Genomic DNA, 57671 nt, shown 5'->3' with positions numbered 1-57671 from the left:
GACTATTGGAGACTAAGAAATGACTGCAAATGAAGCCAACCGTATCAGCGTAATTAAGATTGTCCAGGAACTCCTCCTTGCCGAACCGGACAAGACGGCAATTACTCCGGCGCTAATTGCCGACAAGATCGCGATGGCGATCATGATGATGCCCAAGTGGGGGGAAGGGCTGGACAGAGAAAGCGTCACTGACGAACTGATCCGTCGTTTCAGCGTGTGGCGCGGTCAGGACAAGTCCCTCGTCAGCGAGGAGGGACATCTTCCGTGGCTGACTACCGACCGGAAGAAGGACTGGCGCTACTGGCAGCGTTACCGCGAGTTGCAGGAGCAGCGCATGGCATGGGATCCCGTCGATGGCATCGATAAATCGACGGACAGAATCCTTGGCATGCTCGAGGACCCGTTGCGCGAAGGTCCCTGGGACCGCCGCGGTCTTGTGGTGGGACATGTCCAGTCGGGCAAGACCGGTAACTATACCGGCCTTATCTGCAAGGCTGCCGATGCCGGATACAAGATCATCATTGTTCTGGCCGGGTTGCATAACAACCTGCGTTCGCAGACCCAGATGCGCCTTGACGAGGGTTTCCTTGGCTTCGAAACCAGTAACGACAATGATGGTCAGCGTGTGATCGGCGTGGGTAATATCGACCGGGATCCTGCGATCCGGCCACACTACGCAACCAACCGTACGGAACGGGGGGATTTTACCCGGAATAACGTGACCAATCTGGGCATTTCGCCGGAGCAGCGTCCGTGGCTGTTCGTGATCAAGAAAAACAAGACGGTACTGGCAAGACTCTACCGCTGGATCGAGGATCACGTTGCCAACGTAACTGATCCGGAGAGCGGTCGGAGAATGGTTACGCACCTCCCGCTACTCATGATCGACGACGAGGCCGATCATGCATCCGTAGATACCGGCGAACAGGTTTTCGGTGAAGACGGAAGCCCGGATGACGAACATCAGCCTACCGCAATCAACAGTTACATCCGGAAGATTTTGCATGTATTCCAGCGGAAAGCCTACGTGGGTTACACGGCAACTCCCTTTGCCAATATTTTCATTCACGAACGTAGTGCGACACAGCTGGAGGGGCCTGATCTCTTCCCTGCAGCTTTTATATATAACCTGGGGGCACCGTCGAATTATATCGGTCCCGCACGCGTGTTCGGTTTGAACGAAGGCGAAAGTCGCGAGGGGGGGCTTCCACTTGTGCGCGAAGTCGGGGATCACAACACTGACGGCGGGAAGTCGGGGTGGATGCCTACATCGCACAAGAGCAGCCACCGGCCGGTTGCCGACTCCGCTGCCGGATTGCCGGCATCCCTCTGCGAGGCAATCGATGCGTTCATAATCGCCTGTGCCGTGCGTCAGTTGCGGGGACAGAAAGGCGAGCACAGTTCGATGCTGATCCACGTCACGCGGTTCAATGCAGTACAGAGGGAGGTACACGCGACCGTCGAGACCTATGTGAAACACATCGAGCAGCGCCTGGCGCGCAGGGTCGGTCATGAACCTGTGCTGGAAAGGATGGAGACACTGTGGCACGAGGATTTCCTGCCAACCTGCTCTGCCATGCGGGACATCCTTCCCTCGGAAACTCCGGACGGTAATGTCGAATGGTGCGATGTCGTGGAAATTCTGCCGCAGATCCTTTCCGAAATCAGTGTCCGGATGATCAACGGGACTGCAAAGGATGCGCTGGATTACGCCGATAGTGCCGGTGGTCTGAAGGTCATAGCGATCGGCGGCGACAAACTGGCGCGAGGCCTGACACTGGAGGGACTCTGCACCAGCTATTTCCTGCGCGCTTCGCGGATGTACGACACCCTGATGCAGATGGGGCGCTGGTTCGGCTACCGCCCCGGCTACCTGGATCTCTGTCGCCTTTACACGACCTCCGATCTGATCGAATGGTTCGAACATATCGCCGATGCTTCGGAGGAGTTGCGTGACGAGTTCGACGCGATGGTCGAGAGCGGCGGGACACCGCGTGACTACGGCCTGAAAGTGGTCTCACATCCGGTACTGATGGTTACATCACGGCTGAAGATGCGTACTGCCCGCAGTCTCTTCCTTTCATTTAGCGGGCATGTCATCGAGACGGTCTCGCTGTACAAGGAGGCTCATGTTCTTAAGAGAAATCTTGATGCACTGGAATTACTGGTTGCTTCAATGGGGCAGGCACGGGAAATTCCCGAGCGGACGCGAAGTGGAAGCGTGGAGCGCTGGAACGGAGTCATCTGGAACGATGTCGGGTATGAACAGGTAACCGATTTCCTGGGAGCCTACAAGACACATACCGAGGCACCCAAGGCAAACAGCCAGTTGCTGCGCGAGTTCATCGTATCGATGGCGCGAACTGGAGAACTGACGTCCTGGACGGTTGCGATCATCGGCGGCGGTGTGGAGACGGATCCGATGGAATTCGGGAACGGGCTGTCCGTCATGAGGGCCAAGCGCACAAACAAATCTCCGGATGCAGGGCGCTATTCGATAGGCCGGTTGCTGTCGCCGAAGGACGAGGGCATCGATCTGGATGATGCAGCGTGGAGTGCGGCACTTAGCGAAACAAAAAGGATCTGGCTGGAAGAACCCGACCAGCTGAAAAACAAGACGGAACCGGTAGTACCCGGTGGCCGTTCGATGCGACGCATCAGGGGTTTCGGTGCGCACGGTGTCGAGGCCCATCCGGAGCGGGGACTGCTGATGATCTATCTGCTCGATCCGGTCGCTTCCGGGCTGGATGTCGCTAAGGATACTCCGCCCGTAGTAGCGTTTGGGATCAGCTTCCCGGGGAGCCAGTCGGGCGTCAAGGTCGAATATATGGTTAATAACATACTCTGGGAACAGGAATATGCCGCAGCCGATCAATGACCAGATTCTTGCTGCCTGGCGTGCACTGTCGGCAGGCGACAATGCCGATGGCTGGCGCAGTATCGCCATCTCGGGTGGTCGCGAGGGCAAGCTGCTGGCCGCGCGGCTCTTTCCGCAGAATTGCGAGGCGCTGCTTGCCGGTTTCGATGGTGTAAGCCTGCCCGCGTTGTCGCTGCTGCCATCCGGCAGCGGATTTCGTGTCGAACGCATTTCGACCGGCAATGCCGGAACCTGGCTTGCACTTGTCAGACAGCCGCAGGGGAGCGTCGATATGTTTGCAAGAATGGCTGCCGATCTGGTTTCCATCCTCTCCGAAAATCTGCAGGTCGGGGAGCAGCTACGGATGCAACTGTATTTAGGCAGAATCAGGGCATGGCAGCATTTTATGAGCAGCGGCGGCCGGACCCTGGGTCCTGAGGCGGAGCTCGGTCTTGCCGGGGAACTGCACTGCCTGGACATGCTGATCGATGCGGGAATTCCGGTAGGCAAGGTTGTCGAGGCCTGGCTTGGTCCGTTCGACGGCCTGCAGGATTTCGCGCTGGGGCATGGTGCAATCGAGGTCAAGAGCACGCTGGCCCAGTCGGGATTCCGCGCGAAGATTCTGTCACTCGAACAGCTGGATGATTCGGTACGCTCCCCGCTTTTCGTGTGCGGATGCCGTTTTGCCTGTGGCCCGACCGGCCAGACTCTCCCGGAGCGTATTGTGCGTCTACGCGAACGTCTGTCTGCGGACAGTGCTGCGTTCGCCCTTTTCGATAGCGCCCTGCTGCGTGCCGAGTATACCGACAGCGACGCACAGCATTACACGAGAGCTCTGGTCCCAGTGGAGGTCCGTTTTCTTGAAGTTAACGAAGCCTTCCCGCGCCTGCTTCCGGGAACTGTTCCCGATGGAGTGCGGGCGGTGCGTTACGAGGTTGAACTGGATAGTGTCCGGGGACGAGATATCTCCCTGGCTGAAGTGATTGAGATGATTGGATTAGGTTGAAATGGAACTGATAGATTTTCTGCACAAGGTGCAGCAGGAAGTGCAGGATGAGATTGCTGCACGTGCCAGCGAACCGGGGGAGGCGGTGCCTTTTCCCGAGCTGGTCTTTACGGAAACAGTGACTCGGCACATGGCGGAGATCGGGATGACTTTCGAACCCCAGATCTGCCATTTCCAGGCGAAGGTTGCCGGAGCCAATCTCCGTCTTAGCGGCTATTCTCTGTCGGAAGAGATGGACCAGCTGGATCTTTTTGTCAGCCTCTATTCCGGTACCGGCGAAATTACTCCGATTCCCGATGCAGAGACTATCAGGGCAGCGGAGCAGTGTTCGCGGTTCCTCTATCTGTGCGTTGAGGGGAAGCTTGCCAAGACGATGGACGAGTCGCATGATGCCTTTGCACTGGTACAGACAGTCGAGAAGGCCTATGAAGGGCTCGACCAGATCCGGATCTATATCCTGACCGATGGCAAGGCGAAGACGCGGAATTTTCAGCACCGCTTGATACAGGGTAAGACGGTCAAGCTGGAAGTCATGGATATCGAACGCCTGTTTAACCACTGGCAAGGCGGGAAGCCGCGAGATGAACTGGTTGTCAACTTCGGCGAGGTTTGCGGTGGCCCGTTGCCCTGCGTGTGGGTATCTGGTGACGGCGGTGAATACGACTATGCCATGACCGTCTTGCCGGGTGAAGCATTAAGATTTCTATACGAGAAATACGGTGCGCGCATTCTCGAATCGAATGTGCGCTCGTTTCTCAGTCAGACCAATGCCGTGAACAAGGGAATACGGGATACCTTGCGTGACCAGCCAGAACGCTTCATGGCGTACAACAACGGCGTAGTCATCGTTGCCGACGAAGCTCAGCTTGAACGCTCTGCGGACGGCGGTCCTGGGATCAGCTGGCTGAAGGGCATGCAGGTCGTAAATGGCGGCCAGACCATGGCTTCGATCTTCTTCACCAAGAAGAAAAATCCCGGCATCGATCTTCGACCCGTGCGCGTGCCGGCGAAGATTATCGTTCTGCGCCGCTCCGATACGGTGACCGAAGACCTGCTGATTGCCGATATCTCGCGCTACGCCAACTCGCAGAGCGCGGTGAAGGGCTCCGATCATTACGCCAACAAGCCGTTCCATATAGCTCTCGAAAAACTGGCAATGGCAACCTATTGCCCCGATGGCATCAGTCGCTGGTATTACGAGCGTGCTGCGGGAAGCTATAAAGTCATGCTGGAGCGCGAAGTCAAACGTCCTTCCGACCTCAAACGTATCCAGGCTTCGATGCCGGCAACGCGAAAGCTGACGAAGACGGATTTCGCAAAATACCTGAGTGCATGGATGCAGATGCCTGATCTCGTCAGCATAGGGGGGCAGAAAGCTTTCCCCATATTCATGAATCTGATGATGACGCCGGGTGCCAATGGTGCTCCCGTACTGCCTGACACCGTGCGTTACAAGCAGATGATTGCGCAGGTCATCATCTTCAAGGCGGCGACCCGTCTGATTAACCCCCGCTTTCCCGCTTTCAAGGCGAATGTGACGGCCTACACCGTTGCACTACTGTCGCGAATTCTGGGTAGCAGGATCGATCTGGATTATATCTGGCAGCAGCAGGGAATTTCTGCGGAACTCGGCGAACAGATTGTCACGTGGTCCGACGAGATTAATGCCCAGCTACATCTTACGGCGAATGGCCGTATGGTTTCGGAATGGGCGAAAAAGAAGGAGTGCTGGGCGCTGCTGTCAGAACATGGCTATTCCGTACCGCTCCGGAATATTCCGGAAGTACGACTTCCATAGCAGAGGCGATCCTGCGGATTGCCGGATTACAGAGAAAATTGGCGGACCAAACGAGTAGAACGGGGAAGCAGCAATATGGACCTATCAGAAGTATTACGACATCTGAATCGCGACATGCGGGACGTTTTGCGTACCGGAGCAGAGCAAAGCAATTCCGCGATGCTCTTCGGAGAAGACGCGTTCATCGTTACTGTCGCGGGGTATATGGCGAGGGCCGGTCAGACCTTTTCACCCCAGCTATGCCAGTATTCGGCCATTATCGGCGGCGATGCGGTCCGCCTGAGCGGATTTTCTCTTTCGGATGAAGGAGACAGGCTGGATCTTCTTGTTAGCCTTTATCATGCTGCCGAAGCCCCTTTACAGATCGCTAGCGGGGAAATTGACCAAGCCGTTGCCCAGTGCGTCGCGTTCCTTGGTCATGCGCTCGATGGCAGTCTGACAGCCTGTGTAGACGAGTCGCATGATGCCTTCGGCCTGATTGGTACTGTCGGCATGGCGTATGACAGTATTGAACGGGTCTCCATCTCCGTCCTGACGGATGGTCTGTCCGGTGACTTTGAAGTTCCATCGCTGCAGGTACGTAACAAATCCGTTGTGGTCAGGGTAATTGACCTTGCCGTTCTGGCAGAGCTGATTTTCGTCCCGGCCGAGGAAGGTGCTGACAAGGCGATTGCGCACTTCCGGCAGGACCTCGTTGCGTCTCTGCTTGATGATGTCCAGCGTGGCAGGGATACTGCAGCTGCGTGCTTCGCGGACGAGGCCGGCGCCCGACTTGGCGATGCCGAGGAAATCACCGACTTCCAGCGTTGCATGTTCAAGAGCCTTTCGGGCGACGCACCGATGCAGGTGGATGGTTTCGCGACTGACGATGTCGATGGAACTTTCACCCTGCTGATCACGGATTTCTCGGCTGAGGGCGGGATGCCTGTCATCTCGCAGGAAGAGTTGCGACGTGCATTCGATATGCTGTACAGGTATGCCGGTCTGGCCCTGTCGGGCGGACTGCCTGCGCCTTCCTCCGGCAGTATCGAGCCCGGTATTGGCCTTGCCGCAGAGCTTCTGCGGATGCGGGACACGATTACGCGCCTGAAACTCTACCTTGTGTCCAACCGTGTTGCCGAGGCTACGCAGGAGACAGAAGCAAGAGGTCCGCTTTGCGGAATCCCGGTAGAAACTCATGTCTGGGATATCCGCCGGATGTACGGTGCTTTTGTCTCCGAATCGGGCAGGGATGATTTCGAGGTGTCCTTTCTCGATGCGGACGGTACCGGTATGCCTGCACTGAGCGCCGGCACATCCGGGGGCAATTATGAAGGGTATCTTTGCACCATATCCGGAGAGGTGCTGGCAGATATTTACGAACGCAACGGTAGTCGTCTGCTTGAGGGAAACGTGCGGTCGTTCCTGAGCACCAAGGGAAAGATCAATTCCGGGATTCAGCTAACGCTCAGCGAGCGTCCCGAAATGTTCTTTGCCTATAACAACGGCATTGCTGCGACGGCGGAAGCCGTCACAACCGATACTACGGATGGCCTTCGTATCTTACAAGCGAAGAATTTCCAGATCGTGAATGGCGGGCAGACGACAGCTTCGCTTGCCGCAGCATCACGGCTAGGTACGGACCTGAGCGGAGTCAGAGTGCAGATGAAGCTGTCTGTGCTGCCACCAGGGAGAGCGATGGAGCTTATTCCTCTGATAGCCCGTTTTGCCAATAGCCAGAACAAGGTGAACGAGTCTGATTTCTTTGCCAACCATCCGTATCACCACCGCCTGGAGCAGATTTCAAGGCGCCTTACGGCACCGGCTAGCGCTGGTCATGACGGGCCCAGCTACTGGTATTACGAGCGTTCCAGGGGGCAGTATGTGAATGACCAGAAGGATCTGTCAGGTCAGGAAAAGGAACGATTCCTGATGCTGAATCCCAAGGCTCAGTTGCTCACGAAACTTGACGTTGCCAAGCTGGAAAATACCTGGAATGGCTACCCGCATAAAGTCAGTACGGGCGCTCAGAAGAATTTCGTATTCTTTGCCGGTCTGATTTCGAAACGCTGGAACAGCGACGATGCACAGTTCGACGACGGCTATTACAGAAATATAGTGGCTATGGCGATCCTGTTCCGCCACACAGAGAAACTCGTCAAGGAGCAGAGCTGGTACAACGGGGCATACCGGCCGAATATCGTGACCTATAGTCTGGCTCTGCTGCAGTATATGGTGAAACACCAGGGTGGGGGGCGCGAGATCGACCTTGCAAAAATATGGGAAGCGCAGTCCGTGCGCGCAGAAATCACTGCCCAGTTAGTGGTTCTGACCCGGCTGGTGCTTGACGTCCTGACGGATGTGCTCCGAACAAAAACGAATGTCACGGAGTGGGCGAAGGCAGAGGCTTGCTGGGAGCGCGCGATGTGCTCTGCTCCCAGAATATTGCCGGAATTCTTAGACTTACTTGTCGACCCCCTTGCTAGACAATATCTCGAAAGGCAGGGCGGAGGTATGCTGCAAACAGGGTATGGCGTTTTTGCGCGAACTTCCGTGCTAGGAATTTCACCGGCAAAATGGAAGAGTATGCTCGATTGGGGAATATCTCGGAACCTCCTCGACATGAAGGCTCAGACTTCCCTCAGGCAGGCCTGCAGGATGCCCAATTTTTTGCCAAGCGTCAAAGAGTGTGAACGTATTCTTGATATTCGCGCGAGGTTGATTCGCAGCGGCTATAGCGAGTAGGAACTTGTTGCTGAGGAGTGTTGCACCCATCTGTGACCTTATGCGATTTCTAAAATTCTGAATCGCCACGAAGATGACCAATTGCTGAGTAAATGCAACGAGGAAATTTGGGGCAATGGAAGCGCGTTTTAGCGCATTTCAGCACGCATTTTCAGTCAAGCTCTGCAACACCGAGCCTTTACTGACGGTTGCTGAGCTAATCTGACGTCGCTAAAAAAACAGATTCGAAACTTGCACTTCCCACCAAGAATTCCAGTAAAAACAAAGGCCTGCGTTTATCGCAGGCCTTTGTCGTTTTCGGGCCATGAAAAATTTGTCCTGCCCTCTTACCAGAAACGGCACCACTGTAGCGACGGTTCCGGGCAGTTGATTTGTAGTGGGAATTGTCCAGCGGCTAGCGCTCAATCTTACTCATCAGGATGAGTGGGAGCCGGAGAGATTAACGGTGTATTCAAAGGACAATTTACGCCAGCACATTCGTGACCAAGTTGCGCCGAGGGGACTCGACAAGAGACCCAACGTGCCTCCTCATAATCTTCAACCAACTATCTTCGGTTGAAAACTAGGGAACCCTTGAATGGGAAGCAGCTATCTGCCAGCACGATCGATCCATACGTCTTTCTGCTCTACGCACAAGACCGAGGCGTCCAAATCCCGAAAGTAGATAGGCAGCCTCAAGCAGTTTTACCAGGAGTTAGTTTAATTGAGTTTGAGGCGGTCTTGCGTCAGAGTCGCGGCGTTCATCAGAAGTCTCGGTGCAGCTCGCTGAGTCGAGTAATTCAACGTGCAAATGAACAGGCTCAGAATATATTGCGAATTCGAGGCGGATTTCAAGGCAATTCGACAATAAAAAATAGTACCAAGCCAGCCCTAAATAGCCGGGGAACTGTCCAGAGGGAAACAATGTGACTAAGTGATTAAGGACCATGTCGTGGCGCTGGCTCATGTCTTGTTGTGATCCCTCCTGTTCAATAGGGATGCGCCGGCACATTTGTTGCTGCCAAGACAGTCTCCCTCAGCCAGCGGTGGCGATCCTTGCCACGCGGCTTTGCGGCCTTTTTTGCAGATGATTAGTAGTTTTCATAGCAAATGTAAAACTCTTTCTGAAAATTAATTTGCTAAAAATATACATTAGTTGCTATGATTTCCCATAGAAAATTAAATATTTACCAATTGTTCTGTGGCATTTTCTCTTGGTAGGGATGTCGTATTCGTCTCAGCAAAGCAGTTCAACCCGTTCTAGTCCTAGCCAGGAACAGGTGAAATGATGCTTGTCGCGCGGGTAACGAAACATAAAACGTAGCGGTGTCCGCGTTGTGGAATGGGCGACGGCGCTAGTTCTGCTGGAGGCGCCTGCGTGTGCTGCTGTTAAATGATTTGAGTTTGCATAGTGGCTCAGCCTTGGATGGCGTTGATTGGAAAAAATATTTATGAGCAACGGAATTACGCAACTACCCGAGTCGAGCTCCCGCCTGAAAGTGGGCATCTGGGTAGAGGGCGAATTAGGCGATAAGTACATCGCCGATCTGCTGACCTCTTTGAATGTTTCCGGATTGTTTGACCTGACGCTGGTGGTGGCTAAGCCGCAGATATCTGTCCAGAATTGGCTGTATCGCACGATCTGGCGGTTTATTCATCGGGAAGAACAAAAATATCTCGAAGGCCATGCGCTACATAGTGACCACACCAGCTCCCGTACGCTGTCAAAACAGGTGCCCAGCATTGTCTTGCTGAATAGCAAAGAGGAAGATTTGTTGATGGTTCGCGAGCAGGACTTTGATTTGGTCGTTGTTTGCGGCCAAGTCGCGCCTTCTCGGGAGATGCTGGCTGGAATACGTCTGGGAGCAGTTGCCTTGACGGGCATCGATGGTGATCTGGCAGGGGCGTCAATGGGCTTCTGGGAATGTTATTATGCCCAGCCTAAAAGTGGATTTGCGATAGTGGCCTGGGAGACCGATGCAGCCCCGCAGGTTTTGCAACATGGTTATTACTCGACACGGGCGCAGTATTTATTGAATCAGGCGGAGTTACGCTACAAGTGCAATGCCCACTACAAGGATCTATTGCAGGGCATAGCGCTGAATGGACAGCTGCCGCAGCCTCAGCCGGTGATGCTGGCCCCGCGCCAGCGTGCGCTGGGTCTAGGGGCAGGGCTGGGTTTTGCTGCCAGAATCGTCAGCCGTAAAATTGTCCAAAAAGTCCATAAAAAATATCTGCTAGGCATGGAGGAGTGGGGGGTGTCGTTTATGTACGCCCCATGGGATGAGCGCCCACTGCCGCGCTTGATTACGCCCAAAGTTCCAGCAGGGCATTTCTGGGCCGATCCCTTTTTGCTGGAGCATGAAGGGCGCACCTACTGTTTCTTGGAAGATTATGATTATGCACGGGGACTGGGTCATGTTTCTGTGCTGGAGTTGCGCGGCGATGATTGCGTCGACCTGGGGCCGTGTTTGGTGGAACCCTTTCACTTGTCTTTCCCTTATCTGTTCCACTATCAGGGACAGTTATATCTGTGTCCCGAGGCGTCGGAGTCGGATCAGATACGGGTTTATGTTTGTGCTGAATTTCCTTTGCGCTGGGAGCTCGCGGCAGTGTTAATGCAAAATGTGTCTGCTGCCGACACTATGCTGTTCGAAGCCCATGGGCGTTGGTGGTTGCTGACCAATATCGATCAGGCGCGCGGTGGTGACCATTGCTCCGAATTGCAACTCTTCTATTCGGACTCACCCTTGAGCACAGACTGGACGCCGCACCCTATGAATCCTTTGCGTATAGACTCTGACGGCGGCCGTAACGGTGGGCTGATTCTCGACCAGGGCCGGCTGTTGCGTCTGGGGCAGCGTCAAGGTTTCGACCATTATGGCGAAGGCCTGCTGGTCTACGAAATTGTCGAAATCAGTGAGACTGTTTATGTGGAGCGCCTAGTCTCGCGCCTGGATCCGGTCGAGTTGGGGCGTTCGGCCATTCACCATTTGAGCACGACAGGGCGGGTCACTGCTATCGATCATAAGCAGTGGTACTATCTGAATAAGGCTCCAAGCCGCGTGGAATGAGTGCAGCGTTAGAAACAATTAGCAGACACAGCTTTAGCTACCAACTGTTTCCAGCAAACTACGAGAAGCAGTACTTTCAGAGGCTGTCGGGCGTCTAACAAACTCGTGGCGATTGATTGTGCGCGTATGGGTATAGAATGCCTGCTCGCTTGGACTATTCAGGCTAGTTAGTGACTAACCCAACTCCGGAGCTTGCCCTATGAAAATCACCGTCGAAACTACCATAGCCGCGCCGCTGGAAACCATCTGGCAAAGCTGGACTACGCCACAGGATATCGTCCAATGGAACACCGCTTCCCCAGACTGGCATACCACCCGCGCTGATGTGGACTTGCGTGTAGGCGGGACTTTTTCTTCGCGCATGGAAGCCAAGGATGGTAGCCACGGCTTCGATTTCGCTGGCACCTATACACGCATCGAGCCGTATCAACTCATTGAATGCCAGTTCGGTGACCGCTCGCTGCTGGTCGAGTTCCTGCCGGGCGCTGAGGGCGTGATCGTACGCGAGACGTTCGATGCCGAAACAGTCTATCCAGTCGAGCAGCAGCGTGCCGGTTGGCAGGCCATACTGGATAACTTTGCCCGTCACGTCGCCAGCGAGTAGGGCCCGCGCTTGCGGCACTAGCGCCGCAATTGCCTGTTCATCACTAATGGCAAAAAAAGACCCATGATTGTCTAGCGCCAACCTCGCCGCCCACGGCAGGCTGGCCTACGATCAAGTCTCCTCAAGACTTGGTCGAAATCATGTTTTCACTGTTTAAAAAAGCTGCTGCACCTGTCGCCACCATCAATGGCGTGGCGATGGCGATGCAGCCGCGCGAGACTGTGCTGCAAGCGGCACTGCGCCATGGCATGGCCTTTCCTCACAGCTGCCGCGTAGGTGGTTGCGCGACCTGCAAATGCAGGCTGCTTACCGGAAAGGTCAAGGAACTTACCAGCGCCGCCTATGTGCTGACCGGGCAGGAACTGACAGCGGGCTACATCCTTGCCTGCCAGTCCGTACCCACTCAGGATGTGGCGATCGAAGTCGCACTCGACACCACTCCGGTGCGACAGTTCACCGGCCGCGTCACCGGCCAGCAGCAACTCACTCACGATATCTGCCGGCTGACGGTGCAACTCGATACGCCGCTCGAATACAAGGCTGGTCAATATGCCCAGTTAGCCCTTGAGAGCCTGCCAGCTTGCGAGCGCAGCTATTCCTTCGCCACGCCCACCCGTGCCGATGGCGTGCTGCAGTTTTTCATCAAGCACATGGCTGGCGGGCAGTTTTCCTCGCGCGTCCATCAGCACCCGGTATTGAACGAAACCGTCACGGTGACTGGGCCGTATGGCGACTTCTGGCTGCGCGAGGCCGATGCGCCGCTGATGCTGATCGCCGGCGGCAGCGGACTGGCACCCGTGCTGGCGCTGCTGCAGGACGCTGCGCAGCAGGGTGTGCAGCGCGACGCCACGCTGATGTTTGGTGTACGCCGTCGCGAGGACTTGTACGCCCTCGATGATATCGAAGCACTGGCGCGCAACTGGCGTGGCCGCTTTGTATTCGTGCCCGTCCTGTCAGAGCAGACCGACTGGCCCGGAGTCAGCGGTCTGGTGCCGCAACACCTCGCTACTTATCTGCCGGCTGGTGCCCATGCCTATCTGTGCGGTCCACCCGCCATGGTCGACGCGTGCACGGCCAGCCTGATCGAACAGGGCGTGGCTGCCGCCCATATTCATGCAGACCGATTTACCACTATAACAAGGGAGACATAAATGAAGCTGCTGCATTATCTGAAGTATTTTCTATTCCATCTGATAGGGCTGCTGGCACTGGCAGCTTTGCTGGCCGGCGGCAGCTGGATCAGTGCCGGTTTCGCCTTTATCGTAACGCTGTATATCGCCGGTGATGCGCTCAGTGGTGACGACATTTCGACGCCCCAATTGGCATGGGGCGGGTTGCTGACCTTCCAGTTGTGGTTAGCCTTGCCGTTGCTGGCGGCAGTGGTATTTGCCTCGGTCTGGAGCGTGTGCGATGCTGATCTGTTGGGCGTGGGCGCCTGGCTAGGTGCGCTGACCGGCTATGATCTGCTGGCCGCACGTGCGGCAACTACGCTTCCGCATCACGTCAGCGGCGTGTTGCTGACAGGGCTGATGATAGGCCTGATAGGCACCATCACGGGCCACGAGCTGACGCACCGTACGTGGGACCCCATCTCGTTGCTGGTGGGGCGCTGGCTGCTGGCGTTCAGCTTCGATACCGTGTTTGCGATCGAGCACGTGTACGGTCACCACCGTTACGTCTCCACCGAGCAGGATCCGGCGACGGCACCGCGGGGCCGCAATGTTTACTGGCATGTGCTGGTATCGACCGTGCGGGGTAATCTGAGTGCGTGGGAAATCGAGGCACGCCGTCTGCAGCGGCAGGGGCATAGTGTCTGGTCGCCGTACAACGCCGTGATACGCGGCCATCTGATGAGCGTAGCGCTGGTGGCACTGGCGTGGCTGGCCGGCGGTCCGCTGGTAGCAGGCTATTTCGTGCTGTGCGGCCTGTGGGGCAAGGCTTTGCTGGAAGTGGTCAACTACATGGAGCACTACGGCATGGTGCGTGACCCTGCCACACCCGTGCAGCCGCGCCATTCGTGGAATACCAACCGCCGCCTCAGTTCCTGGACCATGTTCAACCTGACCCGCCACTCGCACCACCATGCACAGGGTGAAGTGCCATATCAGGATCTCAAACCTTATCCCGATGCGCCCATGATGGTGGGCGGCTACCTGACCACCATCGTGGTCGCCATGATTCCGCCGCTGTGGCACCGTCTGATGACGCCCAAGGTGCTGGCATGGGATCGCCAGTACGCTAGTGCCGATGAACGTCTGCTGGCCGCACGAGCCAACCGCGCCAGCGGCATGGCAGCTTTCCAGCAGCAGGGAGCGGGCGATGGAATTTGATTATGTGATAGTCGGCGGCGGTTCGGCCGGCGCCACGCTGGCGGCGCGCCTGAGTGAACACAGCGCGCTGCAGGTCTGCCTGATCGAAGCTGGTGGCGACGGAAAGGACATACTGGTGCGGGCACCGGCCGGTGTAATCGCCATGGTACCGGGGCGGCCGAAGATCAACAACTATGCCTACGAGACAGTGCCGCAAGCTGGCCTGAACGGGCGGCGCGGCTATCAGCCCCGTGGCCGCTGCCTGGGCGGCTCAAGCGCCATCAATGCCATGCTGTACGTGCGCGGCCAGCCGCAAGACTACGATGAATGGGAACGGCTGGGCTGCACTGGCTGGGGCTTTCAGCAGGTACTGCCGTACTTCATAAAGGCCGAAGCCAACCAGCGTGGTGCCGATGTGTGGCATGGTGGGCAAGGGCCGCTGCAGGTGGCCAACCAGCAGACTCCGCGCGGCATCACTGCGGACTTCGTGCAGGCCGCGCAGCAATGCGGCTATCCGTTCAATCCGGATTTTAATGGCCCCGTGCAGGAGGGTGTGGGCTACTATCAGGTGACCCAGTTCCATGGTGGCAGCAAGAACGGCCAGCGCTGTTCTGCTGCTGCGGCCTATCTGCATCCGGTGATGAGCCGGCCGAATCTGACCGTGCTGACGGCAACGCAGGCGCTGAAAGTGGTGTTCGATGGCCGCCGCGCGGCGGGCGTAAAAATACTGCGGCAGGAGCAGCAGCACATCGTCAGGGCGCGGCGCGAAGTGCTACTGTGCGGGGGCGCTTTCAACAGTCCGCAATTGCTGCTGCTATCCGGTGTCGGCGATCCGGCCGAACTGCAGCAACATGGCATCCCGCTGCGTCACGCCTTGCCCGGTGTGGGCAAGAATCTGCAGGACCATCTGGACTACATCCTGTGCTATCGCAGTGATGTGAAGGATGTGGTAGGGCTGGGCGCGCTGGGCATGTTCAACATGCTGCGAGCCATCCGCCAGTGGCGCAAGACGGGGCAGGGCATGATCGCAACGCCGTTTGCGGAAGGCGGCGCCTTCCTCAAGTCTGCGCCTGAGCTGGAGCGGCCCGACCTGCAACTGCACTTCGTCATCAGCATCGTCGATGACCATGCCCGCAAACTGCATTACGGTTATGGCTATTCCTGCCATGTGTGCGTGCTGCGGCCGGTTTCGCGCGGCACGGTCACGCTGGCGAGCGCCGATCCGCTGGCGGCGCCGCAGATCGATCCGCGCTTCCTGTCTGCGCCGGAAGATCTGGCGCTGCTGATGCAGGGCGCAAGGCAGATGCAGGCCATCATGCAGGCACCGGCGCTGGCACGCCACCGGCCACGCTCGCTGTATCCGGTGCCCGATGATGACAGGGCACTGGAAGCGGCCATCCGCGCCCGCGCCGATACCATCTACCATCCGGTTGGTACCTGCAAGATGGGGATGGATGCGCAGGCCGTGGTCGACCCGCAATTCCGCGTGCATGGGCTGCAAGGTTTGCGGGTGGTCGATGCATCAGTGTTCCCGACTCTCATCAGCGGCAACACCAACGCCCCTACCATCATGCTGGCCGAACGGGCGGCGGAATGGCTGGTTACTGATCGGTAGCAGAAATTACCGCGTAGTAGTATCATGTGGCTGTTGTGCTGCACGTCTTGTTTTGTGCAGCGCCATTTACTGAAAGCGGCCACATGAGCTACCAGCCTATTCCTGCAGCAGAGCAGAGCCAGCCCGTCTCCGAGCGCATCCGTGCGCGCCTGATGGCCAGCGGTACGCGCTTCCATGCCAATGACAATATCGCCGCCTTTATCGAACCGGGCGAACTGGACCAGTTGCTGGACGAGGTCAGCACCCGCATGCAGGGTGTGCTGGAAAGTCTGGTGATCGATACGGTCAGTGACCACAACACGCAAGGCACGGCGCGGCGCGTGGCCAAGATGTATTTGCAGGAGATTTTCGGCGGCCGCTATACGCCGCCGCCGCCAGTCACGGAATTCCCCAATGCGGCCCTGCTGAACGAGCTGATGATTATCGGCCCCATCACGGTACGCAGCGCCTGTTCGCACCACCTGTGTCCCATCATGGGCAAGGTGTGGATAGGGGTGATGCCCAACCAGCACTCCAACCTGATCGGCCTGTCCAAATATGCGCGTCTGGCCGCGTGGGTAATGAACCGCCCGCAGATACAGGAAGAAGCCGTGGTACAGCTGGCCGAACTGCTGCAGGAGAAGATGCAGCCGGATGGACTGGCCGTCATCATGGAAGCCGAGCATTTCTGCATGCACTGGCGCGGCGTCAAGGATACCGACGCGCTGATGGTGAATAGTGTGATGCACGGGTCCTTCCTCAAGGACCCGGCCCTGCGGCGCGAATTCCTTTCCCTTATCAAACGCTAACGCCTACCTCACGGAGTCGCCATGCTCGTTCAACTTCTGTATGCCAGCCGCGCTGCTGCCGATACCACGCCCGCCACCGTCAGTGTGATACTCCAGCAGGCCCGCCTACGCAATCCGCCCGAAGGCATTACCGGTGTGCTGTGCCATGGCGACCGCTATTTCCTGCAGTTGCTCGAGGGCGGGCGGGAGCAGGTCAACCGCCTGTTCTCGCGCATCCAGCGCGACAGCCGCCATACCGATGTCGTGCTGCTACACTATGCCGAAATTACCGAGCGGCGCTATGCCGCCTGGACCATGGGGCAGACCAATCTGGACCGGCTCAATCCCGCTACGCTGCTGCGCTATTCGGCGCTGCCCGTGTTCGACCCCTTCCAGCTGCCCGGCAGCAGTTCCATGGCGCTGGTGGATGAACTGATTGCCTCCGCGTCGGTGCTGGGCCGCGCCTGAACCCATGGCACATAGAAAGCTCGGCTTGCCGCACAAGACTTGCCGGCACTGCGGCTTGCCATTCAGCTGGCGCAAGAAGTGGGAGCGTGACTGGGAACAGGTGCTGTATTGCTCCGAGCGTTGCCGGCGCAGCCATCGTCCCGCTAACGTTGAGGCAGGAGGCTAGGGCAGCATGCAGATACTGATCACCGGTGGCAGCGGCATGATAGGACGCGCGCTGTGCCAGTGCTGGCAGGCCGCCGGCCATGTTTTGACGGTGCTGAGCCGCGACCCAGGGAAGGTGGCAGCGCTATGTAGTGGCGCACGCGGCATCGCCGCACTGAGCCAGCTGGACGCCAGCTACGTGCCCGATGTGGTGGTGAATCTGGCCGGTGCTCCTATTGCCGACCGGCCATGGAGCGCGCGCCGCAAGCATCTGCTGTGGGGCAGCCGGATTACTTCCACGCAGGCGCTGGTAGAGTGGATGGCTAGCCGGCCGGCACCAGTGCCCGTGCTGCTGTCGGCTTCAGCGGTGGGCTGGTATGGCGACGCGGGCGAGCAGCCAGTCGATGAAAGCGTGACGGTGCCCGGCCATGATTTCGGCGCACAGCTGTGCGCTGCATGGGAGCAGGCGGCCCGGCAAGCCACACAGTCTGGCAGCCGTGTCGTGATTGTCCGCATCGCGCCCGTGCTGGCAGTGCAGGGCGGCATGCTGGCGCGGTTGCTCCTGCCATTCCGCTTAGGGCTAGGCGGGCGGCTGGGCCATGGCCGCCAGTGGATGCCCTGGATCCATCTGGAGGACCTGCTGGCACTGTTCGACCATTTGCTGCAGCGGCCAGATTGCAGCGGTATCTACAATGGCTGCACGCCTGCGCCGGTGCGCAATGCCGAGTTCACCCGTTTGCTGGCGGCGCAGTTGCGTCGTCCGGCCATACTGCCTGCACCGGCCTGGCTGCTGCGCGGCCTGCTGGGCGAAATGTCGGTGCTGCTGCTCGGTGGCCAGTGCGCTCAGCCTGTACGAACAATGGCCACCGGCTTCCATTTCCGCTACGCCCGCCTGGAGCAGGCGCTGCAGCAATTGCTGCCATCTTCCCGCTAGTCTGTAGCGCTGCGTCCACGGTGCCACCATGCTGACGCCGCCCACTCCAGTGTGGTTTTTCTGCGGCAACTTTTCCCGAAATGTAGGAAAACTACAGAAGTTTGACTATACTGCCTTCCAGTGATTACTTCTCGTATCGTGCGGGCGCCCTTAACCATGCCGCTTTGCATTGCTAGTCCATCCAACATTACGGATCACTTGTATGCAACTACATCATGGTAACGAAGCTGGCGCCGCCAGCCTGAGCGGCGTGGCGCCGCAGCAACTTACCGGCAAACTGTTCTTCTGGGCGATTACCTCGGCACTGGCCGGTTTTCTGTTCGGCTTCGATACGGTGGTCATTTCCGGTGCCGAGCAGACTATCCAGAAACTGTGGGGACTGAGCGCCGGCATGCACGGGCTGGCACTGGGGGCAGCCCTGTACGGCACGGTGCTGGGCTCACTACTTGGGGGCTGGCCTACCGACCGGCTGGGCCGTCGCGCCACCCTGCAATGGATAGGCGTGCTGTACATCCTGTCTGCATTGGGCTGCGCGCTGGCCAACGACGTGACCACCTTCATCATTGCCCGCTTCATCGGCGGCATAGGCATAGGTGTATCGACCATCGTCGCGCCGCTCTATATTTCCGAAATTGCGCCGCCTGCCGTGCGTGGCCGGCTGGCCGGCATGTTCCAGTTCAACATCGTGTTCGGCATCGTAGTGGCCTTTGCTTCCAACGCTGTGCTGGCCGGTACCGGGGAGCAGGCATGGCGCTGGATGCTGGGCGTGGCCGCGGTGCCGTCCGTGCTGTACACGCTGTTCTGTCTAGCTTTGCCGGAAAGCCCGCGCTGGCTGCTGGCACGCAAGGGCGACCGGGCCGGTGCGCTCTCCGTGCTGCGCCTGATTCAGCCACAGGCCAGCGAACCGGCGCTGGCGGCGCAAGCTGACGCGATCGAGCAGGCCTCGGCCGAGCCGGTACAGAAGAGCAGCGGTTTCTGGAGCTGGCGCTTGCGCAAGCCCATCGCGCTGGCGTTTCTGGTGGCTTTCTTCAACCAGCTGTCCGGCATTAACGCCATCCTGTATTTCGCTCCGCGCATATTCGAGCTGACGGGGCTAGGCGCCGAAGCGGCGCTGCTGCAATCGGTCGGCATCGGCATCACCAATCTGGTGTTCACTTTCGTGGGCCTGTGGCTGATCGACCGGCTGGGCCGTCGCAGCCTGCTGTACATTGGCTCGGTCGGCTACATCGTGGCGCTGGGTCTGTGCACATGGGCCTTCCGGACGGGCCACTTTGCCATCGTGCCGGCCTGTATCTTTGCCTTTATCGCCGCACATGCAGTGGGTCAGGGCGCAGTGATCTGGGTGCTGATTTCTGAGATCTTCCCCAACCGCTACCGTGCCCAGGGACAGACGCTGGGCAGTGCCACGCACTGGGTATTTGCGGCAGTACTGACCACGGTGTTTCCGAAAATGGTGGAACTGTCAGGCGCCAACCAGCAGCCCACGCAGGCTTCGTGGATCTTCCTGTTCTTCTGCCTGATGATGGTGCTGCAACTGGTCTGGGTGCGTCTGGCCGTACCGGAAACCAAGGGTGTGGCACTGGAGCAGATACAGCGCCAGCTGGGCATAGACTAGGCCATGCGCGCCAGGTGCCTAAGATGATTTTTGTTATATAGATGTGCAATTTAAATCGTTGAGTGTATGTGGGGACGGTTTTAAGCTGATGGAATGTTGTTATTTCATCTCTTAATGGAGTCCCAATGAAGCTGGAAACTATCGCCGTCCATGGCGGCTACCAACCCGATCCCACTACCCGCGCCGTCGCGGTGCCGATCTACCAGACCGTGGCCTACGCCTTCGACGACACCCAGCACGGTGCCGACCTGTTCGACCTGAAGGTGCCGGGGAATATCTACACCCGCATCATGAATCCCACCCAGAACGTGCTGGAGCAGCGGGTGGCGGCGCTGGAAGGCGGCATAGCCGCGCTGGCACTAGCGTCCGGGCAGGCGGCCATTACCTATGCGATCCAGACCATCGCCGAAGCGGGCGACAATATCGTTTCCGCTTCGGCCCTGTATGGCGGCACCTACAATCTGTTTGCCCACACTCTGCCGCAGTTCGGCATCAGCACCCGCTTTGCCGATGCGCGCAATCCGGCTTCGTTCGAGCCGCTGATCGATGAACGTACCAAGGCTGTATTCATCGAGTCGATCGGCAACCCGCTGGGGAATATCACCGACATCGCAGCAATTGCGGAGATCGCCCACCGCCATGGCGTGCCGCTTATCGTCGACAACACGGTGGCCTCGCCCTATCTGCTGCGCCCCATCGAGCACGGCGCCGACATCGTGGTGCACTCGCTGACCAAGTATCTGGGCGGCCATGGCAATTCCATCGGCGGCGCGATCGTCGATTCCGGCAAATTCGCCTGGGCCGAGCACCCGCAGCGCTTCAAGCGCCTGAACGAGCCCGATGTGTCCTACCACGGCGTGGTCTATACGCAGGCATTGGGCGCGGCTGCCTACATCGGCCGTGCCCGCGTGGTCCCGCTGCGTAATACCGGCGCCGCGATTTCGCCGTTCAATGCTTTCCTGATTCTGCAAGGCATAGAGACGCTGGCACTGCGCATGGAGCGCATTACGGAAAATGCCTTGAAGGTCGCGCAGTTCCTGCAGCAGCATGCGAAAGTGCAGTGGGTGAATTACGCCGGACTGGAAGGCCATCGCGACCATGGGCTGGCGCAGAAATATCTGGGCGGGCGTTCCTCCGGTCTGCTGACCTTCGGCGTGCAGGGCGGGCTGGAGGGCGGGGCCCGCTTCCAGGATGCGCTGCAGCTATTCACCCGCCTGGTGAACATCGGCGATGCCAAATCGCTGGCCTGCCATCCCGCTTCCACCACCCACCGTCAGCTCAACGAGCAGGAGCTGGAAAAGGCTGGCGTAACGGTCGATACCGTACGCCTGTCGGTCGGCATCGAGCATATCGATGATCTGCTAGCGGATCTGGATCAGGCGCTGGCCGCCGTCTAAGCGGCGCAAGCCTTAGCAAACAGTGCAGCGGGGCTCAGGCAGCCACGCTGCGCTTCTGCACGATCTTGTCGATCTTTTCCTTGAGGGTGGCGCTGGTGAAGGGCTTGACGATGTAGCCGTCTGCGCCAGCCTGGGCCACGGAGAGAATGTTTTCACGCTTGCCTTCGGCCGTGACGATCAGCACGGGCATCTTGCGGAATTCACGGGTGGCGCGCACTGTTTTGAGCAGTTCCAGCCCGTCCATCTGCGGCATGTTCAGGTCGGTGATGATGAAGTTGATCGGTGGTACCGCATCATTGTGGTTCAGGCGAGCCAGCGCTTCGCGGCCGTCCGCTGCTTCCGTCACTTTGCCGTAGCCGAGGTCTTTCAGCAGATTGCCGATTACGGCACGCATACCTGAAAAGTCATCGACGACCAGAAAATGTAAATCCGCAAGCATGTGCAACCTTAGAACTTTTATACCCTGTGGCGGGCAATTTTAGCGAGCCCGCATCTTATCATTAACGGCTGATTCTGTCCCATACGCGCCAGTACGTAGACTAGAGGCTATCCAGTTCTGCACGCGTGCGGCTGGCCTGTTCCTGCAGTTCTGCAAGTGATGTGGCATCCATCCTGCGCAGCTGCTGGTAGACCATGGCTAGCCGGTGATTCTTGCTCAGGCTGGCCGCATTGCGCTGGAAGAAGTCCCAGTACAGTGCGTTGTAGGGGCAGGCCCGCTCACCGTTGCGCTGCTTTTTCTGGTAGTGACAGCCCTTGCAATAATCGCTCATGCGGTCGATGTAGGCAGCGCTGGCTACATAGGGCTTGGTAGCCAGCAGGCCGCCATCGGCGAACTGGCTCATGCCCAGCGTGTTGGGCAGTTCCACCCACTCGAAAGCATCGATGTACACGCCCAGATACCACTGATGCAAGGCTTGCGGCGAAAGCCCGGCCAGCAGGCTGAAATTGCCGATTACCATCAGGCGGTTGATGTGGTGGCTGTGCGCATGGGCTAGCGACTGGCCCACGGCGGCTGCCAGACAGCGCATGCGGGTCTGGCCATTCCAGAACCAGTGCGGCAGCGGCGTATGGTGGCCGAAGGCATTGAGCTGGTCATAGCCCGGCATGCGGTGCCAGTACACGCCGCGTACATACTCGCGCCAGCCCAGTATCTGGCGGATATAGCCCTCGGCCGAGGCCAGCGGCACCTGACCCGCATGGTAGGCTGCTTCTACCCGCGCTACCACGGTCTGCGGCGCCAGCATCTTGCTGTTCATCGCGAACGATAGCAGCGAATGGAACAGCCGCCACGCCTTGCTGCTCATGGCATCCTGAAAACGCCCGAAGTGGGGCAATGCGTCGGTGACGAAGTGATCGAGCTGGGCCAGTGCTTCGGCGCGACTTAAGGGCCAGCGGAAATCGGCGGCACAGGGTTCGCCAAAGCTGGCCACTCCGGCGTCCTGTATGGTCTGCCACAGCGCGCTGTGGTCATGGTGGGGGCGCTGATCGGACGGCTCCCATGGCAGGCCGGGCCAGGCTTCGCGGTTGTCGTGGTCGAAGTTCCATTGCCCGCCCAGCGGCTGGCCGCTGGCCGCTGGCCGTCAGCAGCACACCATGGCGCGTACGCATGTGGCGGTAGAACGATTCCATCAGCCAGCGCGCACGTCCATCGAAATGGCGCGCGGCTTCGTCGCGGCTGGTGTAGAAGTGTTCGCTGTCATCCATCTGGGTGGGGATGGACAGCTGCGCAGCATAGGCTTGCAACTGCTGGTCGAGACGATATTCGTCCGGTGCCTGCCAGTGCAGCGCGCTGGCGCCGTAGTGGGCGATCAGATAGTCCAGATTGGCCGGTAGCGACTGGCGGTTGTCGGCATCATCGATGTGCAGGTAGTGTACTCTGTGCCCCGCCAGCTGCAGACGGTGCGCCAGATCGCGCATGCCGGCAAAGATGGCGATGATCTTTTGCGCATGGTGAAGCACGTAGTCAGTTTCCTGCCGCACTTCCATCATCACGAACAGCACGTCGGCTGCGGGCTGGCGGAACCAGCTGTGCTGGCAGTTGAGCTGATCGCCCAGCACCAGTTTCAGGGTAATGCCCATGCTTAGCCCAGCTGTGCGGGATTCATCTGCCAGATGGTGTAGCACAGCACACCGGCAAAGCTGACCCACGCCAGATAGGGCCACAGCAGCAGACCGGCCAGGCGCTCCAGCCGGTCAAAGCTGATGATGGTGGCCAGTATCAGCAGCCACATGGCCAGCAGGCATACAAAGGCCAGCGCACCCTGATGCCAGCCGAAGAACAGCCAGCTCCACAGCGCATTCAGCGCCAGCTGCGCCGTGTACAGCAGCAGTGCGTTGCGGGATGCGTAGAACCGGTGGCGGCTGATGCGCCATGCGGCGATGGCCATGAGCAGATACAGCACGCTCCAGACGGGACCGAACAGCCACGCCGGTGGCGCCCAGTCGGGCCGTTGCAGTGTGCCGTAAAAGGTGGCGGCCGAGATCGACGCGCGCGCGCCCAGCGCGGCGCAGGCGAACGTGAGAGGGAACCAGATCAGCTGGTAGAGCAGAGAAGTGCGGGAGGTGCTGGTATTCATGGCAAGGACGATAGTACAAACAAAAAGAAAAGGGCGAACGGTAGGCCGGTGCAGTGGCTCTGGTGCAGGCAGCTGTGCGGCTTCACGCTTGCTGTACGCGGAACTGGCGCCGCAGCCAGCGTATCGGCGCTCCGACTACGGGCAGCTTCTGCAACAGCTCTTCGGCCGCGTCCCAGTAGTCGCGGTGGTGGCTGACGCGGCCTTCGGCATCGAAGCGCAAATGGCTGCCGCCTTCGATTTCATAGTGGCGGCCACGCAGGTCGAAGCTGAAGATCCATGTTGCAAACGCTTGCTGCTCCTGCACGATGCAACCGGTGATCACGAAGCGCGGATGCTCGGTAGTGGCAAACATGTGCTCGAAGATGGCAGTAATGGCGGCCACACCCTGCACGTCGTTGAAGGGATCGCGGAAGCGGGCGTCAGCGGCGTAATAGCGTGCCGCCTGCGCCAGCGTTTGCGGCGTGAGGGCGGCATACCATTCCAGCAGCGGGGTGGCGATAGTCATGTGGGCACCAGGAAGTGCGTCATCAGGGCGAAGCGCAGGCGGTAGGGCAGCCAGCGCAGCAGTTTCAGCGCCAGCGTGAAGCGGCGCGGGAAATGGATTTCGAATGCACCTGCGCTCAGGCCTTTGCGTATGGCTTGCGCGGCGGCCTGCGGGGTCTGCAGGGCCGGCATGGTGAAATCGTTCTTGGCAGTGAGCGGAGTCTGGACGAAACCGGGATTGATCAGATACACCCCCAGTCCGCGCGGGTGCAGATCGGCATACAGCAGTTCGGCCAGATTGATCAGCGCGGCCTTGCTGGGGCCATACACCGTGGCATTCGGCAGGCCGATATAGCCGGCCACACTGGCGACGATGGCAATGCCGCCGCTGCCGCGTGCCAGCATGTCGGGCAGCACGGTGGCGAGGCCCGTGTAGACGCTGCCCAGATTCACGGCCAGCGTGTGGGCGGCGCCGTCGGCGCTGATCTGCCAGCTGCGCTCGGGGTGGTAGTCTGCCGCGCAGAACACGATCAGGTCGACGCCGCCAAAGCGCTGGCAGACTTCGTGGTAGCGCTGCTGCCAGTCGCTCTGGTTGACGATATCGAATGTTGCTACCAGTGCGTGCGATGCCGCGGCAGCGACTGCCTGTAGCCGTTCGACGCGGCGTGCCGACAGCGCGACTTGGGCGCCGGCCGCCAGCAGCTCCTGCGCTAGCGCTGCGCCTATGCCGCTGGATGCACCGATTAGCCAGACGCGCTGCTGCGGCCAGTCGGTGATGCGGGCGTTGAGTGGAAAGTTCATGTTACGTGTTCCGCTCAGTCTTTACGCAAGTGGAATTGCACCACGTCGGTACGGCCTTCGTCAAAGGCAGCTTCGCAGTAGGCGAAATACAGATGCCAGATACGCAGGAAACCCTCGTCGAAGCCCTGTTCCACGATCTGGGGGCGGGTGGCGCGGCACTGCTGGTCCCAGCGCCGCAGCGTCTCTGCATAGTCGCGCCCAAAGGCATGGCGGCCTTGCGGCTGCAGGCCGGCGCGGCGTGCGCCCTGTTCGAAGCGCTCTACGCTGGGCAGCATACCGCCGGGGAAGATGTACTCCTGGATGAAATCGGTGCTGCTGCGGTAGCGGTCGAAATGCTGCGCGGCGATGGTGATCGACTGCACCAGCGCCTGGCCACCGGGCTTGAGCCTGGCCTGCAGCGTGCGGAAGTATTCGGGCCAGTACTGTTCACCCACAGCCTCGAACATTTCGATCGAGACGATGGCGTCATAGCTGCCCTGCAGATCACGGTAGTCGCACAGTTCTACCTGCGCCCGTTCCTGCAGCCCCAGTGCCTGCAGGCGCTGGCGCGCAATGGCCAGCTGGGATGGCGAGATGGTGACACCATGCACATGGATGCCCTGTAGCGCCGCCTGTTCGGCAAAGCCGCCCCAGCCGCAGCCTATTTCCAGCACACGGTCGCCGGGTTGCAGTTGCAGCGTATCGATAATGCGCTGGTACTTGCGGCGCTGGGCTTCGCGTAGCGTCAGGCTGTAGTTGCCATCGAACAGGGCGCTGGAATAAGTCCAGCTGTCGTCCAGCCACAGGCGGTAGAAGTCGTTGCCGATGTCGTAATGGGCGTGGATGTTGCGCTGGCTGCCTTTGCGCGTATTCGGCCGCAGCCAGTGACGCAGACGGTACCAGCAGCGCGCCAGCACACCGCCGAACAGCACCTGATCGAGCGCATCTTCATTGCGTAGCGCCAGCCGCAGCAAGGGTGTTAGCTCCGGTGTACTGATCCAGCCCGCGCCATAGGCTTCGGCAAAACCGATGTCGCCGGCCTGCAGCATGCGCTGGCAGCCGCGCCAGTCGTGGATCTGCAGCACGGCGTGGCTGCCGCTGTGGGCATCGCCGAACAGCATGCGGGTGCCGTCCGGCGTGATCAGTTCCAGATGGCCATGGCGCAGCTTGCCCAGCAGGCTCAGAAACAGCCGCGCACCGGCAGGCACGCTGCTGGCAGGATTGGTCAGTATATGGGTCATGGTGTGATCTCCTGGTGCACGGTAGTCGAAGCAAGCGGCGTTGGTGGCTGGCGGAAAAACGGCACGCGCTTGAGCCACAGGCGCAAAGCCTGCCAGTGGATGCGCGCCACAATGCCGAGACCCAGCAGCGGGAAGCGCAGCAGAGCGGCCAGCACGGCGCTATCACTGAGCGGCTGGGGCCGGCCACTCAGAGCGGTGCGCAACAGCAGCCCGTGCTGGTCGTAGTAATCGATGCTGGTGCTGTGGGCATGTGCTGCCAGCCGGAAGCGGAAACGGTAGTGGCCCTCGACTGCGCAGAACGGCGACACATGCAGCTGCTTGACGGCCTGAACGCTGCGGTGCTGGCCATCGGCACCGCCCAGTGCCAGCAGATAGCGGTGGGTTTCACCGAACGTGCTGTTGACTTCGGCCAGCACGGCACGTAGCTGGCCTTGCGCATCATGGCAGTGCCAGAAGCTGACGGGATTGAATACATAGCCGAACACGCGGGGAAAAGTCTGTAGCCAGATGTCGCCATCGGCCTGTATGCCATGGCTGGCCAGCAGTTGGCGCATCCAGTGCTCCAGACTGGAGCCGTCGCGCGGCCCGTAGTCACGCGTGCGCACGGACAGCGGGCGCCAGCAGTCGATGCCGAACCAGCGGGTACCGGCCTGCTCGAGCCTGGACAGGTTGAGCCGCACATAAAACACGGGATAGACAAAGCGGTTCAGGGCAGGGCGCAGGCGCGCATGCATGACCTGACCCTGCAGCAGCTGGGCGGCGCTGCTCATGGCAGACTGGCCCATGCCGGTGCCACGCCGTAGGCGCGGGCGATGCGCAGCGCGGATTTCAGGCCATCTTCATGGAAGCCGTAGCCGGTCCATGCGCCGGCGAACCAGATGCGTTCTTTGCCCTGTATCTGCGCCAGTGCCTGCTGGGCGTCGATGGCACGCTGGTCCATGATGGGGTGTTCATACTCGAAGCATGCCAGCGTGTGCTGTGCAGCCGGCGCTACGGGCGGATTCAGCGTCACCATCACGGGCGTGCTGAATGGCAACTGCTGTAGCTGGTTCAGCCAGTAGCTCACACACACGGGACGCTGGCCATCCTGCATGGGCGCGGATAGATAGTTCCACGCCGACCAGACCTTGCGCAGGCGCGGCATCAGCGCCAGATCCGTATGCAGGTACGCCGTATTCGGCTGGTAGCGCACGCCTTCCAGCACAGCGCGTTCGGCGGGGCAGGCATCCAGCACAGCCAGCGTGGTCGGCGCATGGGTGGCGAACACCACGGCATCGTACTCTTCGCTGCCCTGTGCAGTAACGACGCTGACGCCGCCCGCGTGACGGCGCACCTGCAGCACCGGGCTGTTCAGACGGCAGTCGGGCAGGGTGGCAGCGATCTTGCGCACATAGTTGCGCGCACCGCCCTGTACCGTGCGCCACTGGGGCCGGTCGTTCACCTGCAGCAGCGCGTGGTTGAGGCAGAAGCGCAGGAAGGTGGTGGCGGGGAACTGCAATATGTCGCTCGGCGAACTGGACCAGATGGCCGCAGCCATGGGCAGCAGATAGGCATCGCGGAAAGTGTGGCCATAGCCGTGCCGGGCTAGCAGCTGGCCCAGTGTCAGCGGCTGCTGCTCGGCCGCCGCCAGAAAGCGCCGGGCGTTGCCGTTGAAGTGCAGAATATCGCGCACCATGCGTAGGAAATGCGGCTTGAACAGGTTGCGGCGCTGGGCGAATACGGTGGCCAGACTGGTGCCAGCCCATTCCAGCGCGCCATCGGCCATGGAAACGGCAAACGACATATCGCTGGCTGTGCTGGCCACACCCAGTTCTTCGAACAGGGCAATCAGATTCGGGTAGGTCAGCTCGTTGTAGACGAGAAAGCCGGTATCCACACCCTGGCGCTGGCCTTCCAGTGTTACGTCGACCGTATTGGTATGGCCGCCCAGGTAACTGCCCGCTTCATACAGCACCACCTGATGGCGACGGTTGAGGAAATAGGCGCTGGCCAGGCCGCTGATGCCGGCCCCGATCACGGCGATACGTTGTGGTGTCAAAGTCATAGGCTATGGTGTGGTGTAGGCCGTTTTTCTACCGGCGTGCTAATATTACTACTAGCTAAACCAAAATGCTACTGATTAGTAGCTAAATTTTACCAATGAGTATCTTCAACAAATTAAGCTTTAAGAATCAGGCATTTAAGTTGCGCGAGCATGCCATCCTCGACGCGACCACGTCGGTGCTGAGTAGCAAAGGCTATGATCTGATGACGATGGACGACGTTGCCGGTGCGGTCGGTATCTCCAAACCCAGCCTGTACAAGCATTTCAAATCGAAGGAAGAACTGGTGGGCGAGGCGCTGATCCGTCTGCTCGACGGTGCGCTTGACTTCATGGCGGAACTCGATTCGGGACTGGGGCCGCTAGAGAAACTGCAGGCTCTGCTGGAATGGGCTTTGCGGGTGCGGCTGGACGGCGGCCTGCCTTTCCTGCCATCGACCAGTGCCCATGTGCGCGATATGCTGATGCGCAATGTGAAATACATGATGAAGGTGCTCAAGCTGAACCGCCAGCTGGAAGGGCTGGTGAAACAGGCGCAACAGCAGGGTTTGCTGAATCCGGAACTGCCCAGCGATGTGATTCTGTTCAGCTACTACGCTCGTACCTGTGATCCTGCAGTGGAATATCTGCAGAAGTTCAGCAAGATGTCGACCGAAGACATCGTCAGCAATATGCTGAAAGTCTGCTTCCAGGGGCTGCGCTAGGGCAGCACCTCTGCCTGCAGCTCTGACAGCTTCTAGAAGCCCAGATTGGCCAGCAGGTCGTCTACATCATCCTGTTTGAGGGCGACGCCACCCGCCGCGCCCGGGCCGGCCAGCAATTCGTCCTTGTTGATGCGGCTCAGTGCACCCGGCGGCGCAGCGTCGATCAGCAGTTTTAGCAGATCGTTCTCGGTGCGCTCGAGTACGGACACGACTTTCTTGATCAGCTGGCCCGTAAGGTCCTGGAAGTCCTGCGACAGCATGATGTCGGACAGGGCTGCGTGGGTAATATCGTGGCCTTCGCGTGCCTGCGCCAGATAGCTCAGGGTTTGCGCCATCAGTGACTTCATCTGTTCCGGCACCTGGGTATCGCCAGCCATAGCCTGCCACTGCTGCTGCAGTTGCTGCGCATCGCTGGCCAGCGCATCCTGGATAGGCTGCACATGCTCTACCTTGTTCAGCACCGTGTTGGCGGCCCGTTCGGTCAGCTCGCCTATGTGCAGCAGGCGCTCGCGTGCCGAAGGCAGTTCGCACACGGCATCGGCTAGCACTTCGTCGGCACCCAGTTCGCACAGTGCATCGTGCAGATCGCGCACAATCAGGCCTAGCCGGCTGAAGACGGCAGCGTTGTTGGTCGTTGGTACAGCGGAGGTTTTAATCCCGGTCATGCCAGCATCCTTCGTTATTGAGCTTGTCGAGGTGGGCTCAGCGCAGGCGGGTAGTTATCACCCTGACCATCAACATTATCCTGCGGAAACCACAATAGGCGCAATAATGCGCCAATTCAACAAATAATTCAATAAATTTGTTGGATTTAATTGATTTGCATTGTTGTTTCTGGCTTGGGGAAGCGTATCCGTATGCACAAGCCGTGGCCGTCGGGCCCATCGCCCAGGTTGATGCTGGCGCCATGCATTTCCACGATCTGGCGCACGATGGACAGGCCCAGACCGCTGCCGGGCTGGCTGGCATCGGCCAGCCGCACAAAACGTTCGAACACCCGTTCGCGCATGGCGGCCGGAATACCGGGACCGCTATCGCTGATTTCCAGCTCGGCCTGTTGCTGCTGCATGCCGCAGCGTATCTGTATGCTGCCGCCCGCCGGCGTGTAGCGCACGGCATTTTCCACCAGATTGCGCAGCAGGATGGTGATGGCGTCGGCATTCAGCAAACAGCTGGCTGGCGCCAGCTGTACGTGCAGGCTGAGCTGATGGCGTGCTGCCGCGGCGCGCCAGCCGGGCAGCGCATCAGTGATCAGTGCCGCCAGATCGCGCGACTCCAGCCCTTTGCTGCGCTGATACAGGGGGTCGAGCCGCGACAGCGTCAGCAGCTGGTCTACCAGCCGGCTGGCGCGATCGACACTGACGCCCAGCGCGGCGACAAACTCTTCCCGCTCGGCGTCGTTGCGGGCGCGCTGTATGACCTGCAGGTTGGTCTTGATGGCGGCCAGCGGGGTGCGCAGTTCATGGGCAGCATCGGCCGTGAAGCGCTGCTCGCGCTCCATGGCGCGCCGCACCCGTTCGAACAGGCGGTTGATGGCCTGTAGCAGGGGCAGGGCTTCGCGCGGCACGCCGGCCAGACTGACGTCGGCCAGATCGTTGGGCGTGCGGCTGGCCACTTCGCCCGTGCTCTGCTGCAGGCCACGGAACAGGCGCTGCACGCTCCACCAGATGGCCAGCGCGGCCAGCGCCACCAGCGCCAGTGCAAAGCCGCTCAGCTTGTAGGCGAAGCGGTGCGATATATCCTTACGGTGGGTGACGGGTTCGGCCACCTGTATCTGCAGCTGGCCGCTATTGCTCCAGCTGGCGTAGACACGCTGGCGGCCGTCCGGCCCGTCCAGCCAGCGCATGCCGCTATGGGCTTGCGGCCAGATGGGCTGGTCCGGCGCGCCGGGATTCTTGTACAGCAGCCGGCCCTGAACGTCCCAGATCTGGTACAGCAGGTACTGGCGGTGGTTGCGCTCGGCCGGCACGGCCACGATGATGGGCGAGGCGCTGCCATGTTCGCGCACCTCGTATTCGGCCAGCGAGAGCAGCAGGTGGGCGGTTTCCTCCAGTGACTGGTCGAACAGTTCCTGGCTTTCGTTGTCGGCTTCCAGATACACGATAACGGCGCTAAGTGCCCACAGCGCCAGCGTCAGGCCGATCAGCCAGCGGAATAGCGCATTGCGCAGCGACCAGACGGCAGGCTTGCTCATGCGGCGGCACCGCCTTGCTGGTCGAGCGGTTTATCGATGCAGTAGCCGATTGCATGCACGGTACGGATCAGGGTACGGCCCAGCTTCTTGCGCAGATGGTGGATGTGTACCTGGATGGCATTGCTCTCCACTTCCTCGCCCCAGCCGTACAGGCTTTCTTCCAGCTGCAGCCGGCTCAGGATGCGGCCACGGTTTTCGATCAGCGTCAGCAGGATGCTGTACTCGCGCAGCGTCAGCGGCACGTCGATGCCGCCTTTGCGCACGTGGCGGTCGGCCACGTCGATGACGATGTCGCCGTGGCTGAGGGTAGTGCGGCTGCGCCCGCTGGCACGCCGGGCCGCGCTGCGGATGCGCGCGGTCAGCTCATCCAGATCAAATGGCTTGATGATGAAATCGTCGGCACCGCCATCGAGGCCGGCAATACGGTCCGGTATCTGGTCGCGCGCCGTGACGATCAGGATGGCGCCTTCGTAGGCACTGGCGCGCAGGGCCGCCAGCACGCTCATGCCGTCACGGTCAGGCAGGCCCAGATCGAGCAGCACGCAGCCGTACTGGTGCAGGCGGGCGGCCGTCAGCGCGCTGTCGCCGCTACGTACCCAGTCCACCGCATAGCCGCCCTGTTCCAGCCCGATCTGGGTGGCACGGCCGAGCTGCGGATCATCTTCTGCCAGCAATATCCTCACTTTGCACTCCTGATCTGATCGACATAACGATGCTAGTTATCGCTTGTTAAGAACTTCTTAACAACTGGATTTCACTATGCCGCCATCGTTCACCCGTCTGGCTGTTCTATGAAAACCACCTCATTTTGCATGAAATTATCGCGTAAGAGTGTCTTTACGGCAATTCTGCTGCCTACTATGGTGTTGGGCCCGCTGGCGGCGCTGGCCGAGCCTCAGCAGCCCCAGTCAGCCCAGCAGATCCGCATCAGCGCGGCCGAGCGTGGCCGTAGCGGCATCGGCACTGCGGTGGCCGTGGCGGCGGACAGTGCAACCGCCGCCCATGCTGGCGCCAACGATCTGGCACTGGCCGGCACGGTGGTAGCGCCACCGGCTTTGCTGGCCGTGGCCAGTACTGCTTACGCCGGCGTGGTGCAGCAGCTGCATGCCAGCAGTCTGCAGACGGTACGTCAAGGCGCGCCGCTGCTGACCATGCATAGCCAGGCCTGGCTGGAAGTGCAGCGCGATTATCTGCAGGCCGCCACGCAGGCCGCGCTGGCCGATGCGCGGGCCCAGCGCGACACGGCACTGCATGCGGATGGCATCATCGCCGCCGCACGGCTGGAAGAGAGCCGCAGCGCGGCCATGCTGGCCCGTCTGGCTGCCGACGAACGGGCGCAGGCGCTGCGGGCCGGCGGCTGGGATAGCCGTGCCATCGAAGCGCTGCTGCGCAGCCGTGCGCTGACCCCGGAGCTGGTGCTGCGCGCGCCGCGCGCCGGTACGGTGCTGGAACTGGTGGCCGAACCGGGTGCCCGGCTGGAAGCAGGCATGCCAGTAGCGCGCATCAGCCGCAGCGGTGCGCTCTGGATAGAGCTGCAGGCCAGCCGTGCCCAGGCCGAGCGTCTGCGGGTGGGGGAAGTGCTGCAGGTGCAGGGTTGCGGCAGTGCGCGCGTGATTGCCGTGGGCAGTGCCGTGAATACGGCCAACCAGAGCGTGCCCGTACGGGCCGAACAGATGGGCAGTGGCGATTGCCTGAAACTCAATGCCTATGTCGAAGCGCGCATGGCGCCTGGCAGCAAGACTGCTGGCGCACCGGCACAAGGCGTGCTTGTGCCGGCGGCAGCGTTGGTGCGGCGCGGTGCCGACACCTTTGTCTTCGTGCAGAACGCCGGCGGCTTCATGGCCACGCCGGTGCAGGCCGTGCAGGCCGGTGCCGATCTGGTGCGCGTCAGCGGCAAGGTGGCGGCCGGCGACGCGGTCGCCGTCAAGGGACTGGTCGTGCTCAAGGGAAGCTGGGCAGGACTGGGCAATGAGGCCGCCGCTCCGGCTGCGGCTACAGCCGGTAGCGCGGCTGGCAGTGCGGCTGCCAGCGCCGGAGCCAAATGATGCTGGCCCGTCTGATTGCCATGTCGCTGGCCCAGCGGCTGCTGGTGCTGGTGCTGACCGTGCTGCTGATGGCGGCCGGTGTGCGTGCCTTCCGCGGTCTGCCTATCGATGCCTTCCCCGATGTATCGAGCACGCAGGTAAAAATCATCATGAAGGCGCCCGGCATGACGCCGGGCGAAGTGGAGAACCGCATCGTCGCACCTATCGAGCAGGAGCTGCTGGGCATACCGAGGCAGGTGATGTTGCGCTCCCAGTCGAAATACGCGATAGCCGATATCACGCTGGATTTCGAGGAAGGCACGGATGTGTTCTGGGCCCGCCAGCAGGTCAGTGAACGGCTGTCCGGCGTGATGAAGGATCTGCCACCGGCCGTCAGCGGCGGGCTGGCGCCTATCACCACGCCACTGGGCGAAATTTTTATGTTCACCATCGAGGGGCCGCTCAGCCAGATGGAGAAGCGCAGCCTGCTGGACTGGGTGATCCGGCCGCAGTTGCGCAACATCGCCGGTGTGGCCGACGTGAATGCGCTGGGTGGGCTGGTGCGCAGTTTTGAAGTGGTGCCCGATCTGGCGGCCCTGGCCGCGCGGCGGATTTCGCTGACCCAGCTCCAGCAGGCACTGGAAATGAATAACCGCAGCGATGGCGCAGGGCGGCTCAGTGATGGAGAGGAGTCGCTGCTGATCCGCAGCGATGGCAGCGTACGGACTTTCGATGATGTGCGTGCCATCGTGGTGCGCAGCACGGAAGGCCAGGTCGTCACACTGGGGCAGGTGGCCAGCGTGCATGAAGGCCAGCTGACGCGCTATGGCGCAGTCACGCAGAATGGCGCCGGCGAAGCGGTGGAAGGGCTGGTGCTGGCCATGCGTGGCGCCAATGCCCAGCAGGTGCTGGAACAGGTGCGCAGCCGGCTGGCCGAGCTGGCACCCACGCTGCCCAAGGGCACCACCATCAGCCCTTTCTATGACCGCGGCAATCTGGTGGCGCGCGCCGTCAATACGGTGGTCAAGGCGCTGGCCGAAGCCACCGTGCTGGTGGTGGTCCTGCTGTATGTTTTTCTTGGCAATGTACGCTCGGCGCTGGTGGTGGCCTGCATCCTGCCGCTGGCCGCGCTGGGGACTTTTGTGCTGATGCAGAGTTACGGCCTGAGCGCCAATCTGATGTCGCTGGGCGGACTGGCCATTGCCATCGGCATGCTGGTCGATGCGGCGGTGGTGGTGGTGGAAAATATCGAAGCCCATGGTGACGGCAGCGCGCGCGGCATGGCGCGGCTGCACGTGATCTACCGGGCGGTGCGCGAAGTGGCGCTGCCGGTAACGGCCGGCATGGTGGTGATCATGATCGTGTTCCTGCCCCTGCTATCGCTGCAGGGACTGGAAGGCAAGCTGTTTGCGCCGGTGGCGCTGACGATTATCTTTGCACTGGGCGCGTCGCTATTGTGTTCGCTGACAGTGATTCCGGTACTGGCGTCGCTGCTGATGGGTAGCCACCAGCATGCCACGCCAAGGCTGGTGGCCTATCTGGAACAGGTGTATGCACGCTGGCTGCAACGCGCCATGGCGGCGGAGAAGCAGGTGCTGGCGGCGGCAGGAGCTGCGCTGCTGGTGGCCGTCGGGCTGTTCATGGTGGTGGGTAAATCGTTTATGCCCACGCTGGACGAGGGCGACATCATCATGCAGATCGAGAAGCTGCCTTCCGTCAGTCTGGCCGAATCGGCCCGGCTGGATGGCGAAATCCAGCGCGCCATACTGGCCGAAGTGCCCGATGTGCTGCGCATCGTGGCGCGGGCCGGCTCCGATGAACTGGGCCTCGATCCCATGGGCTTGAACGAGACGGACACCTTCATGGTGCTGAAACCGCGCGAGCAGTGGCAGAGCCGTAACAAGGAAGAGCTGATGGATGCGCTGCGCAAGGCCACGGCCAGCTTCCCCGGCATCAATCTGAGCTTTACCCAGCCTATCGAAATGCGTACTTCGGAAATGCTGTCCGGCGTGCGTGGCGATGTGGCCATCAAAGTGTATGGGCCGGACACCGAGCAGCTCGATGCGCTGGCCAGCCAGATCGTGCACCAGGTACAGGCCATCAGCGGCAGCGAGGATGTGCTGACGGTGAAAAACGAAGGCGTGCAGTATCTGCAGGTGGAAGTGGACCGGCTGGCTGCCGGCCGGCTGGGTCTGAACGTGGAGCAGGTACAGGCCGATCTGCGCACGCTGATCGAAGGACGGATTGCCGGTGTGGTGGTGGAGGGCGGACGCCGCCTGCCACTGCTGCTGCGCGGCGCGGAAGGCTTGCGGCTGGCGCCGGAGCGCTTCGCCCAGTTGCGGCTGCCGCTGGCCGATGGCAGCGCGATTCCATTGTCGCAGCTGGCCCGCTTGCAGCAGGTCGATGGTCCCGTCAAGGTAGAACGCGAGAACGGCAGCCGCATGGTGGTGGTGCGCGCCAATGTGCACGGTCGCGATCTGGTGGGCTTTGTGGAAGAAGCTAAAGCCCGTATCGCCAGCAGCGTCAAGCTGCCATCCGGTTATCGCATGGCCTGGGGCGGCCAGTTCGAAAACCAGCAGCGCGCGGCGGCACGGCTGGCCGTGGTGGTGCCGGTAGCACTGGCCCTGATCTTCCTGCTGCTGTTCAGCACCTTGCACAGCGTACGGCAGGCGGCGCTGGTGTTCGTCAATATTCCGTTTGCGCTGATAGGCGGCGTAGTGGCGCTGGCCGCCTGCGGCGAGTTCCTGTCGGTGCCCGCTTCGGTAGGCTTTATCGCCCTGATGGGTATCGCCGTGCTCAATGGGCTGGTGATGATCACCTGCTTTAACCAGCTGGCAGCGCGCGGCATGGCGCTGGCACAGGTAGTGCAGCAGGGCGCCCAGCGCCGCCTGCGTCCCGTGCTGATGACGGCGTCGATTACGGCGCTGGGGCTGGTGCCGCTGCTGCTGGCAACGGGCCCCGGCTCGGAAATCCAGAAGCCGCTGGCGATTGTGGTGATAGGCGGTCTGCTCAGCGCGACGCTGCTGACGCTGATCCTGTTACCGATACTATACCGGCGCTTCGGCGTGGCGCCGGCCACCCAGACTGCAGGAGCTGGCCATGAAGCCTGAACCACGATTTGACACACTGCTGACACTGACCCTGCCAGCGGCACTGGAAGACGATGTGCTCGATTTTCTGCTCGACCATCCGCAATGGGCGGGCGGCTACACCGTGACGGACGCCCATGGCATGGGACGCGGCATGCGCCTGAGCAGCACCATGGAGCAGGTGCAGGGACGGCGCCGCAGCAAGCAGGTTGCGATTGCGGGACAAGAGGAATCATTGCGCCAGCTGCTGGCGGCGCTGGCCGCGCAGATACCCAGTAGTGAAGTGAGCTACTGGCTGCAGCCACTGACGGAATTCGGGAGACTGGCATGAAAGGAATGATGGCAACACTGCCTGCGCGATGCAGGCTGAAACCGGCGGCGCGCTTGTGGCAAGGGTTGGGGCTGGGACTGGGGCTGGGCTTGCAGCTGGTACTAGCCGGCGCAGTGCAGGCCAGCGCACTGGGCCTGCTGCCGCCCGACGCGATGGTGCGCCAGACGCTGGCCGAATTGCCGCAGCTGCGCGCCAGCGCGCTGGAAAGCGATCTGGCAAGGGCCGATCAGAAGAAGCTGGCCGCCGGCCAGTATGAATGGACGCTGCGGGCTGGCCATAGCCAGCGCAATATCGTTGGTGGCGAGCGCTATCAGGAACAGGAACTGGGGCTGGAACGCACCGTGCGCTGGTTCGGCAAGGCGGGCAAGGATGCCGCCATAGGTGCCCAGACGGTGGCGCTGGCGGCCACCCAGCGGGCCGATACCTGGCATGAAGCGGGACGGACTTTGCTGGCGGACTGGTTCGAGGCCTTGCGCGAACAGGTGGCGGTGGCGCGCTGGCAGGAGCAGCTGCAGGTGGCGCAGCAGCTGGTCGCCATGGTGGAAAAGCGCGTCAAGGCTGGCGATGCGGCCCGCCTCGATCTGCTGCAGGCGCAGGCCGAACAGGGCAGAGTCAGCGCGCAGCTGCAGCAAGCACGCCTGCGGCTGGAACAGGTGCTGGGCCAGCTGCAGCTCAATTACCGCGGCCTGCCGGAGCCGCAGGCGAGCGAGCTGCCCGTGCCGGAATTCGGTGCCGCATCGATAGACACCCTGCAGGCCCGCATCCTCGACGACAACCATGAAGTGGAACTGGCCGAAGCCGGCGCCGCACTGGCGCAGCTGCGCGCCCAGCGGCAGGACAGCGAGCGCATGCCCGACCCCACGCTGGCGCTGCGCGCCGTGCGCGAACGCGATGGCCAGGAGCGCTTGCTGGGCCTGTCGATTTCGATTCCGCTGGGCGGCGCCGCCCGTTCGGCCGAACGTGATGCTGCCGTGGCGCGCGCCGGCATGGCGCGGGAACGGCTGGCACTGGTGCAGCGCAAGGTTGCTGCCGATGCGCGCCGCGCCGCCACCGAAGGCGTGCGCAGCGTGGCAGTGTGGCAGACGCTGGACCAGGTGGCACAGCAGGCGCAGGAACAGGCAGCGCTGATGCTGCGTGCCTATCAGGCGGGTGAACTGCCGCTGGCCGAAGCGCTGACAGGGCGCCGGCTGGCACTGGAAGCACTGCTGGCGGCCCAGAGCGCGCAAGTCGATGCCTTGCAGGCCGAGGCCAGAGTGCGGCTTGATGCGCACGAAATCTGGTCCATCGACGAGCCGAAACACCGCTAGCGCGGCCTGCGCCAGCCTAGTGCAGGCCGAGCGTGCTGCGCAGCGCCTGCGCCAGCAGCATGAATTCCTTTTCCATGGCGTCTATGCGGGGTTCCAGCTGGCTGCCGGCCAGGCCCTGTTCGATCTGGTTGGCCATGTCTGCCAGCGGCTGGGCATAGAAGATGGCGGCATTGCCCTTGATCGAGTGGGCCATACGGGTAATGGTTGCATGGTCGCCGGCAGCGACGGCAGTGCGCAGTGCAGCGAAATCCTGCGGGAAGATCTCCAGCGCCTGTTCGCCGACGATTTCCAGCACTTCCTGTTCGGTTTCGCGCAGCGCTTTTGCGTAGTCGAAGCTGGCCGCTTCGTTGGGGCGCGGATGGTAAAGCTCCAGTACGGCGCGCAACTGGTCGCGCTTGAACGGTTTGGTCAGATAACCATCCATGCCGGCCGCCAGACAGCGTTCCTTGTCGCCCTGCATGGCATTGGCCGTCATGGCGATGATAGGGGTGCGCGGGCCCTGTTCCGCAGCGCGGAACATACGGGTTGCTTCCAGCCCGTCGATGACGGGCATCTGCATATCCATCAGCACCAGATCGAAGCGCTGGCTGGCCAGCTTGTCGAGGGCTTCGCGGCCATCCTGCGCCAGCGTGATGCGGTTGCCCCAGCGTTCCAGCAGGGTGATGGCAAGGCGCTGGTTGGATGGATGGTCTTCAACCAGCAGGATGTCGAGCGGTGCCAGCGGGCGCGGTTCCGTCGGTGCGGCGCTCTGGCTGGCCGGTTCCAGCGGCTGCAGCGGTGCAGCCCCCATGGCCAGCAGCAGGGCATTGGCCAGATCGCCCTGCAGCACCGGTTTGGTGATGATGTTGCTGACGCTGACTTCCTTCCAGCGCTCGCTACCAAGGCTGGCCGTGGGCGCCATCACCACGATCGGCACACGCAGCCCGGATGGCAGGGCGTTGATGGCGGCCGCTGTCTCGGCGCTATGCTGATCGTGCAGCAGCGCGTCCAGCAGCACGCAGGCATAACGGCTATCCGGCTGGCGCAGTAGCTGCAGCGCCGCCGCGCCACTGGCCACGGCCGTGACGCGCACCTGCCACTGCACCAGCGTGTCGGCCAGAATCTGGCGGCAGCTGTCGTTGCCCACCACCAGCAGCACGTGCTGGTCCGTCAGCGCACCGAGGCGGCTGGACAGGCGTGGCGGCGTATCGTTGCCGGGGCAGCGGAACTGCGCGGTGAAATGGAAGGTGCTGCCGACGCCTTCCACGCTGTTGACCCAGATGCGCCCGCCCATCAGCGACACCAGATAGCTGGAGATGGTCAGGCCCAGACCCGTGCCGCCATAGTGGCGCGTGGTCGAGGTGTCGGCCTGTTCGAACGCTTCGAAGATGGCCTGCTGCTTGGCCGCCGGGATGCCGATGCCGCTATCGCGCACGGAGAAGTGCAGCGTGCCGTGGTCGTCGCCACGCTCGGCCAGCTCGACCCGTACGATCACTTCGCCCTGACGGGTGAACTTGATGGCATTGCCCACCAGGTTCATCAGAATCTGGCGCAGACGGCCGCCGTCGCCCACCACGAACGCCGGCACGTCGGGCGCGATATAGCAGCCGAACTCCAGCCGCTTGCTGTTCTCCTGCTCGGCCAGCACCTTGAGGGTATTGCCCACCATGTCCTGCAGGTCGAAGCGGGTCTCATCGATTTTCAGCTTGCCCGCTTCGATCTTGGAGAAATCGAGGATGTCGTTAATGATGGTCAGCAGCGCTTCGGTAGACGATTTGCTGATGGTCAGATATTCGCGCTGTTCGGGCGTGAGGTTGGTATCGAGCGCCAGTTCCGTCATGCCCAGGATGCTGTTCATGGGCGTGCGGATCTCGTGGCTCATATTGGCCAGGAAGTCGCTCTTGGCGCGGGTGGCGGCTTCGGCCGCTTCCTTGGCCAGCAAGGCTTCGCGTTCGAGGTTTTTGCGCTCGGTGATGTCGGCGATGGTGCCCACCAGTCCTGCCACTTCGCCATCGGGGCGGGTCAGCAGGGCCTTCTGGTAGATGCCCTCGCGCTGGCGCCCGTCGGCAGTGGGGATCAGGGCTTCGAAGCTTTGCAGCGGCTCGCCGGCGAACAGGCGGCTATCGTAGCCGTCGTGCATGGCGGCGCCTTCCGGCGTCAGCAGGTCGTACACCGTCTTGCCCAGAATGTCGGTACGCTTGACGTTGAAGAACTGCTCGAACGCGGGGTTGACCTGCTGGTAGCGCCGCTGTGCGTCTTTCACGTAGACGGGTAGCGGGATGGCTTCGAACAGTTCTTCCACGAAGTGCAGCTGTTCCTGCAGGCGCTGCATCAGTGCATGGTGGGCCGTGATGTCGGTACGGATGGCGACATACTGATAGGGTTCGCCGTTCTCGTCGAGGAAGGGCACGATGGTGGCGTGTACCCAGTACAGGCTACCGTCCTTGGCGCGGTTGCAGACCTGGTTGTCCCACACCCGGCCCGAACGTATGGTCGCCCACATATTGGCGAAGAATTCTTTCGGGTGGTAGGTCGAGTTGATCAGGCGGTGATTGGAGCCTATCAGTTCGTCGCGGGTGTAGCCGGACACGCTGCAGAAGCGTTCGTTGGCATAGGTGATGCAGCCATTCGGGTCGGTGATGCTGATGATGGCATGCTGGTCCATCGCGAACTTCTGGTTTTCCAGCGCGCGCTGGGCCTGACGCAAAGCCTGCTCGCCGGCGCGGCGCTGCTGTACCAGTTCGTTAATCAGTTCTACCACGTCGTACAGGTCACCGCTGCGGCCATCGGCACCGGCCGGATCATCCTGCAGCGCCTGGGCAGTTTCGCGCAGCAGGGCTATCGCGCTTTCCCGTCTGGCCAGTTCCTGGCGCTGGCGGGTATTGGCTTCGGTCAGTTCGCGCGAGCTCAGTTCCAGGCTGCGGGTGCGCAGGTCGAGGTCGCGGTCATACTGTTCGTAGGTGCGCACCACGCGCTCGAACAGTTCACCCATCCCTTGCAGGCCACGGCGCACACTTTCGGGCAGCTCGGAATTGCCACCCAGCGCATGCGCAGCGTCCAGAAACGCTTGCAGCTGCTGGCTGTCCTCGATGCCCGTGGTGCGCTTCAACTGGCGCAGGAATGTCTTATGCTGCAATGCTAGGCTCCCCTGATGGCCGTTGCCGGCCCGTGCTTATACGCTTTCGCTGATGGTGGTAATGGTCATGGTCTGGTTATGCACTTCGCAGGCCACGCCGGGCGCGAACGGCGTTATCTCGCCATACGAATAGAAGCCGGTAGCACAGGCCTGCTGGCCCAGCTTGGCCGTAACAGCCTCGATTTCTTCCTCCACCCGGTCGCCCATCACCAGCTTGCGGCCTACGCAGGACACCAGCAATGCCAGATGGGGCGTGGCCGGCTGCTGCATGCCCACGGTTTTCTCGGCTGCCACTTCGGCGCCGTCGATCAGGGCATCGGTGGAAGCCTGCATCAGGCGCAGGAAGCCGCCCTGATGGATGGCGCCCGCCAGCAGCAGCGAACCATTGGCTTCGTCTATGCCGAGGATGGTGCGGATCAGGCCCACTTCGGACAGATCGTCGCCCAGCATCTCGAACGGGAACAGCAGGCCCGAAGCCGGCAGGTCGCGCGCATAGTCGCCCAGATAGCGCTTGTACACTTCCAGCGCCGGTTCGTTATCGAGTTCGTACAGCAGATTGCCTTCGCAGCGCGTGACGCAGCGTGCCGGACCGAAGGCGCGCCAGCCACCGAAGAAGCCATGGCCTATCTGTAGCTGGGCGCCGGTCAGTCCCACGGCCACCACGGCGCGCGGGGAAATGCCGTCCGTGCCTATGGTCCAGGTCTGCTGGAATGCGCCATTGTCGCCTGCCAGACCGCCCATGATGGGCAGACTGGAGCCCAGCGCTGCCGTCATGCCGGCCACCAGCGCGCTGCCGTTGACGGCTACGCCCGGTGCAAACACCAGCACGCCGCGCAGCTCGGGATGAGCCAGCGCCTTGCCTACTTTCTGGCCGGCCGCATATGATGCTTCCATGCTGGTCAGTTCGGTGGCAGCGGCCAGCACATGCGCATGCTCGAAGTGCACGGCGGTGACGACGGCACTATCTTCCTGCACGCAGGCGCCGTTGATTTCGCCGGCCGTGGAGCAGCCTATCAGCTGCGCCGCAGGAAACGCGGCCTGCAGCTGGCCAGCCAGCCGGGTGGCGCCGTCCTTATCCGTAAAGAATTGCGGCGCGGCGAATACCAGCACCAGCTGCGGCGCGATGGCGCTCAGCGGTGCGAGCGCGGCGGCGACATCGTCGCCCGGTTTGAAGCTGGCTTGCTGGATCTGCATGACGGGACTCGCTGGGCTAGGGGTGGCTGGGCTAGGGATGGCTGGGTTCAGTGAGGTCGTTGCTGTCGCAGTGGTCTATGCCTATCTGCTCGCGTACGCGCAGCACTTCGTCCCACACCTTGAGGAAGGCATCGACGCAGTCGGGATCGAAATGGTTGCCGCTGTTCTCGATCAGGAATTCACGCGCACGATCGAGTTCCCAAGCCCGCTTGTAAGGGCGGGCCGAGGTCAGCGCATCGAACACGTCGGAGACGGCGACGATGCGGCTGAACAGGGGAATTTCCTTGCCGCGCAGGCCACGCGGATAGCCGCTGCCGTCGAATTTTTCGTGGTGGCACAGGGCGATTTCGGCAGCCGCATCAAGGATAGGCGAAGGGCTGTTGCTGAGGATGGCGTAGCCGATTTCTGCATGCTGCTTCATGATGAAGAACTCGTCCGGATTGAGCCGTCCCGGCTTGAGCAGGATGTGATCGGGGATGCCCACTTTGCCGATGTCGTGCATGGGTGCCGCTTCCAGCAGCAGGGTTTGGTCTGCGGCACTCAGGCCCATCTGCGCGCCTACCAGCTTGGCGATGTGGGCCATGCGCAGGATGTGGTTGCCCGTTTCGGGATCGCGGTATTCGGCCGCGCGGCTCAGGCGCACGATGGTATCGCGCTCGCGTTCGATGATGGCACGGGTGGCCTGCGCCACTTCTTCGGCCAGCAGGGCGGCCCGGTCGCTCAGCAGGCGCTGGCTGCGTCGCATGGTGGCCATGTTGCGGATACGGGCGATGAATTCGCTCTTGTCGACCGGCTTGTTGAGGAAATCGGTCGCACCCGATTCCAGCGCCGCCACGCGCACCTGTTTCTGGTCGTTGGCGGTAATCATGATGACGGGTACATCGCGCATATGCGGCATGCGGGCGATGCGCTTGACCACCTCGATGCCATCCGGTGCCGGCATCATGTAGTCGACGATGACGATGTCGGCACCATGTTGTTCGCACCAGTTCAAGGCGTCGGCCGAGACGCTGAAGCAAAGCGGGTCCAGTCCGTCGATGCGTGCAACGAAATTCTTGAACAGGGAGAGGTTAATCTCCGAATCATCGACAATGACAACGGAAAGCTTCATAGGTCCAGACAAAAGTAAAAAGACGGCCAAACTACCTTGTTGCACCACGAATATAGATGGTGGCCTCTAAATAAGCAATGGCTGCAGGAAATATAGGCGGGCGGCGCACGCCAGTGTTGCGTGCCGGTACAGTAAAGCGCCGCGCCGCCCCGCGCCGGAAGTCTGCCAATCTTGATCTAGGGCGTCTGGTGGCGCACCGCCTGATGGGGCTGGCCACTATGGTCTATGGCCAGATAGCTGTAGCCGCTAGCTTCCAGATAGCCTCGTCCCTGTTGCTGTTTCGACTGGGGACCTTACGGCCCGCCACTGACTGCGATAGTCAGCGGTGCCGTAGTGGGCATAGGTGGGCGGGATTAAAGTTAGTATCCGGCAGTGAGGCGTGTAGGCTCAATAATTTGTACAACGGCGCTTACATGCTGAGTCCGCACCGTTATCAATGCCAAATGCCCGAGGCTTTCGCTATATCGCAAAGGCAAAGCGGGCCGGGCAACTCAGGCTTCGCCCTTCAGCAGCAGCCCGGTCTTGCTCTGCAAATCCTTGCTGATGTCGAGTGCTTGCTGCGACGGGAACTGGCGCAGGATTTTCTTGGTTTCCGTATCCACCACCTTGATCACGGAAGCGCCGCTACTATCGTCGATACTGAATTGCACCTCGCTGTTGTCCTTGAGGTAGCGGTTGATCGCATCGACCGAGTTCTTCAGCTGATTTTTATCCAGCGTGACCGGGGCGGCGCTGGCGGGCGGCGTGTTTTCGGCAGGAGCGGCCTGAGCAGAGGCGTGGGATGGCTCGGCTGCCTTGACATCGCTCGTCCTGGTCTGACCGTTCGGGCTAGTAATGGAAGTGAGGTTCATCGCGTGCTCTTTCTATAAAGTGTGGCCATGCGGCTGGCGGCACCGTATCTGGGGTGCAGCTGTTTTTCTACCGCTTCTGTTATGGATAACGGCAACTGGAAAAAAAATTGAAGGGTAGAAGAGGCTGCAGCACAGGTTTTTTTCATACTTTTTTAATGTGGCGCGCGGGAAATATTTATTGAAAATCAAGCTGTTAGCGTGGCCGCATGGTCCGGCGCACAGCCTGCAGCAGGCTGCTGCGCACACCATGCCAGAGCCGGTATAAGCGGTTGGCCGGACTGGCGCGCAACAGCAGCACATGGCTGCGCAGACTGACGGCATTACTGGACTGGTAATTGTGGCCCGGCTGGCCGTAGCCGAATTCCAGCCGCCGGCAGTGGCCGCCGTCCGCAGCGCACAGATAGGCCAGTGCCAGCTGCAAGATGCTGGTGCCGGCCGAGAGCGCCTGCCAGGCCGGTGCCGGCAGGATGTTGAACAGGTGGTAGACGCCGCCACTTTGCAGGCCCAGTAGCACGCCGCAGCACTGCGTGCCGGCATCGACGCGGAAGCACAGCAGCAGGCCGAATCGCGCCAGCGCCTGCATTTCCTCTGCATCCCACAGTTGCAGCCGCCGTGCGGGCGGGCAGCATTGTTGCAAGCCTTGTTCCAGTGCCGCCACGTCGGCCGGACTACGGATCACCTGTAGCGTCAGCGCGCCGCCTGCCGCATCGGCCAGCTGGCGCTGCTGGCGTTTCAGGTTGTAGCGCCGTTTGCTGCCCAGCCGCTCCAGATATTCGGTGTAGCTGGAGGGCAGTGCCATGCTGTGGCAGCCGCGCCAGCCGTGCAGCGCAAGCATCAGCTGCGAGCGGGTCTGAAGTAGATGCTGGCTGATGGCATGGTCTTGCGGCAGGGCGCGGTACACCAGCGCCTGCACACGAGGGAACTCGGCCAGCAGAAAAGCATGCAGCGCCTCGAGCAGGTCCCCGTCCGGTGGCAGCAGGGGGCTGCTGCCCAGCAGCACCAGCTGCTGGCGCTGGCGGCGGGCGGCGCCAGTGGCCAGCCCCGTGTGCAGCAGCGGTATCAGGCCCAGCGGCTGGTGGCCGGCCGTGTATGCGCCATACAGGTGGAAGCGCTGGTGCGGCGTGGCGCAGGCGCTGAGGAAGTCGGCGAAGGCGGGGGTCTGATAGATGGCTTCGCAACTATTGCTGGTAGCCGCCAGCTGCTGCCACTGCGCGCGCATTTGAGCGTCGCCAGTCTGCTGGTCGAGATTGCGGAAGTAGAAGAGGGAAGAGGGCATGGTGGCCAGACATTCGCATATCTGGCCTTGCCGCCGTTTGCGCTAGATCGAAGCGCGTGGCGCTGCGTTCCAGCAGGCCGGTGCGGGCACCGGCCATGAAGCTTATTTGTTCAGCAGCGAGTGCTTGCGGGCATAGCCGAAGTACACCACCAGACCGAGTAGCAGCCATACACCGAAAGCCACCCAGGTGAAGGCGCTCAGGTAGACCATCAGCATGACGCAGAAGGCCACGGCCAGTGCCGGCACCACAGGCACGCCCGGGCAGCGGAAAGCGCGCTTCAGGTCAGGGCGTTTTTTGCGCATGATGATCACGGCCACGGAAACCAGACTGAAGGCAGCCAGGGTACCGATGTTGATCAGTTCGGTCAGCACATTCAGCGGCACGACGGCAGCGATCAGGCCGAAGATGATGCCGACCAGCCAGGTGGCGAAGAACGGGGTTTTCAGGCGCGGGTGTACATGCGACAGGCGTTGCGGCAGCAGGCCGTCGCGCGACATGGCGAAGATGATGCGGGTCTGGCCGTAAGCCATCACCAGAATCACCGTGGTCATGCCCAGAATGGCGCCCAGATCGACGAAGCCGGCAAACCAGTTTTCGCCGGCGTGCTTGAGTGCCAGCGAAACCGGGTGGTCGATGCCGAGGAACTGCTGGTAAGGCACGATGCCGGTCATGATGGCCGACACGATCACATACAGCACGGTACAGGCCGCCAGCGAACCGATGATGCCGATAGGCAGATCGCGCTCGGGACGTTTGACTTCCTCGGCGGCCGAGGTCACGGCGTCGAAGCCGATGAAGGCGAAGAACACCAGCGCCGAAGCGGTCAGCATGCCGTGGTAGCCGAACGGCATGAAGGGCTGCCAGTTGGCCGGCTCGACGTGGCGGGCGCCTACCAGTATGAACAGCAGTACCACGCCGACCTTGATGGCCACCATGATGTTGTTGAGGCGGGCCGATTCGCGCACACCCCAGCCCAGCATGGCCGTCAGCACCAGCATGATGCACAGGGCCGGCAGGTTGATATAGGTGGTCACGCCGGGCAGGGCGCCCGGTGCGGCCGTCAGTTCGACCGGCAGGTGCAGGCCGAAACCGGCAATCAGCGACTGGAAGTAGCCGGACCAGCCTACCGATACGGCCGACGTGGCCAGACCGTATTCCAGCAGCAGGTCCCAGCCTATCATCCACGCGGCCAGTTCGCCCAGCGTGGCATAGGTGTAGGTGTAGATGGAGCCAGCCACCGGCACGGTGGAGGCGAATTCTGCATAACAGAGCGCCGCAAAGCCGCAGGCGATGGCGGCGACGATGAAGGACAGCGTCAGTGCCGGGCCAGCGGTGACAGCGCCGGTACCGGTCAGTACAAAGATGCCGGTGCCGACAATGGCGCCGATACCCATCAGGATCAGATCGAATGGACCGAGAACTTTTGCCAGACCGCTAGGTTTGCGGCTATGGGCAATCATCTCGTCGAGATTCTTGGTGCGAAATAGGCTCATGTGACTCCAGTCTTTTTGTAATGGTTCCTTGCCCGTCGCAGCCTTGTGGGCATGGGCAACGGCAGATCATACAGCAGAAAAGCGGGCGCGGAGGGAAGTGGCTGTCTATACAACGATGATATATCGACCAGTGATGTTGCCCAGCGTCGCAAGTACGCCACAGTCCAGTTCCTTTTGGTAGGATATGTGCTTTAACCGGAACGCAGTCATGCGCTTTTGGCGGGCAAAACAGCGGTAACGGCGACGCCGGCCCCGCGTGGGCGCCCTTCAGCAAGCCGCGCACGGACTGTCGTTCGCTAGCAACGCTGCCCACCATGAAAATTGTTATTGCGCCCGATTCGTTCAAAGAAAGCCTGTCTGCGCTGGAGGTGGCTAGCGAAATTGAAGCGGGCTTCCGCCAGATCTATCCGCATGCCGACTACTGCAAGCTGCCCATGGCGGACGGCGGCGAAGGCACGGTGCAGGCCCTGATCGATGCCAGCGGCGGCCAGCGCATCGTGTGCCAGGTGGCCGGCCCGCTGGGGCAGCCGGTCACGGCTTTCTACGGCCTGATGGGCGACGGCCAGACGGCCGTGATCGAAATGGCCGCCGCCAGCGGACTGGAGTTGCTGACGCCGGAACAGCGCGACGCGCTGCACGCCAGTACCTACGGCACGGGCCAGCTGATCCGTGCTGCGCTCGATGCGGGCGCGCGCCGCTTCATCCTCGGCGTGGGCGGCAGCGCCACCAATGATGGCGGAGCCGGCATGCTGCAGGCGCTGGGTGCCCGTCTGCGCGATGGCGACGGACAGGAACTGGCTGCCGGCGGCGCCGCGCTAGCGCAGCTGGCAACCATCGACCTGGCGCAGTTCGATGCGCGGCTGGCCGAATGCAGTTTCCAGATCGCCTGCGACGTCGATAATCCGCTGGTGGGCCCGGCTGGCGCTTCCGCCGTGTTCGGCCCGCAGAAAGGCGCCAGTCCGGCGCAGGTGCAGCAGCTGGACGCAGCGCTGCAGCGGTATGCCGATGTGCTGGCAAGCCAGTTCGGCCAGCAGGTGGCGCAGCTGCCCGGTGCCGGCGCAGGGGGCGGCATCGCTGCTGCCATGCTGGTGTTCCTGCGTGGCCGCATGCGGCCCGGGGTAGAGATCGTGGCGCAGGCGGCGGGGCTGGCCGAGGCGATCGCCAGTGCCGATCTGGTGCTGACGGGCGAAGGCCGCATCGACGGCCAGAGCGTGCATGGCAAAACGCCGGTAGGCGTGGCGCGTCTGGCCCGCCAGTATGGCAAGCCGGTGATCGCTATCGGCGGCTGTCTGGGTAGCGGTGTCGAGCAGGTGTACCTGCATGGCATAGCGGCCAGCGTGGCGGCGGTGAGCCGTCCGTGCACGGTGGCGCAGGCGCTGGCCGATGCGAGGCAGAATCTGCAACTGGCAGCCCGCAATGTGGCGGCCTTGCTGAAGCTGGGGCAGGCGCTGTAGTACGCGCGGGGAGGATGTGCTAGATTTGTTGAAACGAAAATATTTTTTGCCTATATGAGTGACGCCGCAATGCAGCCACTGCCGACGATACGGGCGCAGATCTATGCGCTGGTGTGGGCTTGCGTCGTGCCGGCGCTGATCGGTCTGGCGCTACTGGCGAATAATTTCTATGAGCGCGAACGCGACCAGATCCAGCTCGAGTCGCTGATCACGGCGCGCGCACTGGCGCAGGCGGTGGACCGTGATCTCAACACTGGCATCACCATGGCCATGGCGCTGTCGCACGATCCCAGTCTGGATCGCGGCGATCTGGCCGCGTTCTACCAGCTGGCCAGCAAGGCGCTGCGGCCCGAGTTCCCCGGCCTGAATTTTGTGCTCAGCGATCGCCAGTCAGTGCAGTTGCTCAACACGGTAAGGCCTTACGGCAGCCGGCTGACCGATCCGGGCAGCTTCGAACGTATCAACAAGGTGTTCGAGACGGGGCGCACGGTGATTTCCGACGTGTTCATCGGTGGTGCTCTGCAGCGTCCGCTGGTCGCCGTACACGTGCCGGTGCAACGCCAGGGCAAGGTGCTGTATGTGCTGTCGGTGGCGTTTCTGCCTGAACGGCTGGGCAAAATACTGAGCGAGCAGCATTTGCCGGAAGGCCGTGTGGCCGGCATCTTCGACCGCCACGGCGTGATCGTGGCGCGCTCGCACCAGCCGGAGAAATTTGTCGGCAAATACGGTTCACCTTCGCTGCTGGCCGGCATGGCCGACAAGGGCGAAGCCGCCATCCGCACCACCACGCTGGAAGGCACACCCGTGTATTCCATGTACAGCCATTCGCAGATGTCGGGCTGGGCGGTGGTGATAGGCGTGCCGCGCAGTACGGTGATGGCGGAAATGCTGGAGTCGATACGCTGGATCAGTCTCGGTGTGGTGGTGCTGCTCGCGCTGGGAATTACTGGTGCGTGGTATTTCGCGCGCAGGATAGAGCATTCCGTGCGGGCTCTGTCGGTCGCTGCCAGCGCGCTCGGCAAAGGCGGCCAGCTGCAGCAGCTGGTGCTCAAGCCGCAATTCCGCGAAGCCGATGAAGCCATGCAGACGCTGCAGTCAGTCGAGGCCGAACTACAGCATTATCGCCACCAGCTGGAAAGCGCCATCGAGGCCCGCACCCACGAATTGCAGCTGGCCCGCCGCGCCGCAGTGGACCGGGAAACCCGTACCCGTACCGTGATCGATAACGTCGGTGACGGCATCATCACCATGACGGCCGATGGCCGCATCGCGTCGTTCAACCGCGCCGCCAGCAGCATCTTTGGCTATAGCGCGGACGAGGTAGTGGGGCAGGAGCTGACCATGCTCATGCCCGAGCCCATGCGCGCGGCCCATCAGGCCGGCGTGGCGCGCTATCTGGCCGGCTTCGTGCCCACGGTGGTGGGACGCAACAACATCGAGCTGCAGGGCCTGCACAAGAACGGCCATACGTTTGTGCTGGAGTTGTCGATCCGCGCCCTGTTTGTCGAAGGCCAGCATCTGTTTGTCGGTATCGTGCGCGATGTGACGGAGCGCAAGCGCGCCGAGCGCGAGCTGCGTCAGGCCATGGAGCAGGCCCAGATTGCCAGCGCCGCCAAGGATGTATTCGTGGCCAATATGAGTCACGAGCTGCGCACGCCGATGAATGCCGTACTGGGCATGGCCCATCTGCTGGCAACGACGGGACTGACGCCGGAACAGAGCCGCTATCTGGAAATGATACGGGCTTCGGGCCAGTCGCTGCTGGGCATCCTGAACGATATTCTGGATTTCTCCAAAATGAGCGCGGGCAAGATCGAAGTCTATCCGGCGCCGTTCGATCTCGATGAAGTGCTGCATGCACTGGCCAGCATCATGAGTATCAATGTGGGCGAACGCAATCTGGAGCTGTGTCTGGGCGTCGCGCCCGATGTGCCGCGCGCCCTTATAGGCGATGCCCTGCGCCTGCAGCAGATACTGGTCAACCTGACAGGCAATGCCATCAAATTCACCGAGCAGGGCGAAGTGGCCGTGCTGGTCGAGCGCGCCGAAGTGCCGGGTGCCACCGTGCAACTGCGCTTCACCGTGCGCGATACCGGCATAGGCATGACGGATGAACAGCTGGCACGCCTGTTCTCGCCGTTTGTGCAGGGCGATCTGTCGACCACGCGGCGTTACGGCGGCACGGGGCTGGGCCTGACCATCTCCAAAGGCCTGATCGAATTGCTCGGTGGCGGCGTGGCCGTGCAGAGCAAGCCCGGTCAGGGCAGCACTTTCCAGTTCACGCTGCCATTCCAGCTGTCGGCCCAGAGCGGCCCCAACCGCTCGGCCTACCCGCGCCATCTGCTGCTGGTCGATGACAATCCCACCAGTCTGGCCTATCTGGAAATGACGCTGGCCGCATGGGGCTGGAGCAGTGTCAGCGTGGGCAGCGGTTCCGAAGCGCTGGCCCACCTGTGCAGCGGCGTGCGCTTCGATGTGGTGCTGGTGGACTGGCAGCTGCCCGACATGGCGGGGCCGGAGCTGATAGGCGCCGTGCGGCAGGAGTTTGCCGTGCCTCTGATCTGCATGGTGAATGCCTTCGGCCGCAGCAAGCTGACGCAGGAAATGAGCGATGGGGACGCACCCGAATTCCTCACCAAGCCGGTTACGGCCTCCAGCCTGTTCGACGCCGTGCAGACGGCACTGGCGCCGGCAACGGCCGAGGTGGTCAGCACGCCGGCCCCGCCCCAACTGCTCGCCGGTGTGCGCCTGCTGCTGGCGGAAGATAATCTGATCAATCAGGCGGTGGCCAAAGGCATACTGGAGCAGGCCGGTGCACAGGTCACGGTGGCCGGCAATGGCGAAGAAGCGCTCGAACTGCTGCGTAGCGGCCACAGCTTCGATCTGATTCTGATGGATGTGCAGATGCCGAAAATGGATGGTTACACGGCGACCCGTGCGATCCGGCGCGAGTTACGTTTGCACCTGCCCGTGCTGGCGATGACGGCCGGGGTGATGGCTTCCGAACGCGAACAGTGCGTGGCAGCCGGCATGGATGACTTTATCGGCAAGCCGCTCGATGTGGAACAGATGATGAGTACCATTCTGCGTCACCTGCCTGCGGCCTGAGGAGGTGCTGCCCGTGCAGGGCAGCACCTGAACCGGCTTTAGAACTCTTCCCACTCGTCTTCGGCAGGTTTGCTGGCCGGCCGGCTGGCCTTGCTCTCGCTGCTAGCGGCGCTGGCCCGCGGCGTGGGCGCCGGTGCGCTGGCTTTAAGGGCAGCGGGAGCAGGGCGGGCGATGGCGCTGCGCCGTGCCGGCTGGGTGCTGGCCGCAGCCGGCGCGCTGGCACGTGCCACGCCATGGCGCTGGGTGTCGCCGGCGATCTGGAACACCGCCACCATCTGCGCCAGATTGGCCGCCTGTTCCTGCATGGCTTGCGAAGCAGCGGCCGCCTGTTCCACCAGCGCGGCATTCTGCTGGGTCACATTGTCCATCTCGGCTACGGCCTGGTTGATCTGCTCTATGCCTATCTCCTGCTCGCGCCCCGCTTCGCTGATCTCGCTGATGATGGAGGTGACGCGGCCCACGCTGCTGACGATTTCATGCATGGTGCTGCCGGTCTCGTTGACCAGCGCGCTGCCGCTGCCCACTTTCTCGACCGAGTCGGTGATCAGTGCCTTGATGTCCTTGGCGGCAGCAGCCGAACGCTGGGCCAGATTGCGCACCTCGGTTGCAACCACGGCAAAGCCGCGCCCCTGTTCGCCGGCCCGCGCTGCCTCCACCGCTGCATTCAGGGCCAGAATATTGGTCTGGAAAGCGATGCCGTCGATGACGCCGATAATGTCGGCGATCTTGTCCGACGATTCCGTGATCGAACCCATGGTATCGACCACACGGCTGACCAGCTCGCCGCCCTTGATGGCGATCTCGGAGGCCGAGGTGGCGAGGGCACTGGCCTGACGGGCATTTTCCGAATTCTGCCGCACGGTAGAGGTGAGCTCTTCCAGCGATGAGGCGGTTTCTTCCAGACTGGCGGCCTGCTGTTCGGTGCGGCGCGACAGGTCCAGATTGCCGGCGGCAATTTCGCTGCTGGCCGTGGCGATGGCGTCGCTGCCTTCGCGCACACTGCGCACGGTGCCGGCCAGGCGCTCCTGCATATGCTTGAGGCCGACCATCATGGCGCCCATTTCATCGTCGCGACTCTGGTCGATCTGGTTGGACAGATTACCTTGCGCCATGGCTTCGAAGTGATTGCGGGCTTCGTCCAGCGGGTGCATGACGGCGCGCATCAGCATCAGGCCGGATACGCCGGCCAGACCCACGCCGATGACGATGGCGGCAATCGACAGCATCATGCTGCGCGCGTAGTCGGCCTGACTGTCGGCGTAGCGCTGGCCCGTGCTTTCCAGCTGGTAGGCGGCGAGCTTTTCGTTGCCCTCTATGTAGAGGCGGAACAGGCGGGTGATCTCGCCCAGCATCAGCCGGCGGATTTCGTCCTGATTCTTGTCCGTCAGCGCCTTGATCGCGGGCTGCAGGCCTTCCTTGATCAGCGCCTGACGGTTGGCTTCCGCCTTGTCGGCCAGCGCTTTCTCGCCCGGTCCGAAAGGCAGGGCCAGATAGCTCTTCCAGAACTTCTCGTTACCATCGATAAAATCCTGTGCCTTCTTGAGCGGGTCCTGCGAAGCGGGGTTGTCGAGATCGAGTGCTACCCGGTCCAGCGACAGGCGGGCCCGGTCCAGCTGGATTTGCGATTCGTAGATGGCTTTCATGGAGACCATGGAATTGCCATATACGTCTTTCAGGATCTCGTTGCTTTTTCGCAACTCAAAGATCCCGCGCGCGCCGAGAAACAGCATGAGCAGGGCTAGCAAAGCGATGGTGGCAGTGAGGCGGGTGCGGATGGTAAGCCGGTCAAACATAGAGTTCTCCGTATCTAGTGGGAACGGGCGCGCCCCTGCTGCATGCTGGCGCAGCAGAGTGTTGCTATGACGCTCGCGTAGTACTACTTAGGCTAAAGGAGACATTGTCAAAATACAAGAACTGCTTACCATCATTTTGAAAGTTGAGCTCAGGCAAGGCTTGCTGGCTCGTCAGGAAGGGCGCGCAGCGCTGCGGCGAGCGCTTCCAGCCGATCCGGGCGCAGCAGACCGAAGTTGTAGAAGCCCAGCTCGCGGATGCCTAGCTGTGCCAGCCGGGTCAGGGCGCTGGATAGCTGGGCGCCGTCCGCCAGATCTGGCGGTCCGGGGCGAAGAATGGCGCGGATCTGTGCACTGCCACCGAGGCGGCGCCGGCAGTCCCAGGCATCGCTGGCCACGGCAGCCGCGTCGGCTTCGTAGAACGGTATTTCGATCCAGTCTGCCACCCGGGCCAGTGCTGGCAGATCCATACCTTCCAGCCAGTTGCTGGCGGTGGGTCGCTGTACGGTGGCAATCACGGCCAGCTCTACCTGTGGCGGGATGGCGGCGCGGATAGCGCCTACCAGCGCCGTCACACGGCGCTGGCGCAGCAGCAGCCACTCGGCCAGTGCAGGCTGGGCCAGCAGGTCGGCTTGCAGCCATGCTTGCGCCTGAGCGGGTGTGGCATCCACGGGAGCTTGCAGATACAGGTCGACGCTGGCGGCGATGGAACTGCGCAGGCTGTCCATGTCCAGTCCGTGCTGGCGGCCAGCGGCCATGCAGGCATCGCAGAAGCACAGGCCCAGCATGGTATCGAGCCAGACGTTGCTGCGCAGCTGGGCAAACTCGTGATGGTAGCCATGGGCATACGGTAGCCAGCCCGGGGTTTCCAGTACCAGCGAATGCACGCCCTGTGCGGCAATGTCGCGGCTCAGATTGACGGCATAGGCAAACACGGCATCGTGCATGGGGCACAGGCTGTAGACATAGCCATCGCCGAATACATTGCGCGCCGTGTATTGCGGGTGCAGCGCACCGAGCCGGCTGTTATGCAGCAGCACGGTCCATGCGTGCACCGCCAGCTGGCCATCGGCCACCAGCTCGGGCAGCACGCGGCGCATGGCCGGATCGGAATGGGCTATAGGCCGGAGTTCGCCATACAGCGAAGAATCCGGCTCGAAATACACCACGCCGTCTTCGGGGAAGATCACGCGCGGCGTGGCACCGGCATGGGGGCGCAGGAATTTGCCGGCGTGGTAGCTGACCGCCAGCGTCACGCCATTCATGCCCAGCCGCTGCAGGTGCTGGCGGTGCTGGCCAGCAGAGAGCACATCCCACGGGTAGCAATACAGGCTGCGGTAAGTCCGTGCCTTGCCGCTCAAGCCGTGCGCTCCGCTACCGGTTTGCCGCGCAGGCGGTAGCCCAGTGCCAGCGCGGCCAGCCAGACAGGAATCAGGTAGACGGACAGTTGCAGATCCGGGGTCAGGAACATCACCACCAGTATGCCCAGCAGGAAGGCCAAGCACAGGTAGTTGGTGTAAGGCTGGGCGGGGCTGCGGAACTGGCTAGTCTGCTGCGCTGCCAGCTTGGCGGCGCGGAAGCGCAGGTGGATCCAGCTGATCAGCGCCCAGTTGATGATCAGTGCCGACACCACCAGTCCCATCAGGAAGCCGAAGGCTTTGCCCGGCATCAGGTAATTAATCACGATGCAGATGCCCGTTGCCAGAGCGGAAACCCCCAGCGCCACCACGGGCACGCCGCGGCCGTTGACGTTGAGCAGCGCGCGCGGCGCATTGCCCTGACGCGCCAGACCGTACAGCATGCGGGTGTTGGAATACACGCCGCTGTTGTACACCGACAGGGCGGCCGTCAGCACCACCACATTGAGCACATGGGCCACCAGATTGCTGTTCAGAGCGTGGAAGATCAGCACGAACGGACTGCCACCCGTGACCACTTTCTGCCATGGATAGAGCGAAAGCAGGATGCCCAGCGCGCCGATATAGAAAATCAGGATGCGGTAGATGGCCTGATTGGTGGCCTTGGGGATGCTGTGTGCCGGATTGTCGGCCTCGGCTGCCGTAATGCCTATCAGCTCCAGCCCGCCGAACGAGAACATGATCACGGCCATGGCCATCAGCATGCCGCTGACCCCGTTGGGGAAGAAGCCGCCGTGCTGCCACAGATTGGCCACGCTGGCCTGCTCGCCCGCGCCGCCCGTGGCCAGCAGGTAGGCGCCGAAGCCTATCATGCCGACGATGGCCACCACCTTGATGATGGCGAACCAGAATTCCATTTCGCCGAAAGCCTTCACATTGGACAGGCTGATGGCATTGATAATCAGGAAGAAGGCCAGTGCCGAAGCCCAGGTGGGAACTGCTGGCCACCAGTACTGCACGTAGATGCCCACGGCCGACAGTTCGGCCATGCTGACCAGCACATACAGCACCCAGTAATTCCAGCCCGACATGAAACCGGCCCAGTGGCCGCAATATTTATCGGCAAAATAGCTGAACGAGCCCGCCACGGGTTCATCGACTACCATTTCGCCGAGCTGGCGCATGATGAGGAAGGCAATCACGCCGGCAATCGCATAACCCAGCAGTACGGAAGGGCCGGCCATCTGTATGGTCTGGGCTATGCCGAGGAACAGACCGGTGCCGATGGCGCCACCGAGCGCGATCAGCTGGATGTGGCGGCTTTTCAGCCCGCGCCGGAGTTGGTTCTGCTGTGCTGCCATCGCTGCCTCGGTTGTTGAGTAAAAAACATGATTCTATAGCAGAAATGGCAGAGTCAGACGGCTGTTTTACAACCTCCTTGGCAGGTAGGCCATGCATTCGATTTCCACTTCGCCGCCCATGGCCAGCGCGCTCACGCCCATGGCGCTGCGGGCAGGCAGGCGGTCAGGCTTGAAATAGCCCGTATAGATGCGGTTGAAATCCGCCCACTTGCTCATATCGGTCAGCATGACGGTGCATTTGACCACATCGTCCATGTTCAGATTATGGCCTTTGAGGATGGCGCCTATATTCTCCATGGCCTGCCTGCTCTGGGCTTCCAGCCCCTTGGCCAGTCCGGCCGGGCCTATGCCCAGCTGGCCGGAGATGAAAATGTAGTCGCCCGCACGCACGGCCAGCGAGAATGGCAGGCCCGGTTCGGCGCCCTTGTTGTAGAACTGGGTGGACTGCGCCAGCGGCGCGCCCAGCAGGCTGGCCAGCAATCCGGCGCGTACCAGTGTATGTACGCTGGCACGGCGGGCAGTGTGCAGTGCATGAAACACGACGCTGCGCGCTGCGGGCAGCAGGCGATCAAGCTGCAGGTTCAGCGGCTGGCTGGTGCCCGCGGCTGAAAGACTGGAAAAATTCAGGGCAAGGCAGGACGATGGTTGCAAGACGGGCTCCTGTGAGTGGTCTTAACCGACAGTAAATTATAGGCAGCCCGTCCAGCCGAAGTAAATCATTGCGCATGCAGGCGCAAGATAGCTCTGCCAGAATGTGGCAAATATCAGTATGCTGTAGCCTTTTTCGGGGAGTGCAGCCGGTTTTTGCCGGTTTTTCTGCCTGACAGGCGAATTTGACGAGGGTGGCGTATGAAGCGGTGGCTGGGCTGGCTGGTAGCGGGTTTGATCTGGTGCACACAGGGCGCGGCGGCCGAAACGCCGCCGCAAGGCTCGCTGGTGATTATCGGCGGCGCGCTGCGGGCCGATAATGCCGTGGTATGGCAGCGCATCGTCGAGCTGTCGGGCGGCGCCGGTGCACGCATCGCCGTGCTGCCTACGGCGGCCGGCAACCCCGAACGTTCGGGAGGCAATATCGCCAGTTATCTGAACCGCTACGGCGCGGCCGCTTTCGTGGTGCCGCTGGCGCCCAGCCTGAAGCAGCGCGATTACCGCATCGATGCGGAAGATGCGCAACTGGCGCAAAGCATACGGGAAGCGGGCGGGGTGTATTTCGCCGGCGGCGACCAGACCAAGATTACGCGCGCGCTGGTGCGCCCCGATGGCAGCCGTACGGCCGTGCTGCAGGCGATCTGGGATCTGTATCAGCGTGGCGGCGTGATCGCCGGCACCAGTGCCGGTGCGGCCATCATGAGCAGCACCATGTATGACGAAACCCGCAGCGTAATGGATACCCTGAGCAGCGGCGTCAACGACGGCAAGGAGCTGGCGCCCGGTCTGGGCTTCATCGGCAAGGATGTGTTTGTTGACCAGCACCTGCTGGCGCGCGGACGCTTCGCCC

Annotated in this window: 44 protein-coding genes and 1 pseudogene (2 of these 45 only partly in view); 24 read left to right on the top strand and 21 right to left on the bottom strand. The window is 61.5% G+C overall.

Translation table 11 applies throughout. The features are described from left to right. The 16 genes from mzaB to GTP23_RS12570 all read left to right on the top strand — a co-directional run. On the top strand, window positions 1–2 hold a 2-nt sliver of the coding sequence (mzaB, locus tag GTP23_RS12645; protein ID WP_161035441.1) for an MZA anti-phage system associated ATPase MzaB. The gene continues 1447 nt to the left of window position 1, outside the view; only 2 of the gene's 1449 nt are visible here; the start codon falls outside the window, past its left edge; its stop codon straddles the left edge of the window (only 2 of its three bases are visible, at window positions 1–2). 17 nt (window positions 3–19) lie between these two features. Beyond that, a complete protein-coding gene (gene mzaC, locus GTP23_RS12640; RefSeq protein WP_161035440.1) occupies window positions 20–2878 on the top strand; it encodes an MZA anti-phage system associated Z1 domain-containing protein MzaC in 2859 nt (952 codons plus the stop codon). Beyond that, entirely contained in the window at window positions 2859–3863 is a 1005-nt protein-coding gene (gene mzaD, locus GTP23_RS12635; protein WP_161035439.1) for an MZA anti-phage system associated PD-(D/E)XK motif protein MzaD, read from the top strand. Before mzaC ends, mzaD begins: the two co-directional genes overlap by 20 nt. Before the next feature lies 1 nt (window position 3864). Continuing rightward, window positions 3865–5661 carry an MZA anti-phage system associated AIPR family protein MzaE gene (mzaE, locus tag GTP23_RS12630; protein ID WP_161035438.1) on the top strand — a complete coding sequence of 599 codons (1797 nt, stop codon included), beginning with the start codon at window positions 3865–3867 and terminating at the stop codon, window positions 5659–5661. A 75-nt stretch (window positions 5662–5736) separates the two neighbouring features. Then, window positions 5737–8385, top strand: coding sequence for an AIPR family protein (locus GTP23_RS12625; RefSeq protein ID WP_161035437.1), 2649 nt, complete (start codon window positions 5737–5739; stop codon window positions 8383–8385). A 1430-nt stretch (window positions 8386–9815) separates the two neighbouring features. Further along, complete coding sequence (locus GTP23_RS12620; protein ID WP_161035436.1) at window positions 9816–11438, top strand: glucosamine inositolphosphorylceramide transferase family protein; 1623 nt, start codon at window positions 9816–9818, stop codon at window positions 11436–11438. 199 nt (window positions 11439–11637) lie between these two features. Continuing rightward, on the top strand, window positions 11638–12042 hold the full coding sequence (locus GTP23_RS12615; RefSeq protein ID WP_161035435.1) for an SRPBCC family protein: 405 nt from the start codon (window positions 11638–11640) through the stop codon (window positions 12040–12042). A gap of 140 nt (window positions 12043–12182) precedes the next feature. Further along, complete coding sequence (locus GTP23_RS12610; protein WP_161035434.1) at window positions 12183–13193, top strand: 2Fe-2S iron-sulfur cluster-binding protein; 1011 nt, start codon at window positions 12183–12185, stop codon at window positions 13191–13193. After that, on the top strand, window positions 13194–14372 hold the full coding sequence (locus GTP23_RS12605; protein ID WP_161035433.1) for an alkane 1-monooxygenase: 1179 nt from the start codon (window positions 13194–13196) through the stop codon (window positions 14370–14372). Beyond that, window positions 14362–15966: a GMC family oxidoreductase gene (locus GTP23_RS12600; protein WP_161035432.1), complete on the top strand. Its 1605-nt coding sequence runs from the start codon at window positions 14362–14364 to the stop codon at window positions 15964–15966. Before GTP23_RS12605 ends, GTP23_RS12600 begins: the two co-directional genes overlap by 11 nt. Before the next feature lie 83 nt (window positions 15967–16049). After that, entirely contained in the window at window positions 16050–16754 is a 705-nt protein-coding gene (folE, locus tag GTP23_RS12595; protein ID WP_161035431.1) for a GTP cyclohydrolase I, read from the top strand. Window positions 16755–16775: 21 nt separating this feature from the next. Then, complete coding sequence (locus GTP23_RS12590; protein WP_161035430.1) at window positions 16776–17201, top strand: BLUF domain-containing protein; 426 nt, start codon at window positions 16776–16778, stop codon at window positions 17199–17201. 4 nt (window positions 17202–17205) lie between these two features. Continuing rightward, window positions 17206–17367 (top strand): DUF2256 domain-containing protein, encoded by a 162-nt coding sequence (locus tag GTP23_RS12585; RefSeq protein WP_161035429.1) that lies wholly within the window; start codon window positions 17206–17208, stop codon window positions 17365–17367. A 6-nt stretch (window positions 17368–17373) separates the two neighbouring features. After that, window positions 17374–18279: a TIGR01777 family oxidoreductase gene (locus GTP23_RS12580; protein WP_161035428.1), complete on the top strand. Its 906-nt coding sequence runs from the start codon at window positions 17374–17376 to the stop codon at window positions 18277–18279. 202 nt (window positions 18280–18481) lie between these two features. Continuing rightward, on the top strand, window positions 18482–19894 hold the full coding sequence (locus GTP23_RS12575; RefSeq protein WP_161035427.1) for a sugar porter family MFS transporter: 1413 nt from the start codon (window positions 18482–18484) through the stop codon (window positions 19892–19894). 125 nt (window positions 19895–20019) lie between these two features. Next, a complete protein-coding gene (locus GTP23_RS12570) occupies window positions 20020–21291 on the top strand; it encodes an O-acetylhomoserine aminocarboxypropyltransferase/cysteine synthase family protein (protein ID WP_161035426.1) in 1272 nt (423 codons plus the stop codon). A gap of 34 nt (window positions 21292–21325) precedes the next feature. On the opposite strand, the gene GTP23_RS12565 is transcribed toward GTP23_RS12570, so the two are convergent. From GTP23_RS12565 to GTP23_RS12530, 8 genes and pseudogenes are all read right to left on the bottom strand, one after another. Further along, complete coding sequence (locus tag GTP23_RS12565) at window positions 21326–21730, bottom strand: response regulator (protein ID WP_161035425.1); 405 nt, start codon at window positions 21728–21730, stop codon at window positions 21326–21328. A 100-nt stretch (window positions 21731–21830) separates the two neighbouring features. Then, window positions 21831–23370 (bottom strand): annotated as a pseudogene (locus GTP23_RS12560) (cryptochrome/photolyase family protein). A 2-nt stretch (window positions 23371–23372) separates the two neighbouring features. Further along, entirely contained in the window at window positions 23373–23867 is a 495-nt protein-coding gene (locus GTP23_RS12555; RefSeq protein WP_161035424.1) for a TspO/MBR family protein, read from the bottom strand. A gap of 82 nt (window positions 23868–23949) precedes the next feature. Further along, entirely contained in the window at window positions 23950–24372 is a 423-nt protein-coding gene (locus tag GTP23_RS12550; RefSeq protein ID WP_161035423.1) for a nuclear transport factor 2 family protein, read from the bottom strand. Beyond that, window positions 24369–25151: an SDR family NAD(P)-dependent oxidoreductase gene (locus GTP23_RS12545; RefSeq protein WP_161035422.1), complete on the bottom strand. Its 783-nt coding sequence runs from the start codon at window positions 25149–25151 to the stop codon at window positions 24369–24371. Before GTP23_RS12545 ends, GTP23_RS12550 begins: the two co-directional genes overlap by 4 nt. A gap of 14 nt (window positions 25152–25165) precedes the next feature. Beyond that, complete coding sequence (locus GTP23_RS12540; RefSeq protein WP_161035421.1) at window positions 25166–26371, bottom strand: SAM-dependent methyltransferase; 1206 nt, start codon at window positions 26369–26371, stop codon at window positions 25166–25168. Next, window positions 26368–27156, bottom strand: coding sequence for a DUF1365 domain-containing protein (locus GTP23_RS12535; protein ID WP_229256060.1), 789 nt, complete (start codon window positions 27154–27156; stop codon window positions 26368–26370). The genes GTP23_RS12540 and GTP23_RS12535 overlap by 4 nt, the downstream gene beginning before the upstream one ends. Further along, window positions 27138–28415: an NAD(P)/FAD-dependent oxidoreductase gene (locus GTP23_RS12530; protein WP_161035420.1), complete on the bottom strand. Its 1278-nt coding sequence runs from the start codon at window positions 28413–28415 to the stop codon at window positions 27138–27140. The genes GTP23_RS12535 and GTP23_RS12530 overlap by 19 nt, the downstream gene beginning before the upstream one ends. A 95-nt stretch (window positions 28416–28510) precedes the next feature. Between GTP23_RS12530 and GTP23_RS12525 the strand changes: the two genes are divergently transcribed. Next, window positions 28511–29116, top strand: coding sequence for a TetR/AcrR family transcriptional regulator (locus GTP23_RS12525; protein WP_161035419.1), 606 nt, complete (start codon window positions 28511–28513; stop codon window positions 29114–29116). Window positions 29117–29148: 32 nt separating this feature from the next. On the opposite strand, the gene GTP23_RS12520 is transcribed toward GTP23_RS12525, so the two are convergent. The 3 genes from GTP23_RS12520 to GTP23_RS12510 all read right to left on the bottom strand — a co-directional run bounded on the left by GTP23_RS12520 (window position 29149) and on the right by GTP23_RS12510 (window position 31993). Continuing rightward, a complete protein-coding gene (locus tag GTP23_RS12520) occupies window positions 29149–29781 on the bottom strand; it encodes a protein phosphatase CheZ (RefSeq protein WP_161035418.1) in 633 nt (210 codons plus the stop codon). A gap of 146 nt (window positions 29782–29927) precedes the next feature. Next, window positions 29928–31310: a sensor histidine kinase gene (locus GTP23_RS12515; protein WP_161035417.1), complete on the bottom strand. Its 1383-nt coding sequence runs from the start codon at window positions 31308–31310 to the stop codon at window positions 29928–29930. Next, a complete protein-coding gene (locus GTP23_RS12510) occupies window positions 31307–31993 on the bottom strand; it encodes a response regulator transcription factor (protein WP_161035416.1) in 687 nt (228 codons plus the stop codon). The genes GTP23_RS12515 and GTP23_RS12510 overlap by 4 nt, the downstream gene beginning before the upstream one ends. A 129-nt stretch (window positions 31994–32122) precedes the next feature. Between GTP23_RS12510 and GTP23_RS12505 the strand changes: the two genes are divergently transcribed. The 4 genes from GTP23_RS12505 to GTP23_RS12490 are packed head-to-tail and all read left to right on the top strand — an operon-like array spanning window position 32123 to window position 38061. Next, window positions 32123–33355 (top strand): efflux RND transporter periplasmic adaptor subunit, encoded by a 1233-nt coding sequence (locus GTP23_RS12505; RefSeq protein WP_161035415.1) that lies wholly within the window; start codon window positions 32123–32125, stop codon window positions 33353–33355. Next, window positions 33355–36444, top strand: a complete 3090-nt coding sequence (locus GTP23_RS12500) for an efflux RND transporter permease subunit (RefSeq protein ID WP_161035613.1) — start codon at window positions 33355–33357, stop codon at window positions 36442–36444. The genes GTP23_RS12505 and GTP23_RS12500 overlap by 1 nt, the downstream gene beginning before the upstream one ends. Next, window positions 36434–36754: a DUF3240 family protein gene (locus GTP23_RS12495; protein WP_161035414.1), complete on the top strand. Its 321-nt coding sequence runs from the start codon at window positions 36434–36436 to the stop codon at window positions 36752–36754. Before GTP23_RS12500 ends, GTP23_RS12495 begins: the two co-directional genes overlap by 11 nt. After that, on the top strand, window positions 36751–38061 hold the full coding sequence (locus GTP23_RS12490) for a TolC family protein (protein WP_161035413.1): 1311 nt from the start codon (window positions 36751–36753) through the stop codon (window positions 38059–38061). The genes GTP23_RS12495 and GTP23_RS12490 overlap by 4 nt, the downstream gene beginning before the upstream one ends. A gap of 16 nt (window positions 38062–38077) precedes the next feature. On the opposite strand, the gene GTP23_RS12485 is transcribed toward GTP23_RS12490, so the two are convergent. From GTP23_RS12485 to bcaP, 6 genes are all read right to left on the bottom strand, one after another. After that, on the bottom strand, window positions 38078–41176 hold the full coding sequence (locus GTP23_RS12485) for a response regulator (protein WP_161035412.1): 3099 nt from the start codon (window positions 41174–41176) through the stop codon (window positions 38078–38080). A 36-nt stretch (window positions 41177–41212) separates the two neighbouring features. After that, the gene (locus GTP23_RS12480; RefSeq protein WP_161035411.1) at window positions 41213–42370 is read right to left on the bottom strand and encodes an FIST signal transduction protein; all 1158 of its coding nucleotides are present in this window, start codon (window positions 42368–42370) and stop codon (window positions 41213–41215) included. A 31-nt stretch (window positions 42371–42401) separates the two neighbouring features. Next, window positions 42402–43481 (bottom strand): HD-GYP domain-containing protein, encoded by a 1080-nt coding sequence (locus GTP23_RS12475; protein ID WP_161035410.1) that lies wholly within the window; start codon window positions 43479–43481, stop codon window positions 42402–42404. Between the two features lie 491 nt (window positions 43482–43972). Further along, a complete protein-coding gene (locus GTP23_RS12470) occupies window positions 43973–44332 on the bottom strand; it encodes a flagellar protein FlaG (protein ID WP_161035409.1) in 360 nt (119 codons plus the stop codon). Window positions 44333–44525: 193 nt separating this feature from the next. Beyond that, the gene (locus GTP23_RS12465; protein WP_161035408.1) at window positions 44526–45608 is read right to left on the bottom strand and encodes a GNAT family N-acetyltransferase; all 1083 of its coding nucleotides are present in this window, start codon (window positions 45606–45608) and stop codon (window positions 44526–44528) included. Window positions 45609–45710: 102 nt separating this feature from the next. Further along, the gene (gene bcaP / locus GTP23_RS12460) at window positions 45711–47102 is read right to left on the bottom strand and encodes a branched-chain amino acid transporter BcaP (RefSeq protein WP_161035407.1); all 1392 of its coding nucleotides are present in this window, start codon (window positions 47100–47102) and stop codon (window positions 45711–45713) included. Window positions 47103–47416: 314 nt separating this feature from the next. On the opposite strand from bcaP, the gene GTP23_RS12455 reads away from it, so the two are divergent. Continuing rightward, on the top strand, window positions 47417–48556 hold the full coding sequence (locus tag GTP23_RS12455; protein WP_161035406.1) for a glycerate kinase: 1140 nt from the start codon (window positions 47417–47419) through the stop codon (window positions 48554–48556). A 69-nt stretch (window positions 48557–48625) separates the two neighbouring features. Beyond that, window positions 48626–51664, top strand: coding sequence for a response regulator (locus GTP23_RS12450; RefSeq protein WP_229256059.1), 3039 nt, complete (start codon window positions 48626–48628; stop codon window positions 51662–51664). Window positions 51665–51702: 38 nt separating this feature from the next. Here GTP23_RS12450 and GTP23_RS23020 read toward each other — a convergent pair whose 3' ends face one another. The 4 genes from GTP23_RS23020 to GTP23_RS12430 all read right to left on the bottom strand — a co-directional run bounded on the left by GTP23_RS23020 (window position 51703) and on the right by GTP23_RS12430 (window position 56824). After that, window positions 51703–53457 (bottom strand): methyl-accepting chemotaxis protein, encoded by a 1755-nt coding sequence (locus tag GTP23_RS23020; RefSeq protein WP_161035404.1) that lies wholly within the window; start codon window positions 53455–53457, stop codon window positions 51703–51705. Window positions 53458–53606: 149 nt separating this feature from the next. Beyond that, entirely contained in the window at window positions 53607–54815 is a 1209-nt protein-coding gene (locus tag GTP23_RS12440; protein WP_161035403.1) for a hypothetical protein, read from the bottom strand. Beyond that, window positions 54812–56173 (bottom strand): amino acid permease, encoded by a 1362-nt coding sequence (locus GTP23_RS12435; RefSeq protein WP_161035402.1) that lies wholly within the window; start codon window positions 56171–56173, stop codon window positions 54812–54814. Before GTP23_RS12435 ends, GTP23_RS12440 begins: the two co-directional genes overlap by 4 nt. 66 nt (window positions 56174–56239) lie before the next feature. Continuing rightward, window positions 56240–56824 (bottom strand): RidA family protein, encoded by a 585-nt coding sequence (locus GTP23_RS12430; protein ID WP_229256058.1) that lies wholly within the window; start codon window positions 56822–56824, stop codon window positions 56240–56242. 198 nt (window positions 56825–57022) lie between these two features. Here GTP23_RS12430 and GTP23_RS12425 point away from each other — a divergent pair, with 198 nt between their 5' ends. Continuing rightward, window positions 57023–57671, top strand: the 5' portion of a protein-coding gene (locus GTP23_RS12425) for a cyanophycinase (protein WP_161035401.1). The gene runs 557 nt beyond the window's last position; 649 of the gene's 1206 nt are visible here — the first part of the coding sequence; the start codon lies at window positions 57023–57025; its stop codon lies beyond the right edge, outside the window.

The organism is Duganella fentianensis, assembly GCF_009857835.1.
Taxonomy (GTDB): Bacteria; Pseudomonadota; Gammaproteobacteria; order Burkholderiales; family Burkholderiaceae_D; genus Rugamonas; species Rugamonas fentianensis.
This window is presented reverse-complemented; position numbering and strand designations above follow the sequence as displayed.

Coding starts and splice junctions, on each gene's coding strand:
- GTP23_RS12520 (WP_161035418.1), bottom strand. CDS start 29,781: ATGACCGGGATTAAAACCTCCGCTGTACCAACGACCAACAACGCTGCC.
- GTP23_RS12495 (WP_161035414.1), top strand. CDS start 36,434: ATGAAGCCTGAACCACGATTTGACACACTGCTGACACTGACCCTGCCA.
- GTP23_RS12465 (WP_161035408.1), bottom strand. CDS start 45,608: ATGCCCTCTTCCCTCTTCTACTTCCGCAATCTCGACCAGCAGACTGGC.
- mzaD (WP_161035439.1), top strand. CDS start 2,859: ATGCCGCAGCCGATCAATGACCAGATTCTTGCTGCCTGGCGTGCACTG.
- GTP23_RS12525 (WP_161035419.1), top strand. CDS start 28,511: ATGAGTATCTTCAACAAATTAAGCTTTAAGAATCAGGCATTTAAGTTG.
- mzaE (WP_161035438.1), top strand. CDS start 3,865: ATGGAACTGATAGATTTTCTGCACAAGGTGCAGCAGGAAGTGCAGGAT.
- GTP23_RS12565 (WP_161035425.1), bottom strand. CDS start 21,730: ATGCTTGCGGATTTACATTTTCTGGTCGTCGATGACTTTTCAGGTATG.
- GTP23_RS12625 (WP_161035437.1), top strand. CDS start 5,737: ATGGACCTATCAGAAGTATTACGACATCTGAATCGCGACATGCGGGAC.
- GTP23_RS12580 (WP_161035428.1), top strand. CDS start 17,374: ATGCAGATACTGATCACCGGTGGCAGCGGCATGATAGGACGCGCGCTG.
- GTP23_RS12545 (WP_161035422.1), bottom strand. CDS start 25,151: ATGAACTTTCCACTCAACGCCCGCATCACCGACTGGCCGCAGCAGCGC.
- GTP23_RS12550 (WP_161035423.1), bottom strand. CDS start 24,372: ATGACTATCGCCACCCCGCTGCTGGAATGGTATGCCGCCCTCACGCCG.
- GTP23_RS12505 (WP_161035415.1), top strand. CDS start 32,123: ATGAAATTATCGCGTAAGAGTGTCTTTACGGCAATTCTGCTGCCTACT.
- GTP23_RS12530 (WP_161035420.1), bottom strand. CDS start 28,415: ATGACTTTGACACCACAACGTATCGCCGTGATCGGGGCCGGCATCAGC.
- GTP23_RS12610 (WP_161035434.1), top strand. CDS start 12,183: ATGTTTTCACTGTTTAAAAAAGCTGCTGCACCTGTCGCCACCATCAAT.
- GTP23_RS12480 (WP_161035411.1), bottom strand. CDS start 42,370: ATGCAGATCCAGCAAGCCAGCTTCAAACCGGGCGACGATGTCGCCGCC.
- GTP23_RS12540 (WP_161035421.1), bottom strand. CDS start 26,371: ATGACCCATATACTGACCAATCCTGCCAGCAGCGTGCCTGCCGGTGCG.
- GTP23_RS12475 (WP_161035410.1), bottom strand. CDS start 43,481: ATGAAGCTTTCCGTTGTCATTGTCGATGATTCGGAGATTAACCTCTCC.
- GTP23_RS12620 (WP_161035436.1), top strand. CDS start 9,816: ATGAGCAACGGAATTACGCAACTACCCGAGTCGAGCTCCCGCCTGAAA.
- GTP23_RS12555 (WP_161035424.1), bottom strand. CDS start 23,867: ATGAATACCAGCACCTCCCGCACTTCTCTGCTCTACCAGCTGATCTGG.
- GTP23_RS12600 (WP_161035432.1), top strand. CDS start 14,362: ATGGAATTTGATTATGTGATAGTCGGCGGCGGTTCGGCCGGCGCCACG.
- GTP23_RS12500 (WP_161035613.1), top strand. CDS start 33,355: ATGCTGGCCCGTCTGATTGCCATGTCGCTGGCCCAGCGGCTGCTGGTG.
- GTP23_RS12605 (WP_161035433.1), top strand. CDS start 13,194: ATGAAGCTGCTGCATTATCTGAAGTATTTTCTATTCCATCTGATAGGG.
- GTP23_RS12515 (WP_161035417.1), bottom strand. CDS start 31,310: ATGAGCAAGCCTGCCGTCTGGTCGCTGCGCAATGCGCTATTCCGCTGG.
- GTP23_RS12470 (WP_161035409.1), bottom strand. CDS start 44,332: ATGAACCTCACTTCCATTACTAGCCCGAACGGTCAGACCAGGACGAGC.
- GTP23_RS12590 (WP_161035430.1), top strand. CDS start 16,776: ATGCTCGTTCAACTTCTGTATGCCAGCCGCGCTGCTGCCGATACCACG.
- folE (WP_161035431.1), top strand. CDS start 16,050: ATGAGCTACCAGCCTATTCCTGCAGCAGAGCAGAGCCAGCCCGTCTCC.
- GTP23_RS12575 (WP_161035427.1), top strand. CDS start 18,482: ATGCAACTACATCATGGTAACGAAGCTGGCGCCGCCAGCCTGAGCGGC.
- bcaP (WP_161035407.1), bottom strand. CDS start 47,102: ATGAGCCTATTTCGCACCAAGAATCTCGACGAGATGATTGCCCATAGC.
- GTP23_RS12570 (WP_161035426.1), top strand. CDS start 20,020: ATGAAGCTGGAAACTATCGCCGTCCATGGCGGCTACCAACCCGATCCC.
- GTP23_RS12450 (WP_229256059.1), top strand. CDS start 48,626: ATGCAGCCACTGCCGACGATACGGGCGCAGATCTATGCGCTGGTGTGG.
- GTP23_RS12455 (WP_161035406.1), top strand. CDS start 47,417: ATGAAAATTGTTATTGCGCCCGATTCGTTCAAAGAAAGCCTGTCTGCG.
- GTP23_RS12615 (WP_161035435.1), top strand. CDS start 11,638: ATGAAAATCACCGTCGAAACTACCATAGCCGCGCCGCTGGAAACCATC.
- GTP23_RS23020 (WP_161035404.1), bottom strand. CDS start 53,457: ATGTTTGACCGGCTTACCATCCGCACCCGCCTCACTGCCACCATCGCT.
- GTP23_RS12435 (WP_161035402.1), bottom strand. CDS start 56,173: ATGGCAGCACAGCAGAACCAACTCCGGCGCGGGCTGAAAAGCCGCCAC.
- mzaC (WP_161035440.1), top strand. CDS start 20: ATGACTGCAAATGAAGCCAACCGTATCAGCGTAATTAAGATTGTCCAG.
- GTP23_RS12535 (WP_229256060.1), bottom strand. CDS start 27,156: ATGGGCCAGTCTGCCATGAGCAGCGCCGCCCAGCTGCTGCAGGGTCAG.
- GTP23_RS12490 (WP_161035413.1), top strand. CDS start 36,751: ATGAAAGGAATGATGGCAACACTGCCTGCGCGATGCAGGCTGAAACCG.
- GTP23_RS12585 (WP_161035429.1), top strand. CDS start 17,206: ATGGCACATAGAAAGCTCGGCTTGCCGCACAAGACTTGCCGGCACTGC.